Genomic DNA, 57671 nt, shown 5'->3' on the forward strand with positions numbered 1-57671 from the left:
TTCAAAGGAACCTCGACCATCGGATTGTTCCGACGGACGGGGTATCAACATATCTGGCGTTGACTTTTGGCACGCTGTTGAGTTCTCAAGGAACGATCGCTTCCTTTGTACTCACCCTCTCGGGCTTTCCTCCGGGCGCTTCCCTTCGGTGTTTCCAAACTCTATCAGGGTTTTTCCGTCTCTCTGACCACCCTCTCGCAGACATGCAAAAGGAGACCCAGAGAAAGGATCTGACTAATTTGGGTGCCGCTGAGCCAGGACGCTTGGTAGCGCCGCTCGGCCTCAAGCAGGAGTACGACTGTACACGGGGCCCTGAAGCACGTGCAAATCGATTGGGCTGGTGGTCTAGACCACTAGCTGGTAGCTTTCATGCGGAACGGGCACTTCATCTGGCATACCCTGCTGCTCAGCGTGCCGTTCGGGACAGAACTAATGACGGCCCATCTGCCGCTCCACCCCTGGGAGGCTTCCCATGACCACCGTGACGTCCCCTGTCGCAGGACGCGCCATCGGACTGGCATCCGTGCCGGATCCGGTCTTCTCCGGGGCCATGGTCGGCCCGGGTACCGCTATCGACCCCGTCCGTGAGCCTGCCGAGGCCGTCTCGCCGGTGGACGGTGTCATCGTCTCCCTGCACCCGCACGCCTTCGTCGTCGTCGACGCCGAAGGCCACGGCGTGCTCACCCACCTTGGTATCGACACCGTGCAGCTCAATGGCGAGGGCTTCGAGCTGCTCGTCAACAAGGGCGACACCGTGACCCGCGGTCAGAGCATCGTCCGCTGGAACCCGGCCGCCGTCGAGGAGGCGGGCAAGTCCCCGATCTGCCCCATCGTGGCTCTGGAAGCCACGGCCGAGTCCCTTTCCGAGCTCCGCGACGACGGCGATTTGAAGCCCGGCGACAGCCTCTTCGCCTGGAAGTGACGTCATTGCCGTCGTGCGACGGCGAGCAGGACAACCACCGCGGCGGCGGGACCCGCCGCACTATCGGAGACGGGTGAGATGGAGACAACGCTGCGAGGCGTCGGCGTGAGCCACGGTGTGGCGATCGGCGAGGTTCGGCACATGGGAACGGCGGTGCTGGAACCGCCTGCCAAGCAGATCCCGAAGGAGGAGGCGGAGCGCGAGCAGGGGCGTGCCCGCCAGGCCGTGGAAGCCGTGGCCGCTGACCTGATGGCGCGCGGCAATCTGGCCGGGGGCGAGGCCCAGGCGGTGCTTGAGGCGCAGGCGATGATGGCCCAGGATCCCGAACTCATCGCGGATGTGGACCGGCGTATCGCCGTCGGCAGCACGGCCGAACGTGCCGTGTACGACGCGCTCGCCGCGTACCGGGAGCTGCTGGCCGGGGCCGGTGAGTACTTCGCCGGCCGGGTGGCCGACCTCGACGACGTGCGGAACCGTATCGTCGCCCGGCTGCTCGGGGTGCCCATGCCGGGTGTCCCGGACAGCGACGAGCCGTACGTCCTTGTCGCCCGTGACCTCGCGCCCGCCGACACGGCCCTGCTGGACCCGACCCTGGTGCTCGGTTTCGTCACCGAGGAGGGCGGGCCGACCAGCCACAGCGCGATCCTGGCGCGGGCGCTCGGCGTTCCGGCCGTCGTGGCGCTGCCGGGTGCCGTTGAGCTCGCCGAGGGCACGGTGATCGCCGTGGACGGCAGCACCGGTGACATCTTCGTCAACCCGAGCGAGCAGAAGAAGGCGCAGCTGGAGGCCGCGGCGGCCGAGCGCAAGGCCGCGCTGGCCGCCTCGACCGGGCCGGGTGCCACGGCCGACGGGCACAAGGTGCCGCTGTTGGCCAACGTCGGTGGGCCCGCGGACGTGCCGGCCGCCGTCGAGGCCGGCGCGGAGGGTGTCGGTCTCTTCCGTACCGAGTTCCTCTTCCTCGACGACAGCAAGAGGGCGCCGTCCGAGGAGAAGCAGGTCGAGGCCTACCGGCAGGTTCTCGAAGCGTTCCCCGAGGGCCGCGTCGTCGTGCGCGTACTGGACGCGGGCGCCGACAAGCCGCTGGAGTTCCTGACCCCGGCGGACGAGCCGAACCCGGCGCTGGGCGTGCGCGGTCTGCGGACGCTGCTCGACCACCCCGAGGTCCTGCGCACGCAGCTGACCGCGCTGGCGAAGGCCGCGGAGGGGCTGCCGGTCTACCTCGAAGTGATGGCCCCGATGGTGGCCGACCGGGCCGATGCGAAGGCGTTCGCGGACGCCTGCCGTGACGCGGGGCTGCGGGCGAAGTTCGGCGCGATGGTGGAGATCCCGTCGGCCGCGCTGCGGGCGCGCTCGATTCTGCAGGAGGTCGAGTTCCTGTCCCTGGGGACGAATGACCTCGCGCAGTACACGTTCGCCGCGGACCGCCAGGTGGGTGCGGTGTCGCGTCTGCAGGATCCGTGGCAGCCCGCGCTGCTCGACCTGGTCGCGCTGGCCGCGGAGGCGGCGAAGGCCGAGGGCAAGAGCTGTGGTGTGTGTGGCGAGGCCGCGTCCGATCCGCTGCTGGCCTGTGTGCTGACGGGTCTGGGTGTCACCTCCCTTTCCATGGGTGCGGCGTCGATTCCCTATGTCCGGGCGACGCTGGCCAAGTACACGATGGCCCAGTGCGAGCGGGCCGCGTCGGCCGCGCGGGCGGCGGACAGCGCCGAGGAGGCGCGTGGCGCCGCCCAGGCGGTGCTGTCCGGCGAGTAGGGAGTGCGGTCCGGCGAGCGGTCGGACCGCGTCGAGGGTTTGGTCAGGGGCGCTCCGCCTGGGGGTGGGGCGCCCCTGGTGTGTTCAGTGACGGTGTCCCGGGGGCGTGTCCTCCTCACCGAGGTCGGGTGGGACGCAGTAGTCGACGCCCGATTCGGGGGCGATGAGGTCTCCGTTCTCGATGTCGGTGCAGTAGGCGTCGAAGACCTCGGCCGCGGTGAGGGGTGCCAGTCCGTCTCCTCGCAGGCGCCAGCCGTAGATGCGGTCCGTGGTGCCCGGGGCGGTGGTGCGCATGACGAGCCCGCCGGGGCTGCGGGTGGCCAGGCCCAGGGCGAGGACGGTGGTGAATTCCAGGGCTTCCGCCTCGTCCAGGTGGGTGGCGCCGTTGCTGTCGTCGTCGGCGTGGAGCACGGAGACGAGGGGTTCGGGTGTGCTCATGACGCTGCACACCAGGTGTCGTTGGCCCGGAGCGGCCGTGTCGAGAATGCGGACGACGAGGTCGGCGGCGTGGGCGAAGGCGGCGCGGCCGATGTCCTCGCCGCAGGAGGCGCAGGGTCCGAGGCGGGCCAGCAGGGTGCTCGCGTACTCCCAGGTGGCTTGGCGGACGGCCTCGTCGACGAGGGCGGGCAGCAGGTCGGCGAGGGCCTGGCCGTCGTACGGGATGGTGGGGCCGGTGGCCGCGAGTTCCGCCGTGAAGCGGGTGCGGCTCGTCGGGACGTCCGGGTCGAGGCTGTTCTCGACGCAGAAATCGGCGTACTCCTCGGGGTCGAAGAGGGCCAGTGTGGTGTGGCCGCCCTGCGCGGCGCGGGTCTTGAGGACGGCCTCCACCTGTCGGAGGTAGGCCGTGTGGTCGTCGAAGGTGAAGCTGCGGTAGCGCCGCATGGCGCGGAAGTCGTGCTCGTCGGTCAGCAGGCCGATGGTGCCGGCGATTTCGCGGTGCAGGACTCGTCGCATGGCCCGGTGGTCGGTGTGCGCCATGTTTCCCCCAGTGCGCAGTCGATCAATGTTCACTCACCGTAACCGGCAGCACTGACAATGGGGTCCGTCGCAGGCGGTGGCGGACCAGGCGGTGCTGGAACGCGCAGGTCACGGCGATGGTCGTGCCGAAGGCGGTCCAACCGAGGGGGCCCGCCGCGATGGCCGCGGTGACGGCGAGTGGCCCGAGGCTGCGCTGGACGGACTGGGCGAGTCCGTGGACGCCGAGATAGGTCCCCTGGGAGGCGGCCGGGGCCAGGGCGCGGAGAGTTCCCAGGAGACGGTGGCATGCAGCATCTCGGCCGGGGTGAAGGCGACGGCCGAGGCGGTGAGCAGCAGCGTGGTCGTCGCCGCGCCGCCGTCGGCCGAGAGCGCCATGGTGATGCCGCCGAGGGCGAAGGCGGCGGAGAGCGGGATGAGGAGGGGGCGGGCGGCCGCGGTGGTGGTGGGGAAGCGGGCGAGGGGGATCTGGAGGGCCACGACCATCACGCTGTTGAGGACCAGGAGCAGGGGTGCGAGGCCGTGGGGTGCGTGGCTGGTGTGGGCGATCCACAGGGGCAGGCCGACCTTGAAGACGGTGTCGTCGAGGAAGAGCACCGTCTCGGTGGCGACGGAGGCGAGGTAGGTGCGGTCGCTCCAGGGGGTGGCGGGCCCGGTGGTGGGGCTTGTCCGTCGAGGCGGCGACGATGCGGGCGGGCGACGGGGGTTCCCCGCAGCGCAGGGTGAGGAGCGCGGCGGCGGCGAAGGAGAGCGCGTCGCCGGTGAGGAGCCAGCGGTGAGGGCGTGCTGGTGCCGAGGGGGAGGGCGGCCGCGGCGGCGAGGCCGCCCAGGGCCCAGCCGGCGTTGGCGACGGTGCGGTGGAAGGCCTGGTAGCGGACGCGGTCCGGTCCGGCGACGCGGGTGGCGTAGAGCCTGGTGAGGACGTTCGCGGCCCGGTCTTCGAGGCTTCCTAGCGCGCAGGGACCTGGCGGGCGGTCATCCGGATCCGGAGCTGCTCCCCGGCCTCGTGCCGCCGTCACGGCTGTCGCCGGGGGCACGGTCCCACCGTTCACCCCTCGGCTGGCGCGGCTGGAGGAGGCCGTGCGTGACTGGTTGCGGCCGGACGGCGTGCCCGTGGAGCAGGTGACCTTCGCGCACGGGGCGCTGGATCTGATCGGCAGGCTGCCGTCGGTCGAGTTGCGGCCGGGCGACGCCGTGGCCATGGAGGATCCCGGATACCACCATCTGCTGGATCTCGTGACGGCGTTGGGACTGCGGATCGTTCCGGTCGCGGTGGACGACGAGGGCATGCGTCCGGAGGCCCTGCCCACGGCCCTGAGAGTGGGCGTACGGGCCGTGGTGTGCAGTCCGCGGGCGCAGAATCCGTACGGCGGATGCTTCTCCGTGGAGCGCAGGGACGCGCTCGTCGACGTGCTGCGGGCCGTGCCCGACGTGCTGATCGTGGAGAACGACCACGCGTCCGCCGTCGCCGGCGTGCCTCTGCACTCGCTGACGGGCGCGGGACTGCCGCGCTGGGTGCACGTGGGGACGGTGAGCAAGGTCCTGGGGGCCGACCTGCGGTGGGCGGCGGCCGCCTGTGATCCCGTGACGCTCGCCCGGCACGACGGACGGCTGCTGCTGACGTCGGGCTGGGTCAGCCATCTGCTCCAGGAGACCGTGCTCGGGCTGCTGACGGACGACGGCACGCGCGCGTTGGTGGCGCGTGCCCAGGAGACGTACGCGCTGCGCCGCGCGGCTCTCGGCCGGGAGCTGGCCGGGCGGGGGATCGTCTCGCACGGGGCGAGCGGGATGAACCTGTGGGTCCCGGTGCGGGACGAGTCCGTCGTGGTGAACGGACTGCGGTCGCACGGCTGGTGGGTCGCGGCGGGGGCGCGGTTCCGGTTGTCGTCCGGGCCGGGCGTCCGGATCTCGTCCGCGGGGCTGGAGCCGGCCGAGGCGGCGCGACTGGCCTCGGACTTCGCCGCCGTGCTGGGCGAGTCCGAGGCCACCTATGGAGGCTGACCGGAGCCTTGGGAGCGGTCAGGCGCGCTTGCGGGCGAGCTCCTCGTAGAAGCCCAGCAGGCCGAGGTTGTCGATGGAGCCCGGATTCACGGCCTTCTCCAGAGGGGTGCCCTGGAGGAGGCGCTTGACCGGTACCTCGATGCGCTTTCCGGTGAGGGTGTGCGGGACGCCGGGCACCTCGATGATCTCGTCGGGGACGTGGCGCGGCGAAAGCTGCTCGCGGATGGCCTGCTTGACTCGGTTGACCAGGGCCTCGTCGAGGACGGCGCCCGGGGCCAGGTGCACGAACAGCGGCATCCAGTAGCCCCCGTCGGGCTGCTCGATGCCGATGACCAGGGATTCCTTGATCTCGGGGAGGCGTTCGACGACCTCGTAGATGTCCGCCGACCCCATGCGCACACCTTGGCGGTTGAGGGTGGAGTCGGAGCGGCCGTGGATGACGACGGAGCCCCGGGAGGTGACCGTGATCCAGTCACCGTGACGCCAGACGCCCGGGTAGGTGTCGAAGTAGCTGTCGTGGTACCGGCTGCCGTCCGGGTCGTTCCAGAAGTGGATCGGCATGGAGGGCATGGGGTTGGTGACCACCAGCTCGCCCACCTCGTCGACGAGGGGGGCGCCGTTCGGGTCCCAGGACTGCAGGTCGGTGCCCAGGCAGGGCGCCTGGAGCTCGCCGATGTACACCGGAAGCGTCGGTACGGCTCCGGCGAAGCAGGAGCACACGTCCGTGCCGCCGCTGACGGAGGCGATCCACAGGTCGTCGCGGACCTCGTCGTGCAGCCAGCGGAAGCCGTCGGGCGGCAGGGGCGAGCCCGTGGTGGCGACGCACCGCACCCTGGAGAGGTCGAAGTCGCGGGACGGGTGCACGCCGGCCTTGCGGCAGGCCATGACGTACGCGGCCGAGGTGCCGTAGAGGGTGGCTCCGGTGCGTTCGGCGATCCGCCACTGGGCGCCCGTGTCCGGGTAGCCCGGGCTGCCGTCGTACAGGACGATCGTCGTGCCCGTGAGCAGGCCGGAGACGAGGAAGTTCCACATCATCCAGCCGGTCGACGTGTACCAGAAGAAACGGTCCTCGGGGCCCAGGTCGCAGTGCAGGCCGAGCTGCTTGAGGTGCTCGACCAGGATGCCGCCCTGGGACTGGACGATGGCCTTGGGCAGGCCGGTCGTGCCGGAGGAGTAAAGCACCCACAGGGGGTGCTCGAACGGGACCTGTTCGAAGACGGGCTCCGTGTCGGCCGACGTCAGGGCCGACCACTCCAGGGCTCCTTCGGGCGCCTCGGTGCCGAGGAGCGGGATGTGGACGACGGCGCGCAGGGTGGGCAGTTCGCGGCGGAGTTCGGCGACGATCTCGCGGCGGTCGTGCTCCTTGCCGCCGTAGCGGTAACCGTCGACGGTGAACAGGACGACGGGTTCGACCTGCTGGAAGCGGTCCAGGACGCTGCGGGCGCCGAAGTCGGGGGCGCAGGAGGTCCACACGGCGCCGACGGCGGCCGTGGCGAGGAGGGCGGCGACGGCCTCGGGGATGTTCGGGAGGTAGCCGCTGACCCGGTCTCCGGGGCGTACGCCGAGGGCGCGCAGTTCGGCGGCCAGGGAGCCCACCTGGCGGCGCAGCTCGGACCAGGTCACCGGGCGCGGTTCGTGGGTCTCGTCGACGTACAGGAGCGCGGCGTCGTCCGGCCGGGTCGCCGCGGCGCGCAGGGCGTGCTCGGCGTAGTTCAGGGTGGCCCCGGGGAACCACTGTGCGCCGGGCATCGCGCGGTCGCCCAGCACGCGCGCGTAGGGCGTGGCGAACCGTACGTCGAACCACTCGGTGACGGCTTTCCAGAAGGTGTCCAGCTCGTCGACGGACCAGCGGTGCAGTGCCGCGTAGCCGCCCTCGGACGGTGCGCCGTGGTGCTCGGCCGCCCAGGCCTGGAACTTCGTGATGCGTGCCTGGGCGATCCGTTCCGGATCTGGCTGCCAGAGCGGCAGGGGGTTCGCGGTCGACATGGGCGGCTCCCGGACTGTGCGCGTCGTGTGCGTCGCTCGCGCACGGGCAGGGGTGTGCGCGTGACGCGGCTGACACGGACGATGCCATGTGATCGACTTCTACACCAGGGCGCGCCCCACATAGTCGTTGGCGTGAAGGTGTGGCCCCGGCACGGGTGAACGGCAGTTGAACGGCACGCGTGGGTGGGGCGATGAGTGGCAGGGTGAACAGCATGGACGGTCGTGACCTGGTGCGTTCGGTGAAGGTGGTCGGTTCGACGAGAGCGGCCCAGGGGTTGCGTACCGTGAGGGCCGCGTGGCGCAGGAGGCGTACCGACGCTGCCGGGCTGCCGCCGCGGGGTGCCGAGCGCGCGCGGGTGCCCGGGCCGGTGCAGGGCGCGGAGCCCGGGCCCGGGGGCGGTCTCATCCGTTTCAGCCGGTCCGAGCTGCGGATCCTGGTCACCGTGAACGGCGCGGTCTTCTGGGGCTGGGACGGGGCCGCTCCCGAGCCGTCGTACGCGCTCGCGGGGCGCTGCCCGGAGCCGGACCCCAGGGCGGTGCTGGAGCCGGACAAGGACGGCGGCTGGCGGGTCGTGGCCGAGCGGGTGACGATCGTCGTCTCGCGGCACGGCGCGATCGAGGTGTGCACACCGGGAGGCGTGATGCTTCGGCGGGACCTGCCGCCGCGGTGGTGGGAGCCGGTGGGCGGCGGTGCGGCGCGCTGGCTGCAGCGGTCGGAGGTGGCCGCCGATGCGCGCTTCTTCGGCCTGGGAGGCCGTGCGTCGGGCGCCCGGCTGCGCGAGGGCACGTACCGGTTGTGGAACACCGACCCGGGCAGTTCCTTCGGCCCCGGTGACGATCCGCTGTACATCACCATGCCAGTGCAGTTGGTGGTCGCCGACGCGGCCACGCACCTGGTGTTCCACGACTCCTCCTGGGACGGAACGGTGACGCTGCGGGAGGGCGAGGAGGGCGCCGGGTCGGGCCACGACCGGACCGGGCGGTGCGAGCTCCGGATGGACGGCGGCCCGCTGCGCTGCTGGGTGATGGTGGGCGCTCCCGCGCGCGTGCTGCACACGTGGGCCTCGATGACGGGTGCGCCCGCGTTGCCGCCGGCGTGGGCGCTCGGGCACCATCACGCGCGCTGGGGCTTCGGCAGCGAGCAGGAGGTGCGCCGGATCGTCGCCGGGTACCGGGAGCGCGATCTGCCGCTGGACGCGGTGCACCTGGACATCGACCACTACGACGCGCATCAGGTGTTCACCGTCGACCGGGAGCGCTTCCCGGGGCTGCCGGCGCTCGCGGAGGAGCTGCGGCGGGACGGGGTCCGGCTGGTGTCGATCGTCGATCCCGCGGTGAAGGCCGCGCCGGGCAACGCCGTGTTCGACGGCGGGTCGGCCGTGGACGCCTTCGTGCGGGACGCCGCCGGGGGGATGGTGCGGGGCGAGGTGTGGCCCGGGGAGTCGGTGTATCCGGACTTCACCCACGCGCGCGTGCGGAAGTGGTGGGGCGGCCTCTACGAGGAGCGGCTCGGGCAGGGCTTCACCGGTTTCTGGCACGACATGAATGAACCCACGTCCTTCAACGCCTTCGGTGAGTCGACGCTGCCGCGCTCGGCACGGCACTCCCTGGAGGGCCGCGGCGGCGACCACAGGGAGGCCCACAACGTGTACGCGCTGTGCATGGCCAAGGCGGGCTTCGAGGGGCTGCGCGAGCTCGCCCCCCGGCAGCGGCCGTTTTTGTTCTCGCGCTCCGGCTGGGCCGGTATGCAGCGCTACGGGGGCACGTGGTCCGGGGACGTGGCCACCGGCTGGCCCGGGCTGCGGGCGTCCCTGTCACTGGTGCTGGGGCTCGGGCTGTGCGGGGTGCCGTACTCGGGACCGGACGTGGGCGGTTTCGACGGAAGCCCGTCGCCGGAGCTGTATCTGCGGTGGTTCCAGCTGGGCGCGTACCTGCCGCTGTTCCGCACACACGCGAGTCTGCGGGCGGGGCGCAGGGAGCCGTGGCAGTTCGGACAGGAGGTGCTGGAGCACGCGCGCGTGGCGCTCGTCGAACGCCGCCGGCTGCTGCCGTACTTCATGACGCTGGCCCATCTGGCCCGGCGTACCGGCGCCCCCTATGTGCGGCCCCTGTGGTGGGGCACGCCGGAGGACCGGGCGCTGCGCGACTGCGACGACGCCTTCCTGCTGGGCGACAGCCTGCTGGTGGCACCGGTGCTCGATCCGGGCGCGGACCGGCGCGCGGTGCAGCTGCCCCGGGGGCGCTGGTACGACACGGTGACCGGGCGGGTCTACGAGGGGCCGGGGCAGGTTCTGGTGGACGCCCCCTTGTCCCGGATCCCGGTGCTCGCGCGCGCGGGTGCCGTGGTGCCCGTGCGGGGCGAGGACGGCGGGCTGGAGCTGGAGGCGTGGGCGCCCGTCCGGGGCCGGAGCGGCGGCGGGGTGGTCGTGCCGGACGCGGGCGACGGATGGGACGAGCCGGCGATCGAGCGCTACGTCGCCCGCTGGGAGGGCCGACAGGTGGTGGTCACCCGGGACGGCGCGGGCGGCCCTGCCTACCCGGTGCGCATACGCGGGCTGGGGTGAGCGGGGCTCGCCGGTGTGAGCGCGGGGCTCAGATGTAGCGACCCTCGAACCAGGCCTTCACGGCCAGGGTGTGCAGGGGGAAGGCGAGTTCCTCCGGCCTGCGCAGCAGGTGCCAGCCTTCCGTCTCGTCCGTGGGGTCGGACGGCGGAAGGAGGTCGGCCGGACGTTCCGGGAGGAGCCCGAACAGCAGCAGGTGTCCGTCGGGCGAGCTCATGGCGTCGACGAGCCGCACGTCGCGGGCGGCCGCGTCGATGCCCGTCTCCTCCTTGAGTTCGCGCACGACGGCCTGCCGCCAGTCCTCGCGGTCGTCGATGTAACCGCCGGGCAGCGCGGTGCGCCCGCGCGCGGGGGCGATGGTCCGGGTGACGACCACCAGGGCGGTGCCCTTGGTGTCGTACACGGGCAGGAGGGCGATCGCCACGGGCAGCGGATTGCGGTAGGCGACGGCCCCACAGGCCTCACAGGTGCGGGGCCAGCCGGAGACTCCCTCTCCGTAGGGCGCTCCGCAGCTCGAACAGTGCGAGTCCGGCACGGAGTTGGCTGGTGGGTGCTGAATTTCGGACACGCGCGGACTGTATCCGATCACAGGAACGACGTCTTCCGGAAGCGACCTGAAGATTCGTGGTCAGAAAACGGAGGGGCGGCCGGAACCACCCCCGTCGGCCCCGGCCGCCCCTCCCGTTACCACGACGCCGCAAGGGGTCGTCCGGTTCTCCCGCGCGGCCTGCCGATTTCCGGTGACCCGTGACACACTCCTGACGACTCGTCAGATTCGATGCCCGGGAGGGGCTTTGTCGCGCACACACACGCCCGCGGTCTCCGGCTGGTTCACCGGCGAGGGGGACGCGTTCCGGCTGCTCGGCACACGGTGTTCCGCCTGTGCCTCGGTCTTCTTCCCCCGGGAGGACGTCCACTGCCGCAATCCCGGCTGCCCCGGCGGCGGCCTGGAGGAGGTCGCCCTCTCGCCACGCGGACGGATCTGGTCGTACACGGACAGCCGGTACCGGCCTCCGTCACCCTATGTGAGCGATCCGGAACTTCCGTGGGAGCCGTACGCGTTGATCGCTGTGGAGCTGGAGTCAGAGCGGATCGTGGTGCTGGGGCAGGCGGTTTCGGGCGTCACCGTCGCGGACCTGGCGGTGGGCATGGAGGTGGAGGTCGTCCCCGGAGTGCTGCACGAGGACGCGGAGACGACCTGGACGACCTGGAAGTGGCGGCCGACGGGGGTGACGGCATGACGGCGGACGTGGCGGTGCTCGGCGTGGGCATGCACCCCTGGGGCAAGTGGGGGCGCGGCTTCGCCGAGTACGGGGCGACGGCGGCCCGCGCGGCACTGGCCGACGCCGGGCTGCAGTGGCGGGACATCGGCTCGATCGTCGGCGCGGACACGGTGCGTGGCGGCTACCCGGGGTACGTCGCGGGAGCCACGTTCGCGAAGGCCCTCGGCTGGCAGGGCGCGCGGGTCACCAGCGTGTACGCGGCCTGCGCGTCCGGTGCGCAGGCGGTCGCCACGGCCCGCGCGCAGATCCTCGCCGGGCTCGCGGACGTGGTGCTCGTGGTCGGGGCGGACGCGGCACCCAAGGGGTTCTTCCGGCCGGCCGGCGGAGACCGGCACGACGATCCGGACTGGCTGCGCTTCCGGCTGCTCGGGGCGACGAATCCGGCCTACTTCGGGCTGTACGCGCGGCGGCGCATGGCGGTGCACGGGGACACCCTGGAGGACTTCGCACTGGTCAAGGTCAAGAACGCCGCCCTGGGGGCGTTGAACCCGCACGCGCGCTACCGCAAGCGGGTGACCGCCGAGGAGGTCGCCGCCTCCGCCGTGGTCGCCGATCCGCTGCGGCTGCTCGACATCTGCGCCACCTCCGACGGTGGCGCGGCCGTGGTGCTGTCCAGCCTGGAGTTCGCGAGGCGGCGCGGAGTGCCGCGGCCGGTGCGGATCCGGGCGGTGTCCACGGTGACGCCGCGCTATCCCAGCACCGTGCTGGACCTGCCGGACATCGCCACGGACTCGGCAGCGGCGGTGGAGCCGCCCGGCGAGACGTTCCGGGCGTCCATCGCCCGCGCCGCCTACGAGGAGGCGGGGATCGGCCCGGAGGACCTGTCCCTGGCGGAGGTCTACGACCTGTCCACCGCACTGGAGTTGCAATGGTACGAGGATCTGGGACTGTGCGGCGAGGGTGAGGGCGCGAAGCTGCTGCGGGAGGGCGCGACCTCCCTCGGCGGGCGCATACCCGTGAACGCCAGCGGCGGGCTCGCCTCCTTCGGGGAGGCGGTGCCGGCCCAGGCGCTCGCCCAGGTCTGCGAGGTGACCTGGCAGTTGAGACAGGCGGCGGGCGAGCGGCAGGTGGCCGGAGCGCGCGCGGGGATCACGGCCAATCAGGGCCTGTTCGGACACGGTTCGTCGGTGATCGCGGTGCGGTGAGGGTGAGGTGCGGGGAGGGTGTGACGGAAGGGTTTTCGAGGGCGATCCGTACGCTGTGTGATCGGCCCGGAATCCTGCGTGAACGTCGTATGAACTGGGCCTGGGCGCTCTCGGGCAGCGCCATCATGCTCCCGTGCGCTCCGTGACGGATACTCTCCGCTTCGCCTTCCAGCCGGTGGTCAATCTGACGACACGTGGGATCGCCGCGCTGGAGGTACTCGCCCGCCCGGAGACCGGCGACATACTGGCCGAAGCCCGTCGAGACCCCGAACTCGACGGTCGGCTGGCCGTGTTGGCCCTCCGGGCGGCCGCTCGCAAGGAGGCGCTGCTGCCGCTGCACCTGAACGTGTTCGCGGCCACCCTCGCCGACCTCGGCGGCCTCACGCCGCTGCACGACGCCGTGCGCGCGGCCGGACGCATGCCGTGGGAGGTGACCCTCGACGTCGTCCCGCCGTACACGCACGTGCCGCAGCGGGCGCTGCTGGAGGCGGTGGCCGCGGTGCGCGAGCAGGGGTTCCGGATCAGCGCGGACGGCATCGGGGACGGCGACGTACCACTGCGGCTGCTCACAGACCTGTCCCCCGACCTGCTCAAGCTGGACGCCTCGCTGCTGGCGCGGCCGGCCGCGGTACGGGCGATGCGCACCCTGTGCGAGCAGTTGGGCGCCCTGGTGGCGATCGAGGGCGTGGAGACCGAGTTGCAGTGCGGTGCCGCGATGGCGGCCGGGGCGCAACTGGCGCAGGGTGAACTGTTCGCGCCACCGGCCCGGATTCCCGCCTCGGACGTATACGTTCCGCCCCGCTCCCCCGGTGCCGTGGCGTTGCCGAAGCCGGGGCCGTCGGTGCGGGAGTTCATCCGGCCCGCCGCGCTGCTCCCGGTGACGGCGTCCGCGGGACAGGTGCGAGCGCTGCTGACCGGGTCGCCGGACGTGTCCGGGGTGCTGCTCGTGGACCAGACCGGGGTCCCGGTGCGCTCGGTGCACCGCTCCCGCTTCCTGCTCTCGCTCTCGGGCCGCTACGGGCACGCCCTGTACGCCGATCGTCCCGCGTTCAAACTGGGCGACGCACCACGCACGGTCGGCATCGACGCCACCGCGTGGGAAGTGCTGGACGTGGTGGCGGTCGGCGGGCGGGACCGCACCTCGGACGACGTGGCCGTCGTGGACCGCCTCGGGCGGTGCGTGGGCGTCGTACGGCTCGCGGACCTGGTGCGGGCGTTGGCGGAGAGCCGGGTCGAGGAGGCGGCCGCCCTCAATCCGCTGACCCGACTGCCCGGTTCGGACGCGATCACCGGCGAGTTGGACCGGTGGCTCGCCGACGGGCGCACCTGTGTGCTGAGTTGGCTGGACATCGACCACTTCAAGCAGGTCAACGACGGCGCCGGCTTCGCCGCGGGCGACGAGCTGATCCGTTCGGTGGGGCGGGCGCTGGTGCACGCGGCGTCCGGGAACACGCGCGTAGGGCACATCGGCGGGGACGACTTCCTGGTGCTCGCGGACGAGGAGGGGCTGGATCCGCTGGTGGCCGCGGTGCTCGACGCGCACTGGACCGCCGGTGGCCGCCCGGTCACGCTGTCGCTGGCGACGGTCGTGTGCGTGCCCGGCAGTGTGGCCGACCACCGGCAGGCCGCCGCGTACCTGGCGCCGCTGAAGAGGGCGGCCAAGTCGCTGGGCGGGGCCAGTTGGGTGCTGGGGCGGGCGGGGCTGCCCGGGCATGAGATCCGACGGGGTTCGGGCGGCGCGCCGGCCCAGGCGGGGTACATGGCGGTCGAGCCGCTGCGCTGAACTCCCGCGCCCCGCTCCCGTGACGGCGTGTCACGGGTGCCGGGCGAACACCTGTCACCGTTGCCGTCGGCGACCTTGACGCTCCCAGGACGCCGGTGAACACTTCCGGGTGTCGGTCGACATCGCCGTACATTCTCGGCGTAATCAGGCACTGCGCCGCGGGCCCCTGCTGAGCCATGGCCCGTCCCCCATGGGCGATTCGGCTGCGACGGCACGCTCGTCACGGACGCCGGGCGGGGCGCGGGACTCTCCCTGCCTTCGGCTGAAGTCGCCAAGGGAACCGTTCCTGCACGGAGGAACCGGGCAGACCCCGGACCAGCGCCTAGGAGCCGCCATGAGCAACGGAGACATATTCGTCGGCGAAGTCATCGGCACCGCGATCCTGATCATGTTCGGTGCCGGCGTCTGCGCCGCCGTCACCCTCAGACACTCCAAGGCCCGGGCCTCGGGGTGGGTGGTGATCGCGTTCGGCTGGGGCATGGGCGTGCTGGCGGGTGCGTACACCGCCGCTCCCCTCTCCGGCGGGCACCTCAACCCCGCGGTCACCCTCGGCATCGCCATCGACACCGGCAAGTGGGACAAGGTCTGGGTCTATCTGCTGGGCCAAATGGTCGGCGCGATGCTCGGTGCCGTCCTGGCCTACCTCGTCTACCTGGCCCAGTTCCAGGCGAACGTCCGCGAGGAGGGGTCGTCGGAGGAACCGACGGCCACCCTCGGCATCTTCTCCACCATTCCGGAGATCCGGAACCCGATCGCCAACCTCATCACCGAGATCATCGCGACGATCGCGCTCGTCCTGCCGATCCTCGCCTTCGGGCTGACCAAGGGGCTCGGCGAATCGGGCACCACCGCGCTGATCGTCTCACTGCTCGTCGTCGGCATCGGCCTCTCCCTCGGTGGGCCCACGGGCTATGCCATCAACCCGGCGCGCGACCTCGGCCCGCGCGTCGTCCACACCTTCCTGCCGATCCCGAACAAGGGCACGTCCGACTGGGGTTATGCCTGGGTCCCGGTCGTCGGTCCGCTGATCGGAGGGGCACTCGCGGGCCTCATCTACAACGCAGCCTTCTGACCCGGCGATCAAGGGGTAGCCATGACGGACACCGTCGACAAGTACGTTGCCGCAATCGACCAGGGCACCACCTCAAGCCGCTGCATCATCTTCGACCACGGTGGCGCGATCGTCGCCGTCGACCAGCGCGAACACCGCCAGATCTTCCCCAAGCCCGGCTGGGTGGAGCACGACGCCACCGAGATCTGGTCCAAGGTGCAGGCCGTGGTCGCCGGTGCGATCGCCAAGGCCGGACTGCGCGCCGACCAGCTCAGCGCGCTCGGCATCACCAACCAGCGCGAGACGACGGTCCTGTGGGACCGCGCCACGGGCAAGCCCGTGCACAACGCGATCGTCTGGCAGGACACCCGCACCGCCAGCCTGTGCAACGAACTCGGCGGCTCGGACGGCCAGGACCGCTTCCGTGAACAGACCGGCCTGCCGCTGGCCAGCTACTTCTCCGGACCCAAGGCCGCCTGGCTGCTCGACAACGTGCCGGGCCTCAGGGACCGCGCCGAACGCGGCGAGATCGCCTTCGGCACCATCGACTCCTGGCTGATCTGGAACCTCACCGGCGGCACCGAGGGCGGCCGGCACGTCACCGACGTGACGAACGCCGGGCGCACCATGCTGATGAACCTGGAGACGCTCCAGTGGGACCCGTCCATCCTGGCGGCGATGAACGTGCCCGCGGCGATCCTCCCCGAGATCAGGTCCTCGGCGGAGGTGTACGGCACCGCCGTCGGGCAACTAGCGGGTGTCCCGGTCGCCTCGGCGCTGGGCGACCAGCAGGCGGCCGTGTTCGGCCAGGCCTGCTACGACGTCGGCACGGCGAAGAACACCTACGGGACGGGGAGTTTCCTGCTGCTCAACACCGGCAACCGGCCGGTGCCCTCGAAGAGCGGGCTGCTGACGACGATGGGTTACAAGATCGGCAGTGAGGCACCGGTCTACTGCCTCGAAGGGTCCATCGCGATAACGGGCGCCCTCGTGCAATGGTTCCGCGACCAGCTCGGGATCATCCGCAGCGCCGACGAGATCGAGACCCTCGCGGCGAGCGTCGACGACAACGGGGGTGCCTACATCGTGCCGGCGTTCTCCGGGCTGTTCGCGCCGTACTGGCGCTCCGACGCGCGCGGGGTCGTCACCGGCCTCACCCGGTACGTCACGAAGGCCCACCTCGCGCGCGCGGTGCTGGAGGCGACCAGCTGGCAGACGCGGGAGGTCGTGGACGCCATGTTCCAGGACTCCGGGGTGCACATCACGACCCTGAAGGTCGACGGCGGCATGACGAAGAACAACCTCCTCATGCAGCACCAGGCCGATGTGCTCGGCGTCCCGGTGATCCGGCCCAGGGTCTCCGAGACGACCTGCCTGGGCGCCGCGTACGCGGCCGGACTCGCCACCGGCGTGTGGAACGACCTCGACGAGCTCAAGTCGCACTGGCAGCGGGACGTGGAGTGGGCGCCCACCATGGAGGCGTCGGTGCGCGACCGCGAGTACCACAACTGGCGCAAGGCCGTGGAGAAGAGCCTCGGCTGGCTGGAGGACGGCGACGAGCGCTAGAGCTCCCACAGGGCCGCGGCCCGTACCCCGGTCGGCGGGGGTACGGGCCGTGCGCGCGCCTCAGGTGGTGACGGCCTCGCGGCGGCCGGCCGCGTACGCCATCGCGTGCTGGACGACCCCGATCAGCACCTCCTTGACCGACTCCCGGTCGCGGGCGTCGCACAGCACCAGGGGGACGTCGCCGTCGAGGTCGAGCGCCCGGCGGACGTCCTCGGCCGGATAACGGGCCGCTCCCTCGAAGCAGTTGACGCCCACGACGAAGGGTATGGAGCGCCGCTCGAAGTAGTCGACGGCGGCGAAACAGTCCTCCAGGCGCCGGGTGTCGGCCAGCACGACGGCGCCCAGGGCGCCCTCGGACAGCTCGTCCCACATGAACCAGAACCGCTCCTGCCCTGGCGTGCCGAAGAGGTACAGCACCAGGTCCTCGCGCAGGGTGATGCGGCCGAAGTCCATGGCCACGGTGGTGGTGTGCTTGCCCTCCACACCGCTGGTGTCGTCGACCGGGCGCCCGGCCTCGGTGAGCTGCTCCTCGGTGCGCAGCGGCCTGATCTCGCTGACCGCGCCGACGAGGGTGGTCTTGCCCACGCCGAAGCCGCCGGCCACCAGGATCTTGAGCGTGACGGGCTCGACCGGAGGCTTCCCGCGCTCAGAACGCCCGAAGATCATCGATCTCTACTCCTGCTTCATGGGGGTCGGATGACGGCGGGCCGTAGCCTCCGCCACCGGGGGTTTCGATGACGAGTACGTCGTCGGGGCCGACGTCGGCCGCATCGCTGCCGCCGAGTTCGGTCACCGTACCGTCGGCCCGCTCCACCCGGTTGGCACCGAGCGCGCCGGCTTCGCCGCCCGCCATACCGTACGGCGGAACCCGGCGGTGCTGGGACAGGGTGGAGACCGTCATGGGCTCGTGGAAGCGGATGCGGCGCACCGCGCCGTCCCCGCCGCGCCACTGCCCGGCGCCGCCGCTGTCCGGCCGGATCGCGAACTCGTCGAGCAGCACGGGCAGGCGCCACTCCAGGACTTCCGGGTCGGTCAGCCGCGAGTTGGTCATGTGGGTCTGCACGACGCTCGCGCCAGGGAAGCCGTCTCCCGCGCCGGAGCCGGAGGCGACGGTCTCGTAGTACTGGTGGCGTTCGTTGCCGAAGGTGACGTTGTTCATGGTCCCGGAGCCCTCGGCCTGGACGCCGAGCGCCGCGTAGAGGGCGCCGGTGATGGCCTGGGACGTCTCGACGTTGCCCGCGACGACGGCGGCCGGCGGCTCGGGGGCGAGCATGGAGCCGGACGGCACGACGATCTCCAGGGGGCGCAGACAGCCGTCGTTCAGGGGGATGTCGTCGGCGACGAGGGTGCGGAAGACGTACAGGACGGCCGCGTTGACCACCGAGAACGGGGCGTTGAAGTTGGTGCCGAGCTGTGCGGACGTACCGGTGAAGTCGATCCTCGCGGCGCGCTGTTCGCGGTCCACGCGCACGCGCACCCGGATGACGGCGCCGGAGTCGGTCTCGTAGGCGTACTCGCCGTCGTCCAAGGCGTCGATGACGCGGCGGACCGCTTCCTCGGCGTTGTCCTGGACGTGGCGCATATAGGCCTGGACGACGCCGAGGCCGAAGTTCTCGATCATGCGGCCGACTTCGTCGACGCCCTTCTGATTGGCGGCGATCTGGGCGCGCAGGTCGGCGAGGTTGGTCTTCGGGTTGCGGGACGGGTGGGGCGCCTCGGTGAGGAGCCGGTGGGTCTCCTCCTCGCGGAAGCGGCCGTTCTCGGCGAGGAGCCAGTTGTCGAAGAGGACGCCCTCCTCCTCGATGGTGCGGCTGTTCGCGGGCATGGAGCCGGGTGCGATGCCGCCGATCTCGGCGTGGTGCCCGCGGGAGGCGACGTAGAAGAGGATGTGGTCACCCTGCGTGTCGAACACGGGCGTGATGACCGTGACGTCCGGCAGGTGCGTGCCGCCGTGGTACGGGTCGTTGACCGCGTAGGTGTCCCCGGACCGCATGGAGTCGCCGCGCCGCCGGATGACCTCCTTGACGCTGGTGCCCATCGAGCCCAGGTGGACGGGGATGTGGGGGGCGTTGGCCACCAGGTTTCCGTCCGGGTCGAACAGCGCGCAGGAGAAGTCCAGCCGTTCCTTGATGTTGACGGACTGTGCCGTGGACTCCAGCCGGGCGCCCATCTGTTCGGCGATGGACATGAAGAGGTTGTTGAAGACCTCAAGCAGGACCGGGTCGGCTTCCGTGCCGAGATCGGAACTCTGCGTAATCGCCGCGCGTTCCATGACCAGATGCCCGTCGTCGGTCGCCGCGGCCCGCCAGCCGTCGTCGACGACGGTCGTGGCGCTGGCCTCGGTGATGATCGCGGGGCCGGTGACGGTCTCGCCGGGAGGCAGGTCCTCGCGGCGGTGGAGGGGTACGTCGCGCCAGGCGCCGCCGGTGTGCAGCCGGACGGTCTCGGGAGCGGCGCAGCGGCCCTCGTACGGGGCGAGGGCGGACAGATCGGGGGGTTCGGTGATGCCGGTGGCTTCCACGGAGAGGGCTTCGACGACGACCGGGCGGTCGAGCGTGAAGGAGTACGTGGCGCGATGACGTTCTTCGAAGACGTGCCTCATGTCGTCGGGCTCGGTCAGCTCGACGGTGAGCGTGGTGTCGGTGCCGTCGTAGCGGAGCTGGGCACGGCGGGTGACCCTGATGCGGTCCTCGGGGATGTCCTCGGCGAGGAGCTCGGCGCGGGCCGCGCCCTCCAGGTCCTCGGCCGTCTTGCGGATGCCCGGCATCGAGGCGGCCGCCAGGGGCGCCTCGACGGACTGTTCGCGCATCGCCGTGGTGTCGGCGAGGCCGATGCCCAGGGCGGAGAGGACACCGGCCATGGGCGGCACGAGGACGGTGCGGATGCCGAGCGAGTCGGCGACCATGCAGGCGTGCTGACCGCCCGCACCACCGAAGGTGGTGAGGGCGTAGCGGGTCACGTCGTGACCCTTCTGGACGGAGATCCGCTTCACGGCGTTGGCGATGTTGGCGACGGCGATCTGCAGGTAGCCCTCGGCGACCTGCTCGGGGGTGCGCTCGTCCCCGGTCCGCTCGCCGATCTCACGGGCGAGGGCGGTGAAGCGTTCGCGGACCAGCGCGTGGTCCAGTGGCTGGTCGCCGTCGGGGCCGAACACCGTCGGGAAGTGGGCCGGCTGGATGCGGCCGAGCATGACGTTGGCGTCGGTGACGGCGAGCGGCCCGCCGCCCCGGTAGCAGGCGGGGCCCGGGTCCGCGCCCGCCGAGTCCGGGCCCACCCGGTAGCGGGAGCCGTCGAAGTGCAGGACCGAGCCGCCTCCGGCGGCGACGGTGTGGATGTCCAGCATGGGCGCGCGCAGCCGGACGCCGGCGATCTGCGTGGTGAAGACGCGTTCGTACTCGCCCGCGAAGTGCGAGACGTCGGTGGAGGTGCCGCCCATGTCGAAGCCGATGACCCGGTCGAAGCCGGCGAGCTGCGACATCCTGGCCATGCCGACGATGCCGCCGGCCGGCCCCGACAGGATGGCGTCCTTGCCGCGGAACTGCCCTGCCTCGGCGAGTCCGCCGTTGGACTGCATGAACATCAGGCGCACGCCCTGGAGCTCGTCGGCGACGTGCTGGACGTAGCGGCGCAGCACGGGCGACAGGTAGGCGTCGACGACGGCGGTGTCCCCGCGCGGTACGAGCTTCATCAGCGGGCTGACCTCGCTGGACAGCGAAATCTGCGGGAAGCCGACGCGGGCGGCCAGCTCGCCGATCGCCCGTTCGTGGGCGGGGTGCAGATGGCTGTGCATGCAGACGACGGCGACGGCGCGGATCCCGTCGTCGTACGCCTCCCTGAGCGGGCCTTCGAGTGCGTCCAGGTCGGGTGCGCGCAGGACGGTGCCGTCGGCCGCGATCCGCTCGTCGGCCTCGACGACCCGCTCGTACAGCAGCTCCGGCAGTTCGATGCGGCGGGCGAAGATGCGGGGGCGGTTCTGGTAGGCGATGCGCAGGGCGTCGCGGAAGCCCTTGGTGACGACGAGGAGGGTGCGCTCGCCCTTGCGTTCCAGGAGCGCGTTGGTGGCGACCGTGGTGCCCATGCGGACGGCCTCGACCCGCTCGTCGGAGCCGTCGAGGAGGTCGCGCACGCCGGCGACGGCCGCGTCGGCGTAGCGGGCCGGGTTGTCGGACAGCAGCTTGTGGGTGAGCAGCCGGCCGTCCGGGCGCCGCGCGACGATGTCGGTGAAGGTGCCGCCTCGGTCGACCCAGAACTGCCAGCCAGTCACGTCACTACTCCGCTTCCGCGCCGGTCACAGCGCCCGGAGGCCGTTGATCACGTCGCGCAGAATACTCTCGTCCGGCAGCTCGGCCGGCGGGACCGGACGTGTCACGTGGACGAGTTCCCCGTTCACGAGATCGCCGATGAGGACCCGCACCACGCCGATCGGCAGATTGAGTTCGGCGGCGAGCTCTGCGACCGACTGCGGGGCGCCACGGCAGAGCTCGACGATGTCCACGTGCTCGGGGGACAGCGTGTGGTCCGCTTCGGGATCGTCCGCGTGGGATTCGGTGACGACCACCGCGATCACGTCGAGGCGGTGCTGGGCCGCACTGGTGGTGCGGCCGCGCGTCATGGCGTACGGACGGACCACCGGTCCGGCCTCGTCGTCGAACCAGTGACTTCTTCCCTGACCGTCTCCGCTCATGTCATCCCACTACCCGCCGGCGGGCAGATCGGTGCGCGGGGCGGCGCCCAGATGCACGCCGACCCGCTTGACCAGGAGGGTCATCTCGTAGGCGACCTGGCCGACGTCGGAGTCCGCGTCCGCGAGGACGGCGAGGCAGCTGCCGTCGCCGGCGGCCGTCACGAACAGGAAGGCGTCGTCGAGCTCGACGACCGTCTGCCGGACGCTGCCCGCCTCGAAGTGGCGGCCCACACCCTTGGCGAGGCTGTGGAACCCGGAGGCGACGGCCGCAAGGTGCTCGCTGTCTTCCCTGGTCAGGTCCTTGGACACGCCCGTGGGCAGGCCGTCGCCGGAGAGCACGATGGCCTTGCGGATGCTGGCGACCCGGTCGACGAGCTCGTCGAGGAGCCAGTTCAGCTCCCCCCTGTTCGCCGCACTCTGGCCGGTCGCGTTCGGTGCGGTCATCGACCGTCCCCCTCTGTCGTTCCTTGTGCTGTGCCGTTCTGGGCCCCGTCGCCCGCGGCGTTCTCCTTACGGCCACGCTGCCAGCCCCGCTGGAGGGAGGCCATGCGGCTGCGGACCTCGTCCGCGTCGCGGTCGGCGGGGTCCGCCGCGCGCCCCGCGCGCCGTTCGGTGTTCTGCTTCAGCTGCGGCGCCAGGCTGGCCTGCCGTACGCGCTTGGGCAGCTGCCCTGATCCGGTGTCCTCGGGTGTGCTGCCCTGGGGCGGCGCGGTGTCGCCCGGGCCGCCGCCGGAGGGGCTCTCGGTGCGGCGGGCCCGGCGGGGCAGCGCGGGGGCCTCGGCGGGTCCGTCCGGGCGGGGCACCGGGGAGTCCGTGCGCTCGGTGAGGCGGCCCGCGAGCCCGGGGGCGGCGGGCCCCGGCGACGGCTCGCCGCGGCGGCGGGAGGGCAACGGCGCCAGGGCCTCGGAGTCGGAGCGGCTCGGGCCCACGGGGGCCTCCGCCTCCGGCTCGCCGCGACGGTTGCGCTGCTCGGGAACCGGCCTGCCGTGCGAGCTGACCAGCTTGGGCGTGCGCCGCCGGGGCAGCGGCACGGGAGCGCTCGGCCCGTCGTGGGCGCCGAATCGGTCCTCGGGGGCGGAGGGCTGCTGATGGAGCTCACCCAGCCGGGCCGGGGGCCGACCGTCCGCCCGGGCCGTGGAGCGGCGGGGGCGGAAGATTCCGCCGCGTTCGCTGTCGTCGTCGGACAGGACGTCGGGGAAGTCGTCGAGCGCGTCCAGGTCGACGGGGGCCTCCAGCTCGACCGGGCCGTCCAGGAGCGAGGCCGTCATGCCGGGCAGTTGCAGGGGCGCCTGGGTCAGAGCCGCCGCGCGGCTCTCCTCCAGTTCGGCCTCCTTCGAGGGCCTGTCCCGGTCGAGGCGGAAGCCGATGCCGTTGGTGTCGGGGACGTCGTCGGTCAGCAGCACGTCGGGGATGAAGACGACGGCGGTGGTGCCGCCGTAGGGGGACGGCTGCAGCGAGACGCGGATGTTCTGGCGCTGAGCGAGGCGGCTGACCACGAAGAGGCCGAGCCGGTCGGTGTCGGAGAGCTCGAACTCGGGAGTCTCGGCGAGCCGGAGGTTGGCGTCCAGAAGTGCCTCGGCCGCCATGCCGAGGCCCCGGTCGTGGATCTCCAGGGTGAAGCCGTTGGCGACCCGCTCGCCCAGCACCTGGACGGCGGTGTGCGGCGGGGAGAACACCGTGGCGTTCTCCAGGAGCTCGGCGGTCAGGTGGGTGAGGTCGGCGACGGCCGGGCCGGTGACGGCGATGCGCGGCAGTCGGCGGACCTCGATGCGTTCGTAGTCCTCGACCTCGGCGACGGCTGCGCGGACGACGTCCATCAGCTGCACGGGTTTGCGCCACTGCCGCGAGGGAGCGGCGCCGGAGAGGATCACCAGGCCCTCGGCGTGCCGGCGCATGCGGGTGGTGAGGTGGTCGAGCCGGAAGAGGTCGGCGAGCTCGTCGGTGTCCTCGGTCCTGCGCTCCATGGTGTCGAGCAGGGTGAGCTGCTTGTGCAGCAGGACCTGGCTGCGGCGGGCGAGGTTCACGAAGACCTCGGAGACGCCGGCGCGCAGTTCGGCCTGTTTGACCGCGGCCTCGACGGCGGCGCGCTGGAGGGTGTTGAGGGCCTGGCCGACCTCACCGATCTCGTTCTTGTCGTACTCCAGGCGCGGAACCTCGGTCTCCACGTCCACCTGCTCGCCCACGGACAGCCGGCGCATCACGCTGGGCAGCCGGACCCCGGACGCCTCGTGTGCGTCGAGACGCAGTTGCCGCAGGTCGCGGATGAGGCTGCGGCCGACGCGTATGGACAGGACGACGGAGAGCAGGAGCGCGACCAGGCCGAGGACGCCGGCGAGGGCTGCCTGGACGATCACACTGACGGCCACGGGGTGGACGCGGTCCTGATAGCGGTCGTCGGCCCGGTCGTCGAGCGTGCGGAGTTCGTCGAGGACGCCGGCCGCGGTGGTGTCCCAGTTCTTGGCGTTGACCCCGCGCGGCGCGCCGGAACCGGAGGAGACGACCGCCTGTTCGGCCACGCGCAGCGGGGCGGTGGTGGCGTTCTTCCAGAACCGCTCGTAGCGGCCGCGTTCCGAGGGCGGCAGCAGCGGCAGGCTGATGTCGTAGAGGAGGGTGCGCTGGGCGACGAGGTCGGAGATGTCGCGGGTCTCCTCGCGGGTGAGCTTGCCGACCACCAGGGAGGAGCCGAGCAACGCGTCCTCGCGGGAGAGGAGTTCACGGGCGCGGTCGATGTTGACGAGCGCGCGGCCCTGCTTGTCCATCTCCACGTCGTCGACGCTGTCGATGCTCGCCAGGAGGCCGTAGCAGGAGTCGACGACCCGGTTGTAGAGGCCGAGGGCCTGGGCACGGGTGATGGTGCCCTCCTCGACGCTGCGGCGCAGGGAGTCGATGTCGTCGAAGGCGTCCAGGGCGGCGGTGAGGTGTTCGCCGTCGTCCTTGTCCATGTCGCCCCGGACATCGGGGTCCTTGGCGTTCTTCCGGAGCTTGGCGAGGGCGCCGTCGGTGGCGGTCCGGGTGCGGCGCAGTGCCGCCAGCGCGTCGGCGGCCCGGGGGTCCGCGAGATAGACGAGGGTCTGGCGGCGTTCCTGCTGCAGGACGTGCACGGTGTCCTCGGTGCGGTAACCGATGTTCTCCACGACGTCCGTCACCCGGAAGAGCCGGGTGACCTCGCGCCCCGTGAGCACGGTCGCGAAGCCCCAGATGGCGGTCAGGGACACCAGCGGCACGAGAAGCAGCGCCACGATCTTCCGGCGGATCGACTTCCCGCGAAAGCGCATGGCCTCCCCCAGCTCGACCCCCTCCGGTCCGGGGGTACACATGTGCGTCAACAAACGGGGCGAGCCTACTACCGCCACACAGCTAACTCGAAGACGTATCCGGAGGTCGAACTTCCGCCAAGGCGGCGAGACGTGGCGAGTTGTCCGGGCATTGCGGGAGATTGCCACCCGGATTCCGGGTACCCCACCGGGGCGAGCCGGACCGGCGAAGTTGGCCGGTTGGCCGGAATTTTTCGCCAGTTGGGAATCTTCACGGCATGTCGTTCGTCCTTCACTACGGGAAATGGGGGCGGAATCGGCCACAGGAGCCGCATCCCGCACCCGGGCAGCGTAAAACAGCGCAAGCCGGGCAGTCACTGGGGAGCCGGTGCCTCGGGGCACCGGAGGGGTGGTCTGCCGGCGGTGGGGAGTGACACGGTGATGGGGACGGCCGAGCGGCGCGAAGCGCCCGAGGACGGCGTAAGGGCACGCTCCAGGACGGGGCAACGCCGGGAGGCACCGGATCGCGACATTCCGTCGCAGAGCCGCGATACGGGGTTCGCGGGGCCGCAACAGCCGCCGCTTTACCGTCCGTTGTGGGTCGAGGAGCCCGCTCGCCGGCGCCGGATGCCGGATCCGGTGCGGACGGCGGCCGTGCGGGCGGTGTTGATCATCTCCGTGACGCTGATCCAGGCCATGGTCGCGTTCCTGTGCACGATGGCGGGTTCCTGGCTGGCGTTCCCGATGGTGATCAGCAGTGTGGCCAGCACGGTGGTGGCCACGTGGAGCGTCGTCGACATCTGGGTGACCCGCCAGGTGTGGAACCAGCGCCACGGGGTGGTGTCGGTGCCGAGCAGCACGGCGAGGGCGCTGCGGCGCGAGCGGCGCACCGCCCGGCGGCAGGCACGGGCCGCCGAGCGGGAGCGGGAGCGAATACGCCGTCGGGGCGGTGCCGGGCAGTTGTCGCACCCCTGAGACCGGACACGCGGCTGAGCAGGCGGGCCCGGCCGTCCGTCAGAGTGCAGTCGGGAAGACCGCCCTCGGTGCGGAGCACGGTGTCTCCCTCCTCCTTGCCGGCCGGCAAGGAGGAGGACGCCGGATCAAGACGCCGGTCACCAGGTTGATCAACTGGTGGTCGACGCGGGCCTCTTGTACATCCGTGTCGCCGTGATCTCGCTGTGCACCGCTTCTCCGACCTGGCTCTGCTGAGGCAGTCCCGGCCGCAGGTGTTCCTCCACGCTGATGTACTTCAGGCCCGCCCGGAGGTCGGCGTCGTTGCGCAGCCGGATGACCAGCGGGAACTCGGCCAGCGCGGTCGTGTCGAACAGACCGGTGGTGTACAGCAGTTGCACCCCGAGCGCGTCCGACACGGCCCGCTGGAGCTCCAGCAGATACGTGGCGTTGGCGCGGCCGATCGGATTGTCCAGGAACAGCGTGCCCGCGTGGCGGTGCTTGTCGCGGCCCCGGTCGTTGCTCCTGAGGGCGGCCATCGTGCAGTACAGGGCGATGGCGGCGGTGAGCAGCTGACCGCCGGAGAACACGTCGCCCATCTGCCCGACGGGGACGCGCTCGGCGCGCAGCACGGCGTCGGGCTTGAGGATCTCGACGGCCACGCCCTTCGGCTGGAGCGCCGCCGCGACGCCGCGCAGCAGCAGGGACATGCCGTCGCGCCGCAGGTCGGAGTTCTTCTTCACGGCGGCCCGGGTCGCCTCGTCGATGACCTCGCCGAGCCGCTCGGCGAGCGTGGCCTGGTCGGGTTCCTCGAAGCGGATGCGCAGGAACTCCTGCCCGGACCATTCGCCGAGCCCCTCCGGCAGCCGCGACAGCCGCTGGGCGGAGCGCAGGGTGGCCAGCGCCGACTCGACGAGCCCGCGCAGCCGGTCCACGATCGAGTCCCGGTTGCGCTCCAGCTGCGCCAGCTCGTCGGTGAGGACGCGCAGCCGGGGTGCGAAGGCGTCCGCCCACTTCTGCGCGTGCTCGGGCAGCGCGGAGGCCGGCAGTTCGCGGATCTGCTGGCGGGCGGGGGTGCGCACCTGCTCGTAGCGGGTGGAGTTGGCGTGCCGGACGAGGATGTCGCTCGCCTCTCGGACGGCGGCATCGGCGGCGGACAGGTCGGCGGCGCAGCCGCGCAGCGACCGGCGGGCCTCCGCGGCGGACTGCCGGGCCTCCTCCAGGCTGCCGGGGTACGGCTCCGGCTCCTCCTGCTCCTCCTCGACGGTGTGCTCGCGCAGCAGGTCGCGGAGCATCGCGGCGATCTCGTCGAAGCCGCCGGCCGCGTCCTCCGCGGCCCGGTGGGCCTCCAGGAGCTCGGCGTGCGCCTCCCGGGCCTGGGCCAACGCCTCGGTGCGGGCGGCGAGTTCGGTGGTGGCGGTGCGCAACAGGGCCTGGGCCTGCTCGGCGTCGCGCGGGAGGAGTTCCTCCGGCAGCTCGGTGTGCGCCTCGCCGTCCTCGGGCGCGTGCCGCTCGGCCTCGCCTCGCAGCCGGCCGAGATGCTCGCTCGCGGTCGACATACGGGTCTCCAGGAGCTGCACCAGCTCCTCCGCGCGCGCGACCGCGGCCTGCCGGGACGGGCCGTCCGAGCCGTCGGGCGACTGAAGCAGCTGCTCCGCGCGCGTGCGGACCTTGTTGCTGAGCCGGTCCAGTTCGGCGCGGGCGGCGCTCTCGTCGCTCTCCGCGCGGGCCTGCTCGGCGCGCAGGTCGGCGCCGACGCCCACCTTCTCGTACACCTGGGAGGCGGCGCGGTAGGCCTCGCGGAGGGCGGGCAGGGACGCCTTGGGCGCGTCCGCGTCCGCCTCCGGTACGTCGTCGGGGGCGCCCGCGATCTCCGAGCGCTCGGCACGCAGGGCACGGGCGGTGCGGCGGGCGTCGTCGGCGGCGCGCTGGGCGGCGCGGCGGTCCTCGTCGGCGGCGCGGGCGCGCTCCAGGCAGACCTGGGCGCGGGCCTCGCACTCGGTGGCCTCGTCGGCGAGTTCGCGCAGCTTGACCTGCCAGCCGGAGCGCTCGCGCAGCCGGAAGGCGAGCCCGGCGAGGGCGTCGGCTGCGCGCCGGGCCTTCTGCGCGGCCTCCTGCCGCTCGTCGCGCAGCTGGGCGGCCTCGGCGGCGACCTCGTCGGCCTCGGACCGCACGGTGCGCGCCTCGGCCAGCTCGGCCTCGGACTCCTCGGCGAACGCGCGCGCCTCACGGGCGGCCCGCGCCAGCTCGACGAGCCGGCCCGCCGGGCAGCCGGTGCGCCACGAGGCGAGCCGCGCCGCCAGCTCCCGGTCCTTGCCGAGCCGGGCCGCCAGCGCCCGGATCTCCTCGTCCCGTTCACCCGCCCGCGCGCGCAGTGCCTGCCGCTCCTCGTCGGCGGCGTGCTCGTCGTGCATGGCCGGGTTCGGCGGTACGAGGAACACGTCGCCCGGGGACGCGTCGGCGGCCGGGGTGGGGGCGAGCAGGGCGGCCGCCGTGCCGACGGCGACGGCGGAGCGCGGCAGCAGCGCCGCGTCGCCGAGCACGTCGCGGGCGCGCGCGTGGGTGTCCGGGTCGGTGATGATCACGCCGTCGACCAGCTCCGGGCGGGCCGCGAGCACGCGCGCGTGGTCGGCCGGGTCGACGGCCTGGGCGAGGTAGCGCCAGCCGGGCAGCGCGGGGATGCCGTGCTCGCCGAGGTACTCGACGGTGGCCAGCACGTCGGGGCCGGGCGGCAGCAGTCCGCCGTCACCGAGGGCGCCGAGGATCCGGGCGTCGTCGGCGGCGGCGGTGCGCAGGTCGAAGAGCTGGCGTTCGGCGGAGGAGACCGTGTCGTCGAGGACTTCGCGCAGCTCGTCGGCGAAGCGGTCCAGGTCCTCGGGGGTGAGGGCGCCTTCGGTGGCGGGGCCTTCGTCGAGGGAGCGGGAGGCTCCGGCGTCGGACGAGTCGTCGACCGCGTCGGTACCCCGTGCCCGTGAGCCGCCCGACCCGGCGTCGCCGTCGGCGGCTGCCGTCCGCGGCCCGGGCACCCCGGCCCGCCCGGACCCGGAGGTCCCGGGCAGGCTCAGCAGCTCACCCAGCCGCTCCTCCGCGGCGAGGGACTCGGCGAGGCGGCGCTCGGCCTCGTACGCGCGTTCCGTCGCCGTCGCCGCGTCGGCCGCGCGGGCCGCGGTCAGCTCCGCGCGGGACTCGGCGGAGGCCGCTTCGCGGGCGTGCTCGGTCGCCTTGCGGGAGGCCTCGCGGGCCGTGTCCCAGGCCGCGACCGCCGTCTTCTCGGCGTCGCTGGCCGCCAGCGCGGCGCGCGCCGGGTCGGCGTCGGGCGCGCTGTCGTCGAGCCAACCGGCGCGCACCGCCTCGGCGGTCTCCTGCTCGACCTCGCTCAGGCGCTGCCTAAGGTGCCCGACCTCACTGCGGGCGCGCTGCGCCTCGGTGGCGGCGGCGGTCGAGTCGCGGTACGCGGCCTCGCCGGCCTCCTGAAGAGCGGCGGACCGCTCCTCGCCCTCGTTGGCGAGCGTCTCGGCGCTCTCGGCGGCCCCGTGCAGGGCCCGTACGAGATCCACGGCGGCCTTGGCGCGGGCGGCCAGGGCGGGGGCGGCGTCGCGCTCGGCCTCCTGGATCGCGGCGGCCACGCGCGCGACGCGGTCGGCGGCGGCGCGGTGGCGCAGCACGGCCTCGGCGGCCTGCCAGGCGGAGTGCAGGGTGCGGGCGTCGGCGAGTTCCCGCTTCTGCGCGGCGGCGGCCTTCTCGGCGGCGGCGAGCGCCAGCGACGCGTGCCGGTAGGCGAGTTCGGCGGCGATCAGCGCGCTGCGCTCCCGGGCGCCCTCGGAGTGCGTGACGGAGTACGCGGCCGCTGTCACCCGCTGGGCGAGGTCGGCGGCGCGCACCCGTTCCCGCACGGCGCGCGCGGACAGCCGACGCGCCAGGGTGCGGGTGCGGCGCTCGGCGCCGCCGTGGATGTCACGCGCGCGTGAGCGGGTCTCGGCGGCCTCGACGATCCGCCCGAGCAGATCGACGGATCCGGCGGTGAAGTCCCGCTCGGCGATCAGCTCGGCCCGCCGTCCCAGCTTGTTGCCGAAGCCGCCGACCAGGTCGGCGAGCCCGTCCGTGTCCCGGGTGTCGGTGACCGCGCGCAGCAGCAGGTCGGTGAAGTCGGAGTCCTTCTTCACCGCGAAGAGTCCGGCCGCCTCCCCCTCGTCGGCGTTCATCTCCCGCTGGTAGCGGAAGAGTTCGGGGTCGAGGCCGAGTTCGCCGAGGTGCTCGATCCAGCGGTCGTGGATCTCCTCCCAGTGCACCTCCAGGTGCGGATACGCCTTGCCCGCCTCGGTGAGGGCGTCGCGGAAGCCCTTCATGGTGCGGCGGCGGCCCTGGGCGCCGGACGCGCCCTCGCCGGGCGGCCGCACCGCGGTGGACTCGGCGACGGGGAGGTTGTCGAGGCTCAGGCCGGGGCCGGGCCGGAAGGAGTACCAGGCCTCGGCGAACTTCCGCGGGTCGTTGGACACCTGGCGCCCGCGCCACTCGCTGACCTTGCCGACGACCACGCACTCGCCGGTCTGCACGTGCTGCCACTCCAGCGCCACGTGACCGCAGTCGTCGGCGAGCAGGAACTTGCGCAGCACACCGGAGCTGGCGCCGCCGAGAGTGTTGCGGTGGCCCGGCAGCATGACGGAGAAGATCAGCTTGAGCAGGACCGACTTGCCGCCGCCGTTCTCCAGGAAGAGCACGCCGGCGGGCGCGGGCCGGCGCGGCGGGCCGACGGGCTCCTCCTCGAAGAACTCCGCCTGCGTGGGGGCGGGTTGGGGCACCGGCTCGCCCACGCCCCGCAGGTCAAGCACGGTGTCGGCGTAGCGCGCACCGGCGGGCCCGATGGAGTAGAGGCGGACCCGGGACAGCTCGTACATGGCGGACTCTCGTCGTCATTCTTCGGAAAGGTGCGGTGGTTCGGGATCTACGGTGGCCGAGGCCCTCAGGAGTGGAACGGCAGCCCCGCGTCGGCGACCAGGTCGAGGTCGTCGGTGTCCTCGGCGGGCAGCAGGCTGGCGCTGCCGTCGGTGACCGGGACGACGCCCAGGTCGAGGAGCTCGGCCATGGCGGCGCTGCCCGCCATGTCGCGGACCTGGAGCTGGTAGCGGGCCGTCGTGCGGTAGGTGCCGCCGTGGTCGTCGCCGGTGCGCTGCAGGAAGCCCGAGTCGGTGAGGAAGGCGGCCGCCTTGCCGACGATGCCGGTCGTCGACCCGGCGAGCCGGCGGGCGTCCTTGGTGGCGCCGGTCGCGCTGCGTCTGACCCAGATCCGCCAGGCGGCCTCCAGGCCGGGTGCGTCGGTGGCCGGGTCGGTGTTCTCGCCCTGTTCCTCGGCCCGCTCCTCCAGGCGTCGGCAGGCCTGCCGGACGAAGGCGTCCACGCCGTTGACGGTGACCCGGCCGATGTAGCCGTCGTCGGCGAGGTCCTCGGGCCGGGGGAATGCCAGGGCGGCGAGGGCGAGATGGGCCAGCCCGTGCAGGAACCGGTCGCCCGAGTCGGAGGAGGCGCGACGCGCGTAGTCGCCCATGCGCACGGCGAACACCGAGTTCTCGGCCGCCGTCACGGCCATCCCCGCGCGCGGGGACACTTCGAGGACGACCAGCCCCAGACCGGCGGCGACGGCGTCCGCGAGCCGCGCGAACGCCGGGTCCTCCCGGTAGCGGCGGAGCAGCTCGGTGTACTCCTGGTCCCGCGCGGGCTGCAGCTTGGGCTGGAGCCCGAAGGCGACGAGTCTCGCCGCGTCGGCGGCGTCGGCGGGCGTGACGGCGGAGCCGGCCGGCGCGGCGGCGGGCTCGGGCTCACTCCAGTCGACGTGCTCGGTCACGGCTTCGGCTCCTTGTCGCGTTCTCGTTCACTCATGCTGCTTCCGTCCGGTCCGCCGCCATCCCCGCGGCGTCCAGCAGGGCTGTGCCCACGATGAGGTCGGCACCGCCGAACTCGGGGTCGTCCAGTTCCGTCCCGTCGTCCACGGCGAAGAGCAGCTTCTCCTCGCCTTGCCGGTAGGCGGTGCCGACCGGGGGGCTGGCGGCGTGGACCGCCAGCAGGGCCACCAGGTACGGCAGATCGGGGTCCTGGCGGCGCGCCTGCGCGAGCAGTCCCGACAGCCGGCGGGGCGCGTCGGCCGGGAGGTCCAGCAGCTCCGTCGCGGCCGCCAGCTGCTCGTCGCTGAACCGGCTGTCGTCCGGGGTCGCGATCAGGTCCGGCTCGGGCATCTCTGCGCCCAGGTGTTCGCGCTCCAGGGGCGGGGTCAGCAGTATGTCGACGAGGTCGCCGACCCGGACCGACACCGGCGTGCGCAGGCCCGTCCCGCGCGCGAAGAACGCGTCGGTGACGCGGACCGCCTGCTCCAGGGGCAGCGGCAGCACCGGCGCGACGAGGTGTCCGTACAGGTCGATCCCGGACGTGGTCATCGGCGTGGCGAAGGCCTGCCGGTCCTGCTCGGCGCGGAACAGCGGGCCGGCCTCCAGCAGTCGGGACTGGAGCTGGGTGTGCCGCCGGATGCAGTCCTTGACGATGTCGACCAGCTCGGCGGCGCGGCGCTTGTGCTCGGAGTCCTCGGTCTCGTCGCGGGCCCGGCGGATGTTGGTGAGGATCGCGTTCTCGTGGCGGTACCGGTCGGCGACGTGGTCCAGGGCCTCGGCGATCATGTCGGGCACGGCGTTGAGCCAGTCCACGGCCCGGACGTTGCGCCGGGTCGCGTCCAGGGCCCGGCGCAGGGTCTCCGAGTACTGCACGGTGCGGTAGCGGGCCTGCTCCGCGGCGAGCTGGGCGTCCGCGAGGCGGCCCCGGTTGATCAGGACCTCCAGCTTGACCTCGGCGGCGATCTGGGCGCTGGTGACGTCGGTGTCCAGGGCGCCGACGAGGACGTTGACCGCCTCGTCGGTCGTCCGGAGGTAGACGGTGCCGCCGGGGCCCGGGACCTCCTCGATCAGCTTGAAGTCGTAGTCACGGCGGACATAGGTGCCGTCCGGCGCGAACGTGCCGTACACGGCGCGGAAACCGCGGTCGACGCTGCCGACGTTGATCAGGTTCTCCAGGACCCAGCGGGCGACGCGTTCGTGCTCGGCGACAGGCCGTCGCGGGGCCTGGGCGGCGATGCGCGGGATGAGCCTCGCCACTATCTGCTCGTGGTCGGCGCCCGTGTCGAAGTCCATGTTGAGGGTGACGAGGTCGATGGCGGCGAGTGCCACCTCGGCCATGCCGTAGACCGAGTACTCGCCCGCGAGGTTCGCCTTGCGCGCGTCGAGGTCGTGCAGCGGTGCCGTGCAGGCGAGCGCGCGCAGCCGCCGCGCCAGTCCCTCGTCGGCGGCCGGGCCCGGAGCCGGGCGCGGCACCGCGGTGAACTGGGGCGGAACGCTGTCCGTCGGCGCAGGCGAAGTCACGGTGCACAGACTAAATCCTCGGTCTGACAACGACCCAAACGACGCAGAAGCGACGGGCGTCACAGCGGCGCGAGAGGGCGTCGGTCCTGACGGGCGGCCGGTGCTCCGACCGGCCCTCGCCGGCGGTGTCAGTCCGTGCCAGGGCCGTCCTCGCCGACCCGGCGCCGGTAGACCTCCACGACCCTCTCCAGCGAGTCCGTGAGGTAGGTCTCCAACAGCCTCTCCGCCTCGCGCCGGTCGCCGGCCTGGAGCGCCTGCAGGATCTGCCGGTTGCGCGCGAGGTACGGCTCGTGCAGCCGGCGCGGGTCGTCCACGACGTGGAAGGCAAGCCGCAGCTCGGCGAAGACGCTGCGCATCAGCTCGTCGGTGCGTTCGCTGCCGGCCAGGGCGACCAGTTCCCGGTGGAAGTGGATATTGGCCGTACCCAGTCCTTTCCAGTCATTCTCGACGGACGCCAGCTGCCCCGCGGTGACCGCGGAGGCGAGCCCCTCCAGCGCGTAGGGCGGCTCGCCCAGCCCGCGCACGACGGCGCACTCGACGAGGGCGCGGGTGCGGTAGATGTCCTCGACGTCCTCGACGGTCAGGACCCGGACGAACACGCCCCGGTTGAGCTCGTGGACCAGCAGGCGCTCATGGGTGAGCAGCCGGAACGCCTCGCGCAGCGTGTTGCGGGAGACGCCGAGCGCCCCTCCGATGCTGTCCTCCGACAGCCGGGTGCCCGGCGGGAAATAGCCCTCGGCGACGCGGCTTCTGAGGATGTCCGAAACACGCTCGGCGGTGCTCGTACGGCCCAGGAGGGCACGGTCGTCGGCCAGTCCCGTCAGCTGCTCTGCCATGCCCGGAATTCAACCGCAGACACCAGGACGAAACAACACGGGTATTGAAGGATCGTTGAACGATCCTCTACGGTGCTCCGCACGGCGCGACCCCTGCACGGCACGACCCGGTACGACCCCGCACGGCACGACCCCGTACGGCACGACTCCTGCGCACAACTCCCGCACGGCACGGCTCTCGACGCGGCTCCGTTCCCGCACCCTCCGTCCCTCATCTGCGAGGTGCCCATGAGCTCGACCCCTCCACCTCAGGCCCTTCCCTCCGACGCCAGGACCGGCGCGGGTGAACGCGGCGCCGACGGCGGCGCCTTGGGATGGCTGCACGACCTCGGCCCCGGCGGCCGCCGCGCCTTCGCGGGTGCCTTCGGCGGATATGCCCTGGATTCCTACGACTACTTCACCCTGCCGCTCAGCATGGTCACGCTGGCGGCGTACTTCGGCCTGGACAGCGGCCAGACCGGCCTGTTCACCACCGTCACGCTGGTGGTCTCCGCGATCGGTGGCGCCGCGGCGGGCGTGTTCGCGGACCGGGTCGGCCGGGTCAGGGCGCTGATGATCACGGTGATCACCTACGCGGTGTTCACCGTGGCCTGCGGCTTCGCGCCCGACTACGAGACGCTGCTGGTGTTCCGCGCCCTCCAGGGCCTCGGCTTCGGCGGCGAGTGGGCGGTCGGCGCGATCCTGGTCGCCGAGTACGCGAGCGCCAAGAACCGGGGCCGTACCCTCGGCGCGATCCAGAGCTCGTGGGCCGTGGGCTGGGCGCTCGCCGCGCTCGTCTACACGCTGGTCTTCACCCACGTCGGCGACGACTGGGCCTGGCGCGTGATGTTCTGGACCGGCGCGCTGCCCGCGCTGCTCGTGGTGTGGCTGCGCCGCCGGGTGCACGACGCCCCGGGGGCGACGGCGGTGCGCGAACAGAGCGCGCGGCGGGGCTCGTTCGCGGCGATCTTCCGGCCGGGTACGGCCGAAGCGCCGGGTCTGCTGCGCACGACGGTCTTCGCGGGTCTGCTGTCCACCGGTGTGCAGGGCGGCTACTACACGCTGGCGACCTGGGTGCCGACGTACCTCAAGACCGAGCGCGGCCTGTCGGTCGTCGGCACCGGCGGATATCTGACCTTCCTGATCTCGGGCGCCTTCCTGGGCTACCTCACCGGCGGCTACCTCACCGACCGGCTCGGCCGGCGCCGCAACATCTGGCTGTTCGCCCTGCTGTCGGCGCTGTGCATCCTGGCGTACGCGAACATCCCGAGCGGCGCCAACACCCTGCTGCTGGTGCTCGGTTTCCCGCTCGGGTTCTGCATGTCGGCGATCTTCAGCGGCTTCGGTTCCTTCCTGAGCGAGCTGTACCCGACGGAGGTACGCGGCACGGGACAGGGGTTCACGTACAACACCGGCCGCGCCGTGGGCGCCGTCTTCCCGACCCTGGTGGGCTTCCTGGCCGACAGCTGGGGTGTGGGCGGCGCGCTGGTCTTCGGCGCGATCGGGTACGGCATCGCGGCGCTGGCGCTCTTCGGGCTGCCGGAGACGCGCGGAAGGGAACTGGCGTGACCGGAGCGAACCGTACCGAGGACCGCCCCCTGACCCTCGTCGACGAGCACGCGCACGCGTGGAGCGCGAAAACCGCGCGGGCCCGCTGCCGGGAGGGTCTGGCGGGCCCCACGGCCGGGGTCGCGGCGGGCCACACGCAGGCCAACCTGATCTCGGTGCCCGCCGACTGGGCCTACGACATGCTGCTGTTCTGCCAGCGCAACCCCAAGCCCTGTCCGGTGCTCGACGTCACGGACGCCGGCTCCTGGACCACCGTGCTCGCGGAGGACGCGGACCTGCGCACCGACCTGCCGCGCTACCGGGTGTGGCAGGACGGGGAACTGGTGGACGAGCCGACGGACGCGCGCGCCCACTGGCGCGACGACCTGGTGTCGTTCCTGATCGGCTGCAGCTTCACCTTCGAGTGGGCCCTGGCCGGGGCCGGCGTCCCCATCCGGCACGTCGAACAGGGCCGCAACGTCCCGATGTACGTGACCGGCCGCCAGTGCCGGCCGGCGGGGCGGCTGAGCGGGCCGCTGGTGGTGTCCATGCGCCCGGTGCCGCCGGAGCACCTGGCGGCCGCGATCCGGGAGAGCAGCCTGTTCCCGGCGGTGCACGGCGGTCCCGTGCACTGCGACGATCCCTCGGCGCTCGGCATCGACGACCTCGGCCGCCCCGACTTCGGGGATGCGGTGGACGTCGGCCCGGACGACATCCCGGTGTTCTGGGCCTGCGGGGTCACCCCGCAGGCCGCGGTGATGGCCTCGCGCCCGCCGTTCGCGATCACCCACGCGCCGGGACAGATGTTCCTCACGGACGCCCGCGACGAGCAGTACCGCGTGGCCTGACAGGAGACACGGAAGATCCATGACCTCGATCGATCTGAACGCCGATCTCGGCGAGGGCTTCGGCCGCTGGCGGCTGACCGATGACGAGCGACTGCTGTCCGTGGTCACCAGCGCCAACGTGGCCTGCGGCTTCCACGCCGGGGACGCGGCGACCATGCGCCGGGTGTGCGAGCTGGCGGCCGAGCGCGGCGTGACGATCGGCGCGCAGGTGTCCTACCGGGACCTGGCGGGGTTCGGGCGGCGCGCGATGGACGTGCCGCCCGCCGAGCTGGCGGCCGAAGTGGCCTACCAGATCGGCGCCCTCGAGGTCTTCGCGCGTGCGGCGGGCGCCCGCGTGGCCTATGTGAAGCCGCACGGCGCGCTCTACAACCGGGTCGTGCACGACCCGGAGCAGGCCGGGGCGGTGATCGACGGCGTGCTCCTCGCGGACACCTCGCTCCCCGTCCTCGGGCTGCCCGGCTCGCGCCTGCTGGAACGGGCGCAGAAGGCCGGACTGCCGGCCGTCACGGAGGCGTTCGCGGACCGCGCGTACACCGAGGAGGGCACGTTGGTGCCGCGCGGGCAGGACGGCGCTGTGCTCAGCGATCCGGCGGCGGTCGTGAAGCGCTCGGTGGATCTGGCGCGCTCGGGCGCGGTCACCACGCACTCCGGTGCGCGTATCGAGGTGCGCGCCCGCTCGCTCTGCCTGCACGGGGACACGCCGGGCGCGGTCGAGCTGGCCCGCCGGGTGCGCGAGCGGCTGGTCGCGTCGGGCGTGCGGGTGGAGGCCTTCGCATGAGGGCGCTGCCCGTCGGCGACAGGGGGCTGCTCGTCGAGGTGTCCACGGGCGAGGAGGCCCAGGCGCTGCACGCGGACCTGCTGCGCCGCCGCGCGGAGGGCTCGCTGGTCGTCCGGGAGATCGTCCCGGCGGCCCGTACGGTGCTGCTCGACGGCCTCGACGACCCGGTTCGTTGGGCATCCGAACTGACCGCCTCCCAAGTGCCGCCCACTCCCCCACGCGCGCGTGAGGTGATCGAGCTCCCGGTGCGCTACGACGGCCCCGACCTCGCCGAGGTCGCCGCCCACTGGCGGGTGCCGGAGCAGGAGGTGGCCCGTATCCACGCGGCCACCGAATTCACGGTCGCCTTCTGCGGGTTCGCCCCCGGGTTCGGCTACCTCACCGGCCTTCCCGCCGGGCGGGACGTGCCGCGCCGGGCCACTCCGCGCACGGCCGTGCCCGCCGGGGCCGTGGCCCTCGCGGGCCCGTACACGGGCGTGTACCCGCGCTCGTCGCCGGGCGGCTGGCAGCTGATCGGTACGACCGACGCGGTCCTGTGGGACCACGCGCGCGTGCCGACCGCGCTGCTGTCACCCGGTGCGCGCGTCCGCTTCGTACCGGTGGGTGACGTATGACGGATCGTGCCCTGGTCGTCGTACGGGCCGGGGCGCTGACCACGGTGCAGGACCGGGGGCGGCCCGGGCACGCCCACCTCGGAGTTCCCCGGTCCGGGGCGCTCGACGCTCCCGCGGCGGCGCTCGCCAACCGGCTGGTGGGCAATCCGCCGGACGCCGCCGTGCTGGAGACGACCCTCGACGGCTGTGCCCTGCGGCCCCGGTCGACGGTCATCGTGGCGGTCGCCGGAGCCCCGTGCCCGGTCACCGTCGGCGGCCGCCCTGCGGCCTGGGGCGGCCCGGTCGTGGTCCCGGCCGGGGAGGTACTGGAGGTGGGTGGAGCGGTCGCGGGGGTGCGGAGTTACGTGGCCTTCAACGGCGGCATCGCCGTCGAACCGGTTCTGGGCAGCCGGTCCACGGACCTGCTGTCCGGCCTCGGCCCGGCGCCGCTCACGGACGGCGCGGTGCTACCCCTGGGCGCCGCGGCCGGCCAGCACGCGCGCGTGGACGTCGTCCCGCAGCCGATGCCGCCGGCCGAACTCGTCCTGCGCGTGACGCCGGGCCCGCGCCACGACTGGTTCACGCCCCGAGCCGTACGGGACCTCACCGCGCGGACCTACCGGGTGTCCTCCGCGAGCAACCGCATCGGGCTGCGCACGGAAGGGCCCGCCCTGGAGCGGGCCCGTCCCGGCGAACTCCCCAGTGAGGGGATGGTCCTCGGCGCCGTCCAGGTGCCGCCGGACGGCCGTCCCGTGATCTTTCTGGCCGACCACCCGACCACCGGGGGCTACCCGGTGGTCGCGGTGGTCCGCGCCGCCGACCTCCCGGCCGCGGCGCAGGCGGTACCGGGTACCCCGGTCCGCTTCGTGGCCGTGCGCCGGCGCTGAGCCGTCATGCGGCGTCCGGCCGCTCCGCGACCGTGAGGGCGGCCAGTGCCGACGAGACCGCGGCGGAGGTGCGCAGGTCGAGGCGGGCGCTGGTGCCCCGGGCGCGGTGCCGCATCTCGTCGAGGGCCAGCCTCAGCAGCTGCGGCAGCAGGTCGGTGCAGCGCCGGATCACCCAGGCGGTGCCGGCGGTGGCCAGCCACAGCAGGCTCGCCGATTTGGTGGGCACGGGGAACTCCGGCTCGGGCGAGGGTGCCTTGCCCTTGGCGACGCCCGCCTTGGCGAGCAGCGCGTGGAAACGCAGGGCCAGTTGCCGGTGGCCGCGCTCGCCCGGGTGCAGCCGGTCCGCGCTCCACATGGCGCGGTCGGCGAGCCACGCGCCCTCACTGGCGTGCAGGTGGACCGCCCCGTACCGCTCCGAGAGCGCGTGCACCACGGCGTTGACCGCCCGTTGCCGGCGCGCCAGCGGGCGGGCCAGGGCGCCCGGGAGCCGCAGCATCGAGCCGGGATCGGGCAGGCACGCCGTGAGCAGGACCGCGCCCTGCCCGGTGACCGCCGCGTAGGCCTTGTCGAGGTTCGCGGCCACCGCGTGGATGTCGAACGTGCAGCGCAGGGTGTCGTTGACGCCGATGACGACGGACGCGACGTCCGGGCGGAGGTCGAGAGCGGCCGGGGTTTGGCGTTCCAGGACGTCCCGCGTCTGCGCCCCGCTGACCGCGAGGTTGGTGAAGTCGACCGAGTCCCCGGAGAGTCCGCCGGCCAGCAGCGCGGCCCAGCCGCGCCACCCCTCGCCGGCGGGGTCGCCCACTCCCTCGGTGAGCGAGTCCCCGAGGGCCACGAAGCGGACGGGTCTCATACGACGCCCTCCGGGACGACGCGACGGGACGGTGCCGACGTTCCGTCCGTGGCGGGACGGGACGGTGCCGTCGTGTCGTGGGCGACGGAACGGGACAGTGCCGTCGTGTCGTCGGCGCTACGACGGGACGATGTCGTCGCGTCCTCCGCGCCACGACGGGACTGCGCCGTCGTATCGTCCCCCGCGCCCTCCGACAGCACGGATGCGTCGTGCGCCGCGAGGAACGCCTCGACCGCCGCGCCCCAGCCGAAGCACTCCGCACGCGCGCGTGCGGCCTCACGGCGCTCGTGCTCCCGGCGTTCCAGGAGCATCTCGACGGCGTCCGCGAAGGCGGCGCCGTGGTCGGCCGCCGTGGCGCCCGCGGATCCGATCACCTCCGGCAGCGCGGACGACGCGCTGGCCACCACGGGCGTGCCGCAGGCCATGGCCTCCAGCGCGGCGAGCCCGAAGGTCTCGGCGGGCCCGGGGGCCAGGGCGACGTCGGCGGAGGCCTGGAGCGCGCCCAGCTCGCCCCGGTCGGCCACGTGCCCGAGGAAGGTCACCGGCAGCCCGCGCTCACGCGCCCGCTGCTCCAGCCGTACCCGCAGCGGTCCGTCGCCGGCCACCACGAGAACCACGCGCCGATCGCGCCGTACCAGCGCCTCCAGCGCGTCGAGCGCCGTGCCGGGCCGCTTCTCCACGGACAGCCGGGAGCACATCACCAGCAGCGCCTCGTCCGGGCGCGCGTGCCGGGCGCGCAGCTCGGGGTCGCGCAGCGCGGGGTGCCGCTGCATGAGATCCACGCCCAGCGGGGCCCGTACGACGTTCCGCGCGCCGATGCGGACGAACTCCCGCTCGGCGAACTCCGTGGTGCACACGATCCGCGAGTACGTGTGGGCCGTACGGATGTTGAGGGCGTCGGCGGCGCGCCGGGACAGGTTCTCCGGCAGGCCCCAGGTGCGCAGGACACCGTCGGCGGTCTCGTGGGAGACCATCACGGCGGGGACCCGGGCGCGCCGGGCCCACCGGCCGGTCCACCGCAGCGTCGTGCGGTCGGAGACCTCGAGGCGGTCCGGGGCGAGGCGCTCCAGCAGGGTGGCGACGCGCCGCTTGTCGGTGAGGACGCGGTAGCCGCCGGTGCCCGGCAGCAGCGGGCCGGGCAGGGTGATGACCCGGCCCTGCTCGGTGTCCCGGTCGGAGAACCGCTCGCCGGGCACGATCAGCACCGATTCGTGGCCCGCCGCCTGGAAGCCCTTGCCGAGTTCACGCAGGGCCGTGCGCAGGCCGCCCGAGGCGGGGGCGACGAAGTTGGCGAGCCGGACGATGCGCAGGGAGTCGCCGGTCATGCCGCGACCACCGCCCGGCGGTGGGCGAGGACGTCCTCGTAGTGGGCGATCAGTTGGTTGCCCACGGCGGCCCAGGTGCGTCCCTCGACCGTCGCGCGGGCGGTGGCGCCGAAGGCGGTCCGCAGGCCCCGGTCGGTGGCCAGGGTCGCCACCGCGTCGCGTACGGCGTCGCCGTCGCGCGGCGGGACCAGGAAGCCGGTGCGGCCGTGGTCGACCAGGTCGAGCGGGCCGCCGGCGGCGGGCGCGATCACGGGGACACCGCTGGCCATGGCCTCCTGCACGGTCTGGCAGAAGGTCTCGAAGGGGCCGGTGTGCGCGAAGACGTCCAGCGAGGCGAAGATCCGGGCGAGGTCGGAGCCGGTGCGGCGGCCGAGGAAGACCGCGCCCGGCAACGCCTCGGTCAGGTGCGCCTGACTGGGGCCGTCGCCCACGATCACGACCTTCACGCCCTCCAGGCCGCAGGCACCGGCCAGGAGCTCGACCTGCTTCTCGGGGGCGAGCCGGCCGACGTAGCCGACGATGACCTCGCCGTCGGGGGCGAGTTCGCGGCGCAGGGCCTCGTCGCGCAGGTCGGGGCGGAAGCGGACGGTGTCCACGCCCCGGGGCCACAGCCTGACCCGGGGCACGCCGTGTGCCTCCAGGTCCTGCTGGGAGGCGCTGGACGGGGCGAGGGTCCGGTCGGCGGCGGAGTGGACGGAGCGTATGCGCCGCCAGGCCGCCGCCTCACCGGCGCCCACGTACGTGCGGGCGTATCCGGCCAGGTCGGTCTGGTAGACGGCCACGGCCGGGATGCCGAGCTTGGCGGCGGCGGCCATGCCACGGACGCCGAGGATGAAGGGGCTGGCCAGGTGCACGACATCGGCACGGTGCTCGATGAGTGCGGCGGCGAGGCGTCGGCTGGGGAGGGCGATGCGGACCTGGGGGTAGCCCGGGAGCGGAAGGGAGGGGACAGGGACAACGGGGCACGGCGCCGAGGCGTCGGGCTTGTTGCCGGGGGCGGGAGCCGGAGCGACGACGAGGGGAGCGTGACCGCGATCGACGAGGTGCCGGGCGGTCTGGAGCGCGCAGTGGGCCACGCCGTTCACATCGGGGGGAAAGGATTCGGTCACGATGACGACACGCATACCGGTGTTGTCGCCGCGCTGGACGTGGCCGCGTCAAAGTGGATCTTTCCGAACGATAAACGTCCCATGAGCGTTGCGCTGCACACCCGAGCAGGTCAGACCGCGTCCATGACTTCCTGACCCACGAGTCACCTCGTGTTCATACGGCGGGTCCGTCCGACGCGATTCGGCTACGCACGGCTGTCTGGACCTCGGCCTCCTCGGCCGGATCCGCGGCGAGCCGACGGAGTTGCTCGACGACCCGCGCGTCACCGGTCTCGGCGTGCCGGGCGGCGAGCTCGCGGGTGCTCTCCTCGCAGTCCCAGAGGCATTCGACGGCGAAGCCCGCCGGGAAGGAGGGGTCGGTGGCGGACAGGGCGCGGGCGGCGCGGCCCCGTAGGTGGGACGACGCCGTCTCGCGATAGATGTGGCGCAGGACGGGGGCCGCGCAGGCGATGCCGAGCCGTCCGGTGCCGTCGACGAGGGTCCACAGGGTCGGCGCGTCGGGGCCCTCGCCCCGGACGGCCTCGCGCAGGGCGCCGAGGACCAGGTCGCTGTCCTGGGCTCCGCCGCGACAGGCGAGCATACGTCCGGCGGCGGCGCCGAGGGCGTCGGGCCGGTGGGCCCAGCCCCGGGCCCGGTCGACGGCGGCGATGCTGCGCATCCGCTCGAAGGCGTCGACGGCGGCCTCCACGACCGGCGTGGTGCCGTCGCCGACGGCGGCCTCGATCAGGCCGAGGGCGTCGGGGTCGTTGCTGTCGGCGAGGTAGCGCAGGGCGGTGCACCGGGCTCCCTCGGTGCCGTCCTTGGCGGCCTGGACGATCTCCGGCCGGTCCTCCGGGCCCGCTACGGCGACGAGACAGCGGGCGGCCGGGACATGCAGGGCGGCGCCGCGTTCGAGGCCCTGCTGGGCCCACTCGAAGACCGCTCGCACGCTCCACCCCGGACGGGGCCCGCTCGGTCGCAGCTGCCGCTGCCAACGGTCGAAACAGCCGGCCTCCTGGGCGGCACGCACGCGCGTGGCGACGGATTCGCGCGGATCCTCGGCCCACAGCCGCCAGGGCCGTGGCTCGAAGGCGTCGCGGACGGCGGCGGCCAGCTCGCCCTCGCCCTCGGCGTCGGTGGCGAAGCGGGCCAGGACAGGGGCGGCGAGGGCGCGCAGGCCCGCGTCGTCGTCCCTGAGGGCGAGCTCGTCGAGCGCCCAGGCCCAGTTGGAGCCGGAGCCCGCGTACCTGCGCAGCAGTTCGAGGGCGTCGCGCCTGCCGTACGAGGCGAGGTGCCCGAGGACGGCGAGGGCGAGGCCGGTGCGGGACTCCTCGGTGTCGAGGACGTCCTCGGCGCAGAACAGGTGGGCCTCGATGGCGTCCAGTTCGCCGCTCAGATCGAGGTACAGGCGGGCGTAGTAGAGGGAGCGGTTCTCCACCTGCCAGTCGTGGCGCGGGTCGCGCAGCACGCAGTGGTTCAGCGCCGCGAGCGCCTCGGCGCGGGGGGCGGTGAGCGCGTGCAGCGTGCCGTCGCCACGGCCCCGCTGGAGCAGGCCGAGCAGCGTACCGCTGGGCGCTATGACCGGATCGAACATGGGAAACAGCCTCACATCAAGCGTCGACGCAACCGGGGAACACGCACTACCTGGCCGCGTGACACAACGTCGGGGCGCCCGCCGTCTCTTGCTTGCTGTAGACCATTTCTCTCTGCCTCTCGTCAGTGGCCCATGCGGACCGCATCACGGTCCGCGCGGTGCGGCAACACCTGCCCAGCCATCGCGTCCGTGAATCACGACGTCATGATGACTCGCGGGTTTCTCCTGCCGCGACCGTATTTCCGGCGGCCCTTTACCGCCTCCCCCGTTTTGCGTGTCGTTCCTGGTCAGGACGTTCGGATCAATGTGCGCCGAACAATTCGAGCAGTTCCGTCTTGCCGAACATACGCGCCGTGTCAATGGCCGACGGAGTACCCGCAGCCGGATCTGCGCCGCCTTCCAGAAGTGTCTTGATCACTTCCGTCTCTCCTTTGAAGACGGCCCCGGCGAGCGGGGTCTGACCCCGGTCGTTGATCCGGTCTGCCTCGGCACCCCGGGCGAGCAGCGCCCGCACCGCGTCCGCGTGGCCGTGGTAGGCCGCGAGCATCACGAGGGAGTCGCCACGATCGTTGGTGAGGTTGGCCGGGACGCCCGCGTCGACGTAGGCCACGAGCGCCTCGGTCCCGCCCTGCCGGGCGAGGTCGAAGATCTTCGTCGCCAGCTCCACGACCTCGGGGTCGGGGGCTTCGCTCATCGGCCGGACCGCCTCTCCTGCGCACTTCGGGGACTGAGGGAGCCTACGGCAGCGAGCGGTTGCCGCCGTACGGGTGAAACGCCAGGGTACTGGCTCTCGCGGCACATGACTCGATATGCCCGAGGTAAAGATCACCACTGACCCCACGGGGCGCGGGGTCCCGCCCACAGGACGCGCGCGACCCCGCCCGACCGGGCCAGGACCCCTCAGCCGACCAGGTGAAATCCTCGGAAATCCACCCAGTTGCACCTTTTGTCGTATGGATACATGCTGTGATCCTGGAAGAACTCATGGTGACTGTCCCCCCTCGACACCAGGAGACCGAAAATGATTCTCTCCATGTCAGGCGTCGTCCTGCTCGGCATCATCGTCTTCCTCTTTTTCCGGAAGGACGGCCTGAAGGCATCGCACGCCTGCGTCTCATCCCTGTTCGGCTTCTACCTGGCCAGCACGGCCATCGCGCCGAGCATCAAGGCAGGCGGCGAGAGCCTGGCGAGCCTGCTCGGCGGCATCAAGTTCTGACGCCGCCCCTCCCGTCCGTACGCACCAACAGGAGACAGCAGTGGCCCGGCGCCCCCTCCCCCGCATTCTGAGCAACGGCAGCGCGCAGATCGCCCGGAGCCGGGAGCTGGCCCGGACGGCGGCCGACAGCGCCACGGACGTCCTCCACCCGCTGATCACCGTCTCGCGCGGGCTGCGCCGGCTGGCCTCGGCCGGGCGGCGCAAGTGGGCTGACACGCCCAAGGACAAACGCGGGCCGCTGCTGTTCCTGGCGGCCACGCTCGTCCTGGTCGTGGCGCTCCTGCCGTACGGACCGCTGCTCGCCGCCATCACGCTGATGGCGGCGGCAGCCTGGCAGGGCCGGGAGCGCACCGCGTCGGAGCCGGAGGGCCCCGACGAGTCGCAGACGGAGCGGCTGCGGTCGCTGTACGAGGCCCTGGTGCCCTACTTCTCCGTCGCCGAGGACCCCGCGCCCCTGTACATCCACGGCGGCGAGTGGGAGAAGACCTTCCCCACCCACGACTTCGACGAGGCGGGACGGGTCGCCCACCTCGTGATCCGCTACCCCGCGTACTTCCCGGACGGAGAGGCCGAAGAGCGCGCCCGGATCGAGCACCTGCTCGCCGCGAAGGCCGGGCGGGGCCGGGAGTACCACTTCTTCTGGGACGAGGAGGCCAACCAGCTCACGGTGGCCGTCCTCGCGCCCCTGCCCACCGACATCGCCGCCCAGCGCTTCGTCACCGCGCCGGGCGAGACCGTCCTGGGCTTCACCGACCCCACCGAGGTCCAGCGCACGCTCCCCCTCTCCTACGGGGAGGAGCAGCGCGACGTGCCGCCGGTCGTCTGGCGCACCGGCATCCGCTCCACCGAGCCGCACCTGCTGGTCCTCGGCCAGCCCGGCAGCGGCACCTCGACCCTGCTGCGCTCGGTCGCCCTCCAGGCGCTCCAGTACGGCGACGTACTGATCGTCGAGGGCGGCGGCACCGGCGAGTACGCCTGTCTGACCGGCCGGGACGGGGTCCTGGCCGTCGAGTGCGGGCTGGCCGGGGCGCTGGCGAGTCTGGAGTGGGCCGCGCACGAGACCGAGCGGCGGCTCATCGCGGCCAACCGGGCCCGGCAGGCGGGGCACCCGCCGCCGGACGACACCAGGCGGCCGCTGTGGATCGTGCTGGACCGGCCGAGCGTCTTCGCCCACCTCGCCGCCACGGACGGCCGCCGGGATCCGCAGACGCTGCTCCAGGTTCCGCTGCGGCACGGCCGTGCGGCCAATGTGACCGTGGTGGTGGCCGAGCAGTTCGACAGCGCGGACGCGTTGAGCGACGCGGTACGGCAGCACACGCGCGCGCGTGTCGTGCTCGGACCCGCGTCACCTCAGCAGTTGGAAGCGGTCCTGGGCGCCCCGCCGCACACCACGCCGTTGGCGCAGGTGCCGCCGGGACGCGGCTACGCGCGGCTGGGGTACGGCCCGGTGCACCGGCTCCAGGTTCCGGCGACCCCCGACCCGTACGACGACGCCACGAGTGACGCCGACCGGCAGGCGGTGCTGGCCCTGCTTCCGCCGCGTACGACACCGGCGGACGCGGAGACGATTCCCGCGGACGCGCTCCCGGCCGAGGCGATCCCCACCGAGTCGGTTCCCACCGAGGCCGTCGTGGCCAAGGCTTCGGGAGCGGAGCTGGAAGCGGCACCCTGAGCCGGTGCGGTGCTACGCCACGAACGTCCGAGGGGACTCCGCCCCTCCCGTCGCCCCCGTCTCCACCAGCCGGGCCGCCGCCGCCAGGCGGACCGCCGCCTCCTCGGCCACCGCTCCGCCGACCGTGAACGGCAGCCGCACATAGCCCTCGAAGGCGCCGTCGACGCCGAAGCGCGGCCCGGACGGTACGCGCACGCCGACCCGCTCCCCCGCCTCGGCGAGCCGCGACCCGGACAGGCCCCCGGCCCGCACCCACAGGGTGAGACCTCCCGCGGGCACCTCGAAGTCCCATTCCGGCAGCTCGCGCCGTACCGCCGCCACCAGGGCGTCCCGGTTCTCCCGGGCCTGGCCGCGGCGCAGGTCCACGGCCTGCTCCCAACCCCCGGTGCTGAACAGCCAGTTCACGGCCAGCTGTTCCAGTACCGGCGTGCCCAGGTCGGCGTAGGCGCGGGCCGCGACCAGGCTGCGGATCACGTCGGGGGCGGCGCGCACCCAGCCGATGCGCATCCCGGCCCAGAAGGCCTTGCTGGCCGAGCCGACGGTGATCACCGTCGAGCCGGCGCGGTCGAAGCCGCACACCGGCCGCGGCATCTCCACGCCCTCGTCCAGCCACAGCTCGCTCATCGTCTCGTCGGCGACCAGCACCGTGCCCGCGGAGCGGGCCGCGTCCACCAGCCGGCGCCGCTGGTCCTCGTCGGCCAGCGCGCCGGTGGGGTTGTGGAAGTCGGCGACGACGTACGCGAGCCGCGGGGCCGCCTCGCGCAGCACCTGGCGCCAGCGGTCCACGTCCCAGCCGGACAGCCCCTCGGCCATGGCGACCGGCACGAGCCGGGCGCCGGCCTCCCGCATCAGCTGGAGGATGTTGGCGTAGGAGGGTGACTCGACGGCGATGCGCTCGCCGCGGCCCGCGAAGAGGTGGCAGATGGCGTCCATCGCGCCCATGGCACCGGTGGTGACCATGATCTGCTCGGGCATGGTGGGGATCCCGCGCGCGGTGTAGCGCTCGGCGATCATCGCGCGGAGGGCCGGCAGACCGGCCGGGTAGTCGCCATGGGTGTGGGCGTACGGCGGCAGCTCCTCCAGGGCACCCTGCACGGCCCGGGTGAGCCAGGGCTCGGGCGCGGGCAGCGCCGCGCAGCCGAGGTCGATCACCGAACCGAGCGCCTCGGGCGGCAGGGGTTCCAGGCCGCGGGCGGGCAGGGGGTTGCCCGCCGGAACCGCCGTCCAACTGCCCGCGCCGCGCCGGGATTCCAGGAAGCCCTCCGTGCGCAGCGCTTCGTAGGCCGCCGCGACCGTGGTGCGGCTGACGGACAGCGACAGGGCCAGTTCGCGTTCGGCGGGCAGTCGTGCGGCCACCGGCACCCTGCCTTCCAGCACCAGCAGCCGGATGCCGTCGGCGAGCGCGCGGTAGGCGGGCGGGCGGCGGCTGCCGGGACCGGCGGGCCGCTCCTGCTGGGAGGTGAGCAGCCGGGCGAGCTGTGCGGCACCCACCGCCGAAGTCCACTGCGCCATGCAGATCAGTCCACCTTCCCCGAATTGGCCCTGGATGGCCTTCATCCCCAAGCCACATGGTGTCACGAGCCAGGCCACTACCACCACCAGGGGGGACCTCTTGTCCACACAGGACCGTCTCGGGCGACGGTTGATCCAGCTGTACGCGGGACTCGCGCTGTACGGCGTGAGTTCCGCCCTTCTCGTCCAGGCGGGCCTGGGTCTGGAGCCCTGGAACGTGCTGCACCAGGGCCTCGCCGAACGCACCGGGCTCTCCATCGGGGTCGTCCTGATCATCGTGGGCGCGGTGGTGCTGCTCCTGTGGATCCCGCTGCGCCAGCGCCCGGGTCTCGGCACGGTCTCCAACGTCTTCGTGATCGGCATCGTCATGGACGGCACGCTCGCCGTCGTGCCCGAGGCCCACGCCTTCGCCGTGCGGATCCCCCTGCTGCTCGCCGGAATCGTGCTCAACGGCGCGGCCACCGGCCTCTACATCGCGGCGCGGTTCGGCGCGGGTCCGCGCGACGGTCTGATGACGGGGCTGCACCGGCGTACCGGTGCCTCGATCCGTCTGTTGCGGACCGCCATCGAGGTCGCGGTCGTGGCCACCGGGTTCGCGCTCGGCGGCTCCATCGGCGTCGGCACCGTGCTGTACGCGCTGTCGATCGGGCCGCTGGCCCAGTTGTTCCTGCGCGTTTTCGCCGTCCCGGCTGCATCCGACGGCAGCACGGTCGTTGCCACGGGGACACCCGGACGGGTGATACTGCCTCGGTGAGCACGTTGATACGCCACCCGTACCTGGATCATCCCGGCCCCATACCCTTCGCCCATCGAGGCGGTGCCGCCGACGGCCTGGAGAACACCGTGGCGCAGTTCCGCCGCGCGGTCGACCTGGGCTACCGGTACATCGAGACCGATGTGCACGCCACGACGGACGGGAAGCTCGTCGCCTTCCACGACGACACCCTGGACCGGGTCACCGACGGAGCGGGCCGGATCGGCGACCTCCCGTGGGAGGACGTGCGGCAGGCGCGCGTGGGCGGCAGCGAGCCGGTACCCCTCTTCGAGGAGCTGCTGGAGACGTTCCCGGACGTGCGCTGGAACGTGGACACCAAGGCGGAGCCGGCCCTGCGGCCCCTGCTGGATCTCATCGAGCGCACCGACGCCTGGGACCGGGTGTGCGTGGGCTCCTTCTCGGAGGCGCGCGTGCTGCGCGCCCAGCGGCTGGCCGGGCCGCGCCTGGCCACGTCGTTCGGCGTCCGCGGGGTGCTCAGCCTGCGGCTGCGCTCCTGGGGGCTGCCCGCCGCGGTGCGCCGGTCGGCGGTCGCCGCGCAGGTGCCCGAGTCGCAGTCCGGCGTCCCGGTGGTCGACCACCGCTTCGTGCGCGCCGCTCACGCGCTCGGCCTGCAGGTCCACGTGTGGACGATCAACGAACCGGAGCGGATGCACCGGCTCCTGGACCTCGGTGTCGATGGCATCATGACCGATCACATCGACACGTTGCGCAAGGTCATGGAGGACCGGGGCGTCTGGGTCTGAGCACCCGACCCGCCCGGCCACGCCTTCGCACGGCACTTTCAGCGGGGAAGCGAGGGCACGGGTGGGCACCGAAACCGTGCGGGCAGTGGCGGCCGACGAGGCCGCCGAACGGCGGCGCGAGCAGCGCGGCTGGTACTTCTACGACTGGGCGTGCTCCGTCTATTCGACGAGCGTGCTCACCGTGTTCCTCGGCCCGTATCTGACCTCGGTCGCCGAGCACGCGGCGGACGCGGACGGCTTCGTGCATCCGCTCGGGATACCGGTCCGGGCGGGCTCGTTCTTCGCCTACACCGTGTCCCTGTCGGTGATCGTGGCCGTGGTGGTGATGCCGCTGGTGGGCAGCGTCGCCGACCGCACGGGCCGCAAGAAGCCGCTCCTGGGCGCGGCCGCGTACGTGGGGGCCGCGGCGACGGCGGTCATGTTCTTCCTGGACGGCGACCGGTACCTGCTCGGCGGGGCGCTGCTGATCGTCGCGAACGCCGCGTCGTCCGTGGCGACGATGCTCTACAACTCCTACCTGCCGCAGATCGCCCCGCCCGAGGAGCGGGACGCGGTCTCCTCGCGGGGCTGGGCGTTCGGGTACGCGGCGGGCTCCCTCGTCCTGGTCGCCAATCTCGTCCTCTACTCCGCGCACGACAGCTTCGGCCTCTCCGAGACGGCGGCGGTCCGCATCTGCCTGGCGTCGGCGGGTCTGTGGTGGGGCGCCTTCACCCTCGTACCGCTGCGCCGCCTGCGCGACCGCCGGTCGACTCCGGCGCGCGAGTCCACCGCGCCCGGTCTGCGGCAGCTCGCGGCCACCGTCCGTGACATGCGGCGGCATCCGCTGACGCTCTCCTTCCTGCTCGCCTACCTCATCTACAACGACGGCATCCAGACGGTGATCTCCCAGGCGTCGGTGTACGGCTCCGAGGAGCTCGGGCTCGGGCAGTCGACGCTGATCGGGGCCGTGCTGCTGGTCCAGGTGCTGGCGGTGGCCGGCGCGCTGGCGATGGGGCGGCTGGCGCGGACCTACGGCGCTCAGCGCACGATCCTCGGATCCCTGGTCGCCTGGACGGTCACGCTCGCGGCCGGATACTTCCTGCCGGCCGGGGCGCCGATGTGGTTCTTCGTGCTGGCCGCCGGGATCGGGCTGGTGCTCGGCGGGAGCCAGGCGCTGTCCCGGTCCCTGTTCTCGCATCTCGTCCCGCCCGGCAAGGAAGCCGAGTACTTCGCGGCGTACGAGATGAGCGACCGGGGCATGAGTTGGCTGGGCCCGCTGCTGTTCGGCGTCACCTATCAGCTGACCGGCAGCTACCGCTCCGCGATCATCTCGCTGGTGGCCTTCTTCGTCATCGGGTTCGTGCTGCTCGCGCGGGTTCCGGTGCGGCGGGCGATCGGCGCGGCGGGCAACCCGGTTCCGGAGAAGATTTAGCGCTGATTTAGCGCTCAACGCGAAAGGGCGGTAGTGTACGCGTTTGGCCTGCCAGGCGTACCGTTACTGCGCGTCAAAGAAGCCGAAACGCTGGGTGACATCTGCTAGCAGATGTGACAAACCGGGCGCTGGTGGGTACAACAAGGGGCGGCTACGACGGCGACGCATGACCCGGTACGGGACTCGGAACGGGAATCTTTACCGCCGACCGGACGTTGACCGGATGACGACGACAGCGACACCTGTCCTGTGGGCGACAAGCCCGGGAGGCACGATTCATGAGTGAGCGAGCTCTTCGCGGTACGCGCCTCGTGGTGACCAGCTACGAGACGGACCGCGGCATCGACCTGGCCCCGCGCCAGGCCGTGGAGTACGCATGCGAGAAGGGGCACCGCTTCGAGATGCCCTTCTCGGTCGAGGCGGAGATCCCGCCGGAGTGGGAGTGCAAGGTCTGCGGTGCCCAGGCACTCCTGGTGGACGGCGACGGCCCCGAGGAGAAGAAGGCCAAGCCCGCGCGTACACATTGGGACATGCTGATGGAGCGGCGCACCCGTGAGGAGCTCGAAGAGGTCCTCGAGGAGCGCCTGGCGGTTCTCCGCTCCGGGGCGATGAACATCGCGGTTCACCCCCGGGACAGCCGCAAGTCCGCGTAGTCCCTGCGGGGCTGGGCCGCGACACAGCGCAACGAGATTGACCGCGGGCGCCGTACGTGATGTTGACGTACGGCGCCCGCGGTTTCGTTGTGGGTGGGGGTGGGGGTTCTTGGCGCGGGTGGGTGGGGGGTGGCCGGCCCTCCCGGGGGCTGCGCCCCCGGACCCCCGCTTCGGCCCGAAAGGCCTCGTCCTCAATCGCCGGACGGGCTCAGTGATGCCGACCTGCGCCGAGCCGTACGCGCGGCGTTTCAGCTGGTCAGCGGCGGGCGCTGCTCCCACGCGGTGTCGCCGGGCTCGGCCGCGGTCTCCCTGATGACCTCGCCCTGGACGATCTTGCCGTCGGGGCGGTGGATGCGGACCTGCTGGAAGGCGTCGCCCAGGGTTCCGGGGGCGGCCTGGCGGAGCTTGCGGTCGACGGTGCGCTCCGCGTAGCGACTCAGGGCCTTCTGGACGGGCGGCAGCAGGAGCAGCAGCCCCACGGCGTCGGAGACCAGGCCGGGGATCATGATCAGCAGGCCGCCGAGCATCATGAAGCCGTTGCCGCCGCCGCGCTCCGGGGAGCCGCCGCGCTGCAGGGCCTCGTTGAGGCTCTGGAACGCCCGGCGCCCGGCGCGCTTGATGACCACGGAACCGGCGACGAAGCCCGCCACCAGGAGCAGGAACACGGTGAAACCGCTCGCCGCGCCCGCGACCACGGTCAGCAGCCAGATCTCCAGCACGAGCCACGCGGCGATGCCCAGCGGCAGGAACGTGCGCAGCCGGGAGCGCCGGGGTCGGGTGCGAGGCGGAGGGGTCGGAGCACCAGTCGTCATGCACCCAGTGTGCCTGGGCCCGGCTCAGTGCGGGATAAGGGGGCGGCCCGAGGTCAGGCCCGCCTGCCCTTGCCGGTGATCTTTCCGACCCGCTCGCCGACGCCCCAGGCCGTGACCCGCCACAGCGCCTCGACGAGGATGTCGCGGCTCATCTTGGAGTCGCCCAGCTCCCGCTCGACGAAGGTGATGGGCACCTCGACGACGTGGAAGCCGGCCTTGACCGCCCGGCGGGCCAGGTCGACCTGGAAGCAGTAGCCCTGGGAGGCGACGTCGGTGAGGCCGAGGCCCTCCAGGGTCTCGCGGCGGAAGGCGCGGTAGCCGCCGGTGATGTCGCGCAGCGGCAGGTCCAGGGCCAGGCGGGAGTAGAGGCTGCCACCGCGGGAGATGAACTCGCGGGACCTGGGCCAGTTCACGACCCGGCCGCCCGGCACCCAGCGGGAGCCGAGCACCAGGTCGGCGCCCTTGAGGGCGGTGAGCAGGCGGGGCAGTTCCTCGGGCTGGTGGGAACCGTCGGCGTCCATCTCGACGAGCACGCCGTAGCCGTTGTCCAGGCCCCAGCGGAAGCCGGCGAGGTAGGCGGCGCCGAGGCCTTCCTTGCCCTTGCGGTGCAGGACCTGGACGTGGTCGTCCTCGGCGGCCAGCTCGTCGGCGAGCTTTCCGGTCCCGTCGGGGCTGTTGTCGTCCGCCACGAGAACGTGCGCCTCGGGGACGGCCTTGCGGACCCGGCCGACGATGGCCTTGATGTTCTCCGCCTCGTTGTAGGTCGGGATGATCACCAAGGCCGTGCCGAGCGGGCCGAACTGCCTCTCCTGGGCCTGTGCCGCGGGGGTCCCGTCGCCGTCGTTCACTGCTGCCCCTTCGTGTCGTACGCAGGGGACCACCATAGTGGCCGCGGCCTGCGCGGACGTGACAGCACGTTCGTACGGTGGTGTCGATTCCGCAAGAGCGGGGTAAGAATGCAGTTTTTCGGCTTTTCGCGCCGTTCGGCCGTGCGCGCCGCTACGGATGGGGGCCCGACGCCCTTCGGGCCGACCTGGGGCCCGCTGGCTGCGGGTCGACCGAAAGCCGTTGTCTACTGAGCGTCCGGGCCCCACCCGGGTCACACCTCCCGACCGGCCGGAAGCTTCCCCCGTCGGCGCGGGCGCTGAGCCTGGCTCCCAGCGACGGCGCCCCGGTGCGGCACACCGTCCCTGACCCAGCGGCGCTGCGACGAGTGTGCAAAAGCTCCCCGGTCGGGCGTCCGGCGGTGGACTCGGCCGAACCTACCGGCCCGCTGCGGCTGGCTGTCAACAGCCGTTTGACCTGCGCAAATACCATCCCGTTCCAGGTCGGTGCGGAGGATGCGCAGGTCGCGCGACGAGGCGGCGCCGGACGATCACGCCCGCGCCACCCCGGGAGATCACTCGCCCGGCCGTACGAACACCGTCCGGCCGCCCACCACGGTGCGCAGGCAGACCGGGAGGTCGTTGCCGGGGGTCAGGTCGGGCAGGCCCGGGGTGCCGGAGCGGGGGTCGGTGGACCAGCGCGCGACCCGGTCGTCGGGGGCCTGGACGACGAGCGCGTCGGTGCGCCACAGGGCGTAGTCGGCGGGCGCGCCGGGGACCAGGACGCCCGCGTCGTCGCGGCCGACGGCCCGCCAGCCGCCGCGGGTGTGGGCGGTGAAGGCGGCGCGCACGGAGATCCGGTGTTCCGGGGTGCGGTGGAAGGCTGCCGCGCGAACCGTGCCCCACGGGTCGAGGGGCGTGACCGGGCTGTCGGAGCCGAAGGCGAGCGGGACGCCGCCGCGCAGCAGGGTCGCGAAGGGATTGAGCGTGCGGGCCCGCTCCGCGCCGAGGCGCTGGGCGTACATGCCGCCCTCGCCGCCCCACAGTGCGTCGAAGGCGGGCTGGACGGAGGCGGTCAGGCCGAGCTCGGCGAAGGCGGCGACGGACTCGGGGGTGAGCATCTCGGCGTGCTCGACGCGGTGGCGGGCGGCGCGGACGCGGGCGAGGCCGATCTTCTCGGCGGCGGCGCGGACGCCCTCGACGACGGAGGTCACGGCGGCGTCGCCGATGGCGTGGAAGCCCGCCTGGAGGCCCGCCTCGGTGCAGGCGATCACATGGGCGGCGATGTCGTCGGCGTCGAGGTAGGCGGCGCCGGTGTGGTCGGCGTCGGCGTAGGGCTGGTGCAGACAGGCGGTGTGCGAGCCGAGGGCGCCGTCGACGAACAGGTCGCCGGCCGCGCCGAGCGCGCCCAGCCGCCGCGCCCTGGCGACGCCCTCTTCGCCCTGCTCGGCCCAGTAGCCGACCACTCGGGGGCCGGGCACCTCGGCGGCGAGCCGCAGCAGGTCGGCGAAGTCGTCCTCGGAGGAGATCTTCGGCCCGCCGCACTCGTGGACGGAGCCGATGCCGAGGGAGGCCGCGTGCGCGAGCGCGGCCCGCTGGGCCTCGGCGCGCTGGGCCGGGGTGACGGCAGCGTAGGCGGCCGCGCGGGCCGCGTGGTGGTCGTCCTGGGTGAGCGGCCCGTCCACGCGGGAGAGCTCGCCCGGTACCAGGTCCAGCAGCGCCGTGGTGACGACGGCCGAGTGGACGTCGATGCGGGAGAGGTACAGCGGCCGTCCCCCGGTGGCCTCGTCGAGTTCCGCGCGCGTCGGGGGGCGGCCGCCCGGCCAGCGGGAGGCGTCCCAGCCGTGGCCGAGCAGGACGCGGTCGTGCGGGCGGGCGGTGGCGAAGTCGCGTACGAGAGCCAGGGCCGCTTCGAGGGAGGGCGCGTCGGAGAGGTCGAGGCCGGTCAGGGCCAGCCCGGTCGACGTGGCGTGCACATGGGCGTCGGTGAAGGCGGGCGTGACGAGCGCGCCGTCCAGGTCGACCACCTCGTCGACACCGTCCGCGAAGGCGTCGGCGGCGCCCTCCGAGCCCACCCAGGCCACCTGCCCGCGCTCCACGACCATCGCGGTGGCGAAGGGGTCGGCGGGGCTGTGCACCTCGCCACGGCGCAGCAGGACGGTCTTGGTGTCGACGGGACGTTCAGTCATGCCGCACAGTCTCTCGCGCGCGAGGGCCCGCACCGCACTCGGGGCACGTCGGGCCGTGTCTCAGACCTTCGGCGGCCGTGCCTCGTACGGCGTGGACAGCACCACCGTCGTGCGGGTGGACACTCCGGCCAGGGTGCGCACGCGGGCCAGGAGTTCCTCCAGCTCGTGGGGGGTGGCCACGCGGACCTTGAGGATGTAGTTCTCGTCGCCCGCGACGCTGTGACAGGCCTCGATCTCGGGGACTGGGGCCAGGCGGTCCGCGATGTCGTCGGGCGCGCTGGGGTCGAAGGGTTTGACCGAGATGAACGCGGTCATCGGCAGCCCCACCGCCTCGGGGTCGACGACCGCGGCGTAGCCGCGGATGACGCCACGTTGTTCGAGCCGTCGCACCCGCTGGTGCACGGCCGACGTGGACAGGCCCGTGGCCTTGCCCAGGTCTGTGTAGCTCATCCGCCCGTCCTTGACGAGCAGCTGCACGATTTGACGGTCCAGCTCCTCCATGGCGCAAGAACCTACAGTGCGCCTGATCTCCTCGGATACCCGAGCGACGCAGGTCATAGCCGGTTCGTGACGTCGCGGGGAGCCCGCTGTGAGCCGCCGGTGGGAAAAACCCGCCGCAGCGGGCACCTGCGCACGGCATGTGACGAACGCCACAGCGCATCGACGGCCTCCGTGATGCACTCGTGATTACCGCCCAGACGGGACGGGAAGTGCTTGCTGTGGTCGAGGCCGCAGTGCCTTCACGGCCCAGCCCGAGGGGGAGAATCCCATGCAGAGTCTTAAGCGCCCTGGTCGTACCGTGCCCAAGCGGATGCAGCCGGTCGTCGAGCCCGAGCCGGAGGGCGTCGAACCCGACGCCTACGAGGCCGAGGACCTCGACGCCTACGACACCTTCGAGATGTACCGGGTGATCTGCCCGGACTGCGCGCAGCCCATCGCCCTGCTGGCGGACGAGGAGGTCCTGCCGGAGCACGCGCTGTGCGTCTCGCCGTGGAACCCGTTCGGACTCACGGCGTGCGCCGGCACGGGCCGTGCCGCCGCCGACGCCCGTCCGGCGGACGAGTCCTTCCGGCCGCAGGAGCAGGACACCGCGCTTCTGCTGACGCTCCCCCAGGGTCTGAACTGGCGGACGCAGCCCTTCTCGCACGTCGGCGGCGCGGGCTCGCGCCCGATGCGCGTACCGACGATGCGCCGCGAAGCGGCCTGAGCCCCGCGGGCTCGACTCGCCGGGTCCTGCCCGGCCTCGCTCAATCCCAGTAGCTGCCCTGCACCATGGCCCGCAGGCTGCCGTGGTGCAGGATCAGCATGTCCGGGTCCGCGGGGACGGCCACCTCACCGAAGTACGCCTGGCGGTAGGCGACGCGCAGCATGACGATCGCGTGCCGCAGTGCGGCGTACAGGGTGTAGAAGTCCATGTCCCGTGGGGTGTGCCCGGTCAGGCGCGCGTAGCGGGCCTCGACGCGGTCGCGCCGCAGGAGGCCGGGCAGTCCGCGCCGGCCGAAGGCGACGGTCAGGTCGTGGAAGAAGCGGTGCAGGTAGACGGTCCAGCCGAGGTCCACCTCGCGCGGGGCCGGGGCCGCCATCTCCCAGTCGAGGACGGCCGCGGGGTCGAACCCGTCGTAGACGATGTTCCCGATGCGCGCGTCGCCCCAGTTGAGGACCGGTGCGCCGGGCTCGCCCGGCCACAGTTCCTCCAGCCGGTCGAACGCGGCCTCGATGAGCGGTGAGCGGGCCAGACCGTCGATCACCCAGGTGTAGTAGGCGCGTTGGGACTCGACGTGGCGGCGCAGGGCGTCTCCGTCTCCGGGCAGGGACAGGAACTCGGCCTCCTCGGGCGGCACTTGGTCGTGCAGCCGCGCCAGGATCCCGACCGTGCCCGCCTCCAGGCGCTCACGCTCCGCGTCGGTGGCCGCGTGCAGCCAACTGCCTTCGTACGTATAGGGCATGACATCCGGCGGCACGCGCCCGTCCACCCGCTCCATGACGAAGAACGGCGCGCCGAGCGGTTCGGGGTCCTCCTCCAGCCAGAGCACCTTCGGCACCGGGACGTCCGTACGGTCCGCCACCAGGCGCAGGGTGCGGAACTGCCGGGCCATGTCGTAGACCGGGAAGACGGCGTACGCCGCCGGGTCCGCCGCGAGCCTCAACGCACAGGCGCGCACCGGGGGTTCGGGGTGCTCGATGTGGAAGAGAAGGGTCTCGCTGGACATGCCGTTGGACGTCGGGG

At 72.8% G+C, this 57671-nt stretch carries 46 protein-coding genes (1 of these 46 running past the window's edge); 23 read left to right on the forward strand and 23 right to left on the reverse strand.

Features of this window, described 5'->3' with window-relative positions:
* The first annotated feature begins 472 nt into the window (after window positions 1-472).
* Window positions 473-922, forward strand: coding sequence for a PTS sugar transporter subunit IIA (locus tag ACWGKT_RS29585; RefSeq protein ID WP_453276093.1), 450 nt, complete (start codon window positions 473-475; stop codon window positions 920-922).
* A gap of 78 nt (window positions 923-1000) precedes the next feature.
* Window positions 1001-2671, forward strand: coding sequence for a phosphoenolpyruvate--protein phosphotransferase (gene ptsP, locus ACWGKT_RS29590; RefSeq protein WP_453276094.1), 1671 nt, complete (start codon window positions 1001-1003; stop codon window positions 2669-2671).
* 84 nt (window positions 2672-2755) lie between these two features.
* Here ptsP and ACWGKT_RS29595 read toward each other — a convergent pair whose 3' ends face one another.
* Window positions 2756-3649 carry a hypothetical protein gene (locus ACWGKT_RS29595; RefSeq protein WP_453276095.1) on the reverse strand — a complete coding sequence of 298 codons (894 nt, stop codon included), beginning with the start codon at window positions 3647-3649 and terminating at the stop codon, window positions 2756-2758.
* Between the two features lie 214 nt (window positions 3650-3863).
* Here ACWGKT_RS29595 and ACWGKT_RS29600 point away from each other — a divergent pair, with 214 nt between their 5' ends.
* On the forward strand, window positions 3864-4271 hold the full coding sequence (locus ACWGKT_RS29600; RefSeq protein WP_453276096.1) for a hypothetical protein: 408 nt from the start codon (window positions 3864-3866) through the stop codon (window positions 4269-4271).
* Window positions 4272-4726: 455 nt separating this feature from the next.
* On the forward strand, window positions 4727-5647 hold the full coding sequence (locus tag ACWGKT_RS29605) for an aminotransferase class I/II-fold pyridoxal phosphate-dependent enzyme (protein ID WP_453276097.1): 921 nt from the start codon (window positions 4727-4729) through the stop codon (window positions 5645-5647).
* 18 nt (window positions 5648-5665) lie between these two features.
* Here ACWGKT_RS29605 and ACWGKT_RS29610 read toward each other — a convergent pair whose 3' ends face one another.
* The gene (locus ACWGKT_RS29610; RefSeq protein ID WP_453276098.1) at window positions 5666-7633 is read right to left on the reverse strand and encodes an acetoacetate--CoA ligase; all 1968 of its coding nucleotides are present in this window, start codon (window positions 7631-7633) and stop codon (window positions 5666-5668) included.
* Window positions 7634-7845: 212 nt separating this feature from the next.
* On the opposite strand from ACWGKT_RS29610, the gene ACWGKT_RS29615 reads away from it, so the two are divergent.
* A complete protein-coding gene (locus ACWGKT_RS29615; protein WP_453276099.1) occupies window positions 7846-10197 on the forward strand; it encodes a glycoside hydrolase family 31 protein in 2352 nt (783 codons plus the stop codon).
* Between the two features lie 28 nt (window positions 10198-10225).
* On the opposite strand, the gene ACWGKT_RS29620 is transcribed toward ACWGKT_RS29615, so the two are convergent.
* Window positions 10226-10762 carry an NUDIX domain-containing protein gene (locus ACWGKT_RS29620; RefSeq protein ID WP_356144857.1) on the reverse strand — a complete coding sequence of 179 codons (537 nt, stop codon included), beginning with the start codon at window positions 10760-10762 and terminating at the stop codon, window positions 10226-10228.
* 226 nt (window positions 10763-10988) lie between these two features.
* Here ACWGKT_RS29620 and ACWGKT_RS29625 point away from each other — a divergent pair, with 226 nt between their 5' ends.
* The 5 genes from ACWGKT_RS29625 (at window position 10989) to glpK (ending at window position 17022) form a co-directional block, all read left to right on the forward strand.
* On the forward strand, window positions 10989-11435 hold the full coding sequence (locus ACWGKT_RS29625) for a Zn-ribbon domain-containing OB-fold protein (protein WP_356144859.1): 447 nt from the start codon (window positions 10989-10991) through the stop codon (window positions 11433-11435).
* Window positions 11432-12622 (forward strand): lipid-transfer protein, encoded by a 1191-nt coding sequence (locus ACWGKT_RS29630; protein ID WP_356144861.1) that lies wholly within the window; start codon window positions 11432-11434, stop codon window positions 12620-12622. Before ACWGKT_RS29625 ends, ACWGKT_RS29630 begins: the two co-directional genes overlap by 4 nt.
* A 133-nt stretch (window positions 12623-12755) precedes the next feature.
* On the forward strand, window positions 12756-14405 hold the full coding sequence (locus tag ACWGKT_RS29635; RefSeq protein WP_453276100.1) for an EAL domain-containing protein: 1650 nt from the start codon (window positions 12756-12758) through the stop codon (window positions 14403-14405).
* A gap of 334 nt (window positions 14406-14739) precedes the next feature.
* On the forward strand, window positions 14740-15477 hold the full coding sequence (locus ACWGKT_RS29640) for an MIP/aquaporin family protein (RefSeq protein ID WP_453276101.1): 738 nt from the start codon (window positions 14740-14742) through the stop codon (window positions 15475-15477).
* 21 nt (window positions 15478-15498) lie between these two features.
* A complete protein-coding gene (gene glpK, locus ACWGKT_RS29645; RefSeq protein WP_356144867.1) occupies window positions 15499-17022 on the forward strand; it encodes a glycerol kinase GlpK in 1524 nt (507 codons plus the stop codon).
* A 60-nt stretch (window positions 17023-17082) separates the two neighbouring features.
* On the opposite strand, the gene ACWGKT_RS29650 is transcribed toward glpK, so the two are convergent.
* Genes ACWGKT_RS29650 through ACWGKT_RS29670 form a run of 5 tightly spaced genes read right to left on the reverse strand, consistent with a single transcriptional unit; the run spans window position 17083 to window position 24981 of the window.
* Window positions 17083-17688, reverse strand: coding sequence for a GTP-binding protein (locus ACWGKT_RS29650; protein ID WP_235455781.1), 606 nt, complete (start codon window positions 17686-17688; stop codon window positions 17083-17085).
* Entirely contained in the window at window positions 17669-21286 is a 3618-nt protein-coding gene (locus tag ACWGKT_RS29655; protein WP_453276102.1) for a hydantoinase B/oxoprolinase family protein, read from the reverse strand. The genes ACWGKT_RS29650 and ACWGKT_RS29655 overlap by 20 nt, the downstream gene beginning before the upstream one ends.
* A gap of 24 nt (window positions 21287-21310) precedes the next feature.
* Complete coding sequence (locus ACWGKT_RS29660; RefSeq protein WP_453276103.1) at window positions 21311-21706, reverse strand: DUF742 domain-containing protein; 396 nt, start codon at window positions 21704-21706, stop codon at window positions 21311-21313.
* 9 nt (window positions 21707-21715) lie between these two features.
* On the reverse strand, window positions 21716-22150 hold the full coding sequence (locus ACWGKT_RS29665; protein ID WP_235455784.1) for a roadblock/LC7 domain-containing protein: 435 nt from the start codon (window positions 22148-22150) through the stop codon (window positions 21716-21718).
* Window positions 22147-24981, reverse strand: coding sequence for a nitrate- and nitrite sensing domain-containing protein (locus ACWGKT_RS29670; RefSeq protein WP_453276154.1), 2835 nt, complete (start codon window positions 24979-24981; stop codon window positions 22147-22149). Before ACWGKT_RS29670 ends, ACWGKT_RS29665 begins: the two co-directional genes overlap by 4 nt.
* A gap of 420 nt (window positions 24982-25401) precedes the next feature.
* Between ACWGKT_RS29670 and ACWGKT_RS29675 the strand changes: the two genes are divergently transcribed.
* Window positions 25402-25935 carry a hypothetical protein gene (locus tag ACWGKT_RS29675; RefSeq protein WP_453276104.1) on the forward strand — a complete coding sequence of 178 codons (534 nt, stop codon included), beginning with the start codon at window positions 25402-25404 and terminating at the stop codon, window positions 25933-25935.
* 149 nt (window positions 25936-26084) lie between these two features.
* Here the strand turns inward: ACWGKT_RS29675 and ACWGKT_RS29680 are convergent, their stop codons facing one another.
* From ACWGKT_RS29680 to ACWGKT_RS29695, 4 genes are all read right to left on the reverse strand, one after another.
* A complete protein-coding gene (locus ACWGKT_RS29680; RefSeq protein ID WP_453276105.1) occupies window positions 26085-30806 on the reverse strand; it encodes a hypothetical protein in 4722 nt (1573 codons plus the stop codon).
* Between the two features lie 65 nt (window positions 30807-30871).
* A complete protein-coding gene (locus ACWGKT_RS29685; RefSeq protein WP_453276106.1) occupies window positions 30872-31750 on the reverse strand; it encodes a hypothetical protein in 879 nt (292 codons plus the stop codon).
* 31 nt (window positions 31751-31781) lie between these two features.
* The gene (locus tag ACWGKT_RS29690; RefSeq protein ID WP_356144874.1) at window positions 31782-33308 is read right to left on the reverse strand and encodes a hypothetical protein; all 1527 of its coding nucleotides are present in this window, start codon (window positions 33306-33308) and stop codon (window positions 31782-31784) included.
* Window positions 33309-33436: 128 nt separating this feature from the next.
* Window positions 33437-34144 (reverse strand): GntR family transcriptional regulator, encoded by a 708-nt coding sequence (locus ACWGKT_RS29695; RefSeq protein ID WP_453276107.1) that lies wholly within the window; start codon window positions 34142-34144, stop codon window positions 33437-33439.
* Window positions 34145-34372: 228 nt separating this feature from the next.
* Here ACWGKT_RS29695 and ACWGKT_RS29700 point away from each other — a divergent pair, with 228 nt between their 5' ends.
* Genes ACWGKT_RS29700 through ACWGKT_RS29720 form a run of 5 tightly spaced genes read left to right on the forward strand, consistent with a single transcriptional unit; the run spans window position 34373 to window position 38777 of the window.
* Window positions 34373-35692, forward strand: coding sequence for an MFS transporter (locus ACWGKT_RS29700; RefSeq protein ID WP_453276155.1), 1320 nt, complete (start codon window positions 34373-34375; stop codon window positions 35690-35692).
* A complete protein-coding gene (locus ACWGKT_RS29705; RefSeq protein WP_453276108.1) occupies window positions 35689-36519 on the forward strand; it encodes a putative hydro-lyase in 831 nt (276 codons plus the stop codon). The genes ACWGKT_RS29700 and ACWGKT_RS29705 overlap by 4 nt, the downstream gene beginning before the upstream one ends.
* Before the next feature lie 19 nt (window positions 36520-36538).
* The gene (locus ACWGKT_RS29710; RefSeq protein WP_453276109.1) at window positions 36539-37297 is read left to right on the forward strand and encodes a LamB/YcsF family protein; all 759 of its coding nucleotides are present in this window, start codon (window positions 36539-36541) and stop codon (window positions 37295-37297) included.
* Window positions 37294-37911 (forward strand): 5-oxoprolinase subunit B family protein, encoded by a 618-nt coding sequence (locus tag ACWGKT_RS29715; RefSeq protein WP_453276110.1) that lies wholly within the window; start codon window positions 37294-37296, stop codon window positions 37909-37911. Before ACWGKT_RS29710 ends, ACWGKT_RS29715 begins: the two co-directional genes overlap by 4 nt.
* Window positions 37908-38777 (forward strand): 5-oxoprolinase subunit C family protein, encoded by an 870-nt coding sequence (locus ACWGKT_RS29720; RefSeq protein ID WP_453276111.1) that lies wholly within the window; start codon window positions 37908-37910, stop codon window positions 38775-38777. Before ACWGKT_RS29715 ends, ACWGKT_RS29720 begins: the two co-directional genes overlap by 4 nt.
* Window positions 38778-38781: 4 nt before the next feature.
* Here ACWGKT_RS29720 and ACWGKT_RS29725 read toward each other — a convergent pair whose 3' ends face one another.
* The 5 genes from ACWGKT_RS29725 to ACWGKT_RS29745 all read right to left on the reverse strand — a co-directional run bounded on the left by ACWGKT_RS29725 (window position 38782) and on the right by ACWGKT_RS29745 (window position 44331).
* Complete coding sequence (locus tag ACWGKT_RS29725) at window positions 38782-39630, reverse strand: SGNH/GDSL hydrolase family protein (protein WP_453276112.1); 849 nt, start codon at window positions 39628-39630, stop codon at window positions 38782-38784.
* Complete coding sequence (locus ACWGKT_RS29730; RefSeq protein WP_453276113.1) at window positions 39627-40955, reverse strand: glycosyltransferase; 1329 nt, start codon at window positions 40953-40955, stop codon at window positions 39627-39629. Before ACWGKT_RS29730 ends, ACWGKT_RS29725 begins: the two co-directional genes overlap by 4 nt.
* Window positions 40952-42079 (reverse strand): glycosyltransferase family 4 protein, encoded by a 1128-nt coding sequence (locus ACWGKT_RS29735; protein WP_453276114.1) that lies wholly within the window; start codon window positions 42077-42079, stop codon window positions 40952-40954. Before ACWGKT_RS29735 ends, ACWGKT_RS29730 begins: the two co-directional genes overlap by 4 nt.
* Before the next feature lie 139 nt (window positions 42080-42218).
* A complete protein-coding gene (locus tag ACWGKT_RS29740; RefSeq protein ID WP_453276115.1) occupies window positions 42219-43637 on the reverse strand; it encodes a HEAT repeat domain-containing protein in 1419 nt (472 codons plus the stop codon).
* Window positions 43638-43938: 301 nt separating this feature from the next.
* A complete protein-coding gene (locus tag ACWGKT_RS29745) occupies window positions 43939-44331 on the reverse strand; it encodes an ankyrin repeat domain-containing protein (protein WP_235455801.1) in 393 nt (130 codons plus the stop codon).
* Between the two features lie 327 nt (window positions 44332-44658).
* On the opposite strand from ACWGKT_RS29745, the gene ACWGKT_RS29750 reads away from it, so the two are divergent.
* On the forward strand, window positions 44659-44853 hold the full coding sequence (locus ACWGKT_RS29750) for a hypothetical protein (RefSeq protein WP_235455802.1): 195 nt from the start codon (window positions 44659-44661) through the stop codon (window positions 44851-44853).
* Between the two features lie 40 nt (window positions 44854-44893).
* Window positions 44894-46525: a hypothetical protein gene (locus tag ACWGKT_RS29755; RefSeq protein ID WP_453276116.1), complete on the forward strand. Its 1632-nt coding sequence runs from the start codon at window positions 44894-44896 to the stop codon at window positions 46523-46525.
* Window positions 46526-46537: 12 nt separating this feature from the next.
* On the opposite strand, the gene ACWGKT_RS29760 is transcribed toward ACWGKT_RS29755, so the two are convergent.
* Window positions 46538-48037: an SCO1417 family MocR-like transcription factor gene (locus ACWGKT_RS29760; RefSeq protein WP_453276117.1), complete on the reverse strand. Its 1500-nt coding sequence runs from the start codon at window positions 48035-48037 to the stop codon at window positions 46538-46540.
* Between the two features lie 100 nt (window positions 48038-48137).
* Between ACWGKT_RS29760 and yczE the strand changes: the two genes are divergently transcribed.
* The 4 genes from yczE (at window position 48138) to ACWGKT_RS29780 (ending at window position 51619) form a co-directional block, all read left to right on the forward strand.
* Entirely contained in the window at window positions 48138-48791 is a 654-nt protein-coding gene (gene yczE, locus ACWGKT_RS29765; protein ID WP_356144897.1) for a membrane protein YczE, read from the forward strand.
* Window positions 48788-49555, forward strand: a complete 768-nt coding sequence (locus tag ACWGKT_RS29770) for a glycerophosphodiester phosphodiesterase (RefSeq protein WP_356144899.1) — start codon at window positions 48788-48790, stop codon at window positions 49553-49555. The genes yczE and ACWGKT_RS29770 overlap by 4 nt, the downstream gene beginning before the upstream one ends.
* A 61-nt stretch (window positions 49556-49616) precedes the next feature.
* Window positions 49617-50966 (forward strand): MFS transporter, encoded by a 1350-nt coding sequence (locus tag ACWGKT_RS29775; RefSeq protein ID WP_453276118.1) that lies wholly within the window; start codon window positions 49617-49619, stop codon window positions 50964-50966.
* A gap of 278 nt (window positions 50967-51244) precedes the next feature.
* Window positions 51245-51619 carry an RNA polymerase-binding protein RbpA gene (locus ACWGKT_RS29780; protein WP_003977404.1) on the forward strand — a complete coding sequence of 125 codons (375 nt, stop codon included), beginning with the start codon at window positions 51245-51247 and terminating at the stop codon, window positions 51617-51619.
* A gap of 248 nt (window positions 51620-51867) precedes the next feature.
* On the opposite strand, the gene fxsA is transcribed toward ACWGKT_RS29780, so the two are convergent.
* The 4 genes from fxsA to ACWGKT_RS29800 all read right to left on the reverse strand — a co-directional run bounded on the left by fxsA (window position 51868) and on the right by ACWGKT_RS29800 (window position 55945).
* Window positions 51868-52431, reverse strand: a complete 564-nt coding sequence (fxsA, locus tag ACWGKT_RS29785) for an FxsA family membrane protein (protein WP_453276119.1) — start codon at window positions 52429-52431, stop codon at window positions 51868-51870.
* Window positions 52432-52484: 53 nt separating this feature from the next.
* Window positions 52485-53279 carry a polyprenol monophosphomannose synthase gene (locus tag ACWGKT_RS29790; RefSeq protein ID WP_453276120.1) on the reverse strand — a complete coding sequence of 265 codons (795 nt, stop codon included), beginning with the start codon at window positions 53277-53279 and terminating at the stop codon, window positions 52485-52487.
* 551 nt (window positions 53280-53830) lie between these two features.
* On the reverse strand, window positions 53831-55444 hold the full coding sequence (locus ACWGKT_RS29795; RefSeq protein ID WP_453276121.1) for an amidohydrolase: 1614 nt from the start codon (window positions 55442-55444) through the stop codon (window positions 53831-53833).
* A 60-nt stretch (window positions 55445-55504) separates the two neighbouring features.
* Window positions 55505-55945: an Lrp/AsnC family transcriptional regulator gene (locus ACWGKT_RS29800; RefSeq protein ID WP_235455816.1), complete on the reverse strand. Its 441-nt coding sequence runs from the start codon at window positions 55943-55945 to the stop codon at window positions 55505-55507.
* Window positions 55946-56213: 268 nt separating this feature from the next.
* Here ACWGKT_RS29800 and ACWGKT_RS29805 point away from each other — a divergent pair, with 268 nt between their 5' ends.
* Window positions 56214-56651 carry a hypothetical protein gene (locus ACWGKT_RS29805; RefSeq protein ID WP_356144909.1) on the forward strand — a complete coding sequence of 146 codons (438 nt, stop codon included), beginning with the start codon at window positions 56214-56216 and terminating at the stop codon, window positions 56649-56651.
* 40 nt (window positions 56652-56691) lie between these two features.
* On the opposite strand, the gene ACWGKT_RS29810 is transcribed toward ACWGKT_RS29805, so the two are convergent.
* Window positions 56692-57671, reverse strand: partial view of a phosphotransferase family protein gene (locus ACWGKT_RS29810; protein ID WP_453276122.1) — the 3' portion only. 115 nt of this gene lie beyond the right edge of the window; the window shows 980 of its 1095 coding nt (coding positions 116-1095); the start codon falls outside the window, past its right edge; its stop codon occupies window positions 56692-56694.

Source organism: Streptomyces sp. NPDC054794, from assembly GCF_053611585.1.

Coding starts and splice junctions, on each gene's coding strand:
- ACWGKT_RS29700 (WP_453276155.1), top strand. CDS start 34,373: ATGAGCTCGACCCCTCCACCTCAGGCCCTTCCCTCCGACGCCAGGACC.
- ACWGKT_RS29800 (WP_235455816.1), bottom strand. CDS start 55,945: ATGGAGGAGCTGGACCGTCAAATCGTGCAGCTGCTCGTCAAGGACGGG.
- ACWGKT_RS29615 (WP_453276099.1), top strand. CDS start 7,846: ATGGACGGTCGTGACCTGGTGCGTTCGGTGAAGGTGGTCGGTTCGACG.
- ACWGKT_RS29650 (WP_235455781.1), bottom strand. CDS start 17,688: ATGATCTTCGGGCGTTCTGAGCGCGGGAAGCCTCCGGTCGAGCCCGTC.
- ACWGKT_RS29805 (WP_356144909.1), top strand. CDS start 56,214: ATGCAGAGTCTTAAGCGCCCTGGTCGTACCGTGCCCAAGCGGATGCAG.
- ACWGKT_RS29725 (WP_453276112.1), bottom strand. CDS start 39,630: ATGAGACCCGTCCGCTTCGTGGCCCTCGGGGACTCGCTCACCGAGGGA.
- ACWGKT_RS29680 (WP_453276105.1), bottom strand. CDS start 30,806: ATGTACGAGCTGTCCCGGGTCCGCCTCTACTCCATCGGGCCCGCCGGT.
- ACWGKT_RS29610 (WP_453276098.1), bottom strand. CDS start 7,633: ATGTCGACCGCGAACCCCCTGCCGCTCTGGCAGCCAGATCCGGAACGG.
- ACWGKT_RS29675 (WP_453276104.1), top strand. CDS start 25,402: ATGGGGACGGCCGAGCGGCGCGAAGCGCCCGAGGACGGCGTAAGGGCA.
- ACWGKT_RS29640 (WP_453276101.1), top strand. CDS start 14,740: ATGAGCAACGGAGACATATTCGTCGGCGAAGTCATCGGCACCGCGATC.
- ACWGKT_RS29780 (WP_003977404.1), top strand. CDS start 51,245: ATGAGTGAGCGAGCTCTTCGCGGTACGCGCCTCGTGGTGACCAGCTAC.
- ACWGKT_RS29660 (WP_453276103.1), bottom strand. CDS start 21,706: ATGAGCGGAGACGGTCAGGGAAGAAGTCACTGGTTCGACGACGAGGCC.
- ACWGKT_RS29665 (WP_235455784.1), bottom strand. CDS start 22,150: ATGACCGCACCGAACGCGACCGGCCAGAGTGCGGCGAACAGGGGGGAG.
- ptsP (WP_453276094.1), top strand. CDS start 1,001: ATGGAGACAACGCTGCGAGGCGTCGGCGTGAGCCACGGTGTGGCGATC.
- ACWGKT_RS29595 (WP_453276095.1), bottom strand. CDS start 3,649: ATGGCGCACACCGACCACCGGGCCATGCGACGAGTCCTGCACCGCGAA.
- ACWGKT_RS29585 (WP_453276093.1), top strand. CDS start 473: ATGACCACCGTGACGTCCCCTGTCGCAGGACGCGCCATCGGACTGGCA.
- ACWGKT_RS29750 (WP_235455802.1), top strand. CDS start 44,659: ATGATTCTCTCCATGTCAGGCGTCGTCCTGCTCGGCATCATCGTCTTC.
- ACWGKT_RS29720 (WP_453276111.1), top strand. CDS start 37,908: ATGACGGATCGTGCCCTGGTCGTCGTACGGGCCGGGGCGCTGACCACG.
- ACWGKT_RS29760 (WP_453276117.1), bottom strand. CDS start 48,037: ATGGCGCAGTGGACTTCGGCGGTGGGTGCCGCACAGCTCGCCCGGCTG.
- ACWGKT_RS29745 (WP_235455801.1), bottom strand. CDS start 44,331: ATGAGCGAAGCCCCCGACCCCGAGGTCGTGGAGCTGGCGACGAAGATC.
- ACWGKT_RS29795 (WP_453276121.1), bottom strand. CDS start 55,444: ATGACTGAACGTCCCGTCGACACCAAGACCGTCCTGCTGCGCCGTGGC.
- fxsA (WP_453276119.1), bottom strand. CDS start 52,431: ATGACGACTGGTGCTCCGACCCCTCCGCCTCGCACCCGACCCCGGCGC.
- ACWGKT_RS29710 (WP_453276109.1), top strand. CDS start 36,539: ATGACCTCGATCGATCTGAACGCCGATCTCGGCGAGGGCTTCGGCCGC.
- ACWGKT_RS29715 (WP_453276110.1), top strand. CDS start 37,294: ATGAGGGCGCTGCCCGTCGGCGACAGGGGGCTGCTCGTCGAGGTGTCC.
- ACWGKT_RS29695 (WP_453276107.1), bottom strand. CDS start 34,144: ATGGCAGAGCAGCTGACGGGACTGGCCGACGACCGTGCCCTCCTGGGC.
- ACWGKT_RS29735 (WP_453276114.1), bottom strand. CDS start 42,079: ATGCGTGTCGTCATCGTGACCGAATCCTTTCCCCCCGATGTGAACGGC.
- ACWGKT_RS29730 (WP_453276113.1), bottom strand. CDS start 40,955: ATGACCGGCGACTCCCTGCGCATCGTCCGGCTCGCCAACTTCGTCGCC.
- ACWGKT_RS29670 (WP_453276154.1), bottom strand. CDS start 24,981: ATGCGCTTTCGCGGGAAGTCGATCCGCCGGAAGATCGTGGCGCTGCTT.
- ACWGKT_RS29740 (WP_453276115.1), bottom strand. CDS start 43,637: ATGTTCGATCCGGTCATAGCGCCCAGCGGTACGCTGCTCGGCCTGCTC.
- ACWGKT_RS29630 (WP_356144861.1), top strand. CDS start 11,432: ATGACGGCGGACGTGGCGGTGCTCGGCGTGGGCATGCACCCCTGGGGC.
- glpK (WP_356144867.1), top strand. CDS start 15,499: ATGACGGACACCGTCGACAAGTACGTTGCCGCAATCGACCAGGGCACC.